Below are 50,658 nucleotides of genomic sequence, written 5' to 3' on the forward strand. Positions count from 1 at the left end.
TTCGACCTGTCCGTCGTCGTGCCCACCTTCAACGAGGCCGGCAACATCCGGGAGCCCGCCCGGCGCCCGCCGGGTTCGGTGTCTCAGTGGCGGCCGGCGATGCGGTCGGCTGCTCTTGCGAGGGGGTCCGTCTCCGTCGTGCGGCCGGACGCCTCGCGGCGGTCGGCGGTGCGGTAGGCGGCGTACATGCCCTGGACTCCGAGCCAGCGGAAGGGCTCGGGCTCCCACTTGCGGACCTTGTGGTTGACCCAGGGGAGCGTGGTGAGGTCGGTGGGGCCGCCCTGGCCCGAGTCCTGCTGGATCAGGTCGCGCAGGGTGCGGGCGGCGAGGTTCGTCGTGGCCACGCCGCTGCCCACGTAGCCGCCGGCCCAGCCGATGCCGGTGGAGCGGTCCAGGGAGACGGTCGAGCACCAGTCGCGGGGCACGCCGAGTACGCCCGACCAGGCGTGGGCGATGGGGACGCCCGCGGCGGTGGGGAAGAAACGGATCAGGATCTCGCGCAGCGCCTCGATGGTGGCGGGCTGGGTGCGGGCCGTGTCGTTGATGTGTGCGGCACGTGAGCCGTAGCGGTAGGGGACGCCCCGGCCGCCGAGCGCGATGCGGTCGTCTGCGGTGCGCTGGGCGTACATGTAGGCGTGGGCCATGTCGCCGAGGGTTTCGCGGCCCTCCCAGCCGATGGTGTCCCAGATGTGCTGGGGGAGGGGGTCCGTGACGATCATCGAGGAGTTCATGGGGAGCCAGGCGCGGCGCTGGCCCTTGAGGCCGGCGGTGAAGCCCTCGGTGCAGCGCAGGATGTACGGGGCGCGGACCGTGCCGTAGGGGGTGACGGCGTGCTTCGGCTTGATCTCCGTGACCGGTGTGGATTCGTGGATGGTCACGCCGAGGGACTCGACGGCGGCGGCCAGGCCCTTGAGGAGTTTGACCGGGTGCAGGCGGGCGCCGTGCGGGGTCCAGGTGGAGCCGACGGCTCCGGTCACCCGGATGCGGTCGGCGGTCTCGCGGGCTCCGCGGAAGACGCGTTCTTTCTCGCCGAAGGCGATCTCGGTGGCGTGGAAGTGCTTGAGGCGGGCCAGCTGGGCGGGTGTGTAGGCGACTTCGAGTACGCCGCCGTGGTGGATGTCGGCGTCGATGTTCTCGGCGGCGGCGGTGGTGATGACCTCGGTGACCGTGTCGTTCATCGCCTGCTGGAGGCGGACGGCCGCGTCGTGGCCGTGGAGCTTGGCGTAGCGGTCGCGGCCGGCGATGCCGTTGTAGAGCCAGCCGCCGTTGCGGCCGGAGGCGCCGAAGCCGCAGAACTTGCCTTCCAGGACGGTGATGTTGAGGAAGGGGACGGCTTTTTTGAGGTAGTACGCCGTCCAGAGGCCGGTGTAGCCGCCGCCGACGATGCAGACGTCGGCCGTCGCGTCGCCGGGCAGGGGCTCACGGGGGGCGGGTATGCCCTCGTTCGCGTACCAGTAGGAGATGCCGCCGTTGACGGTGCTCATGATCCTGTTGCCCCTGCGTTCTTTTCTCGCTGCTGCTCAGTGGTGGTGATGGCGCGGACGCTAGCGGGCGGGGGCGGGGTGCGGCAATGGCGGGGTGCGCGGTGTGGTGCGCGGTGTGGTGCGCGGTCGTAGGATCCGGGCGTGATCGGGATTCCGGAAGCTCTGGTCGGGACGCAGGCGGAGTTCAACGGTGAGGCGGGGCGGAGGTGGATCGCCGCGCTGCCCGGGGAGGCCGCGGCGTACCTGGAGCGGTGGCGGCTCCGGCTCACCGGGCCGTCGATGCACGGTGCGGTCTCGCTCGTGCTGCCGGTGGAGCGGGCCGACGGGACGCCGGCCGCCCTCAAGCTCCAGCTGCTGGACGAGGAGAGCGCGGGTGAGGCCGCCGCGCTGCGGGCGTGGGACGGGGACGGCGCCGTGCGGCTGCTGGAGCACGACGCGCGGAGCGGCGCGATGCTGCTGGAGCGGCTGGACGAGAGGCGGCACCTGTCGGTGGTGCCGGACGCCATGGCGGCGGTGCGGGTGGTCGCGGAGCTGCTGGTGCGGCTGAACGCGGTGGTGGCGCCCGAGGGTGTACGCCGCCTCGGGGACATCGTGGAGAGGATGCTCGACGACGTACCGCGACGGGTGCGGGGAGCGGCGGATCCGGCGGACCGGCGGCTTCTGGAGCGGTGTGCGGGGGGCGGTGCGGGAGGTCGCGGGGGAGCCGGGCGGGCAGTTGCTGCACTGGGACCTGCACTACGACAACGTGCTGGCGCCGTTGGCGGGGTCCGGGCGCGGTGAGCCCTGGGTGGTGATCGATCCGAAGCCGCTGGCCGGTGATCCGGGGTTCGAGCTGCTGCCCGCGCTGGTGAACCGTTTCGAGGCGGACCAGGTGCCGGCGCGCTTCGATCTGATGACGGAGGTGCTGGGGCTGGACCGGGGGCGGGCGCGGGCGTGGACGCTCGGGCGCGTACTGCAGAACGGTCTCTGGGAGCTGGAGGGCGAGAAGGAGGGGGCGGGCGTGCTGTCGGGGGAGCGGGTGGCTGTCGCGCGGGCGTTGTTTACGCTGCGGGCATGATTCGAAACGCCACGCCTGCCGATGTCCCTGTCATTCACGAGATGGTCCGCGAACTCGCCGAGTACGAGAAGGCGCTGCACGAGGCGCGCGCGAGCGAGGAGCAGCTGCGCGAGGCGCTCTTCGGGGAGCGCCCCGCCGCGTACGCGCACATCGCGGAGACGGCGGAGGGGGAGGTCGTCGGTTTCGCGCTGTGGTTCCTGAACTTCTCGACCTGGCGCGGGGTGCACGGGATCTACCTGGAGGATCTGTACGTGCGGCCCTCGCAGCGCGGCGGTGGGCACGGCAAGGCGCTGCTGGCGTCGTTGGCGCGGATATGCGTCGAGCGGGGGTACGAGCGGCTGGAGTGGTCGGTCCTGGACTGGAACGAGCCGTCGATCAACTTCTACCGGTCGCTGGGTGCGCAGCCGCAGGACGAGTGGACGGTGTACCGGCTGACGGACGGGGCGCTGGCGGAGCTGGGCGGTTAGGCGTTCTTCCTCCGTCCGTCGCCGGGGGGCCGGGCGCCGCTTCAGGAGCGTACGTCCGCCGCGTCGAGGAGGGTCTTCGCCGCGTCGCGGGCGTGGCGGGCCGGGTCCTGGGAGCCGGTGATGCCTGCGGTGGCCATCGCTCCGTTGGCCAGGACGGCGAGCTGGGCGGCGAGCCGGTCCGTGGGCCCGGGGGGTGTGCCGGCGGCTGCGACGAGTGTGGCGAAGTGGTCCTGGAGCGAGCGCTTGTTGGCGCGGGCGATGCCGGCGACGCCCGGTGACACGCCGCCCAGCTCGCCGTAGGCGTTGATGAAGGAGCAGCCGCGGAACGTGTCCTGGCCGAACCACTCCTCCAGGTGGTCGAAGACGGCGAGGACGCGCTCGCGCGGGCTCTCGTGCGCGGCGGTGGCCCGCTCGATTCCGCTGCGGACGGTTTCGTCGCGGCGGCGCAGTACCGCTTCGAGGAGGTCGTCCTTGGAGGGGAAGAGCTGGTAGAGGCGTTTGAGCGACGCGCCGGACGCGGAGCGGATGGCGTCCATGCCGACGGCCTGTACGCCGCGTTCGTTGAAGAGGGTCTCGGCCGCGTCCAGCAGGCGGGCCTCGGCGGTTGCGGCGTCCATTCCTCGATCACCCCTTGCGTGGAGAACCATCGTTCTCTTACTGTACACGGCATCGAGAGAACGATCGTTCTCCCGATGCCGTGTCCGTCTCACGCTGCCCGGGAGTAGCTGTGTCCGTGTTCGGTACGCGCCACCACACCGTCGACATCGACGGACTGGACGTCTTCTACCGCGAGGCGGGCGACCCGTCCCGTCCCACGCTCGTCCTGCTGCACGGGTTCCCGTCCAGCTCGCACATGTACCGGGGGCTGATCGCCGAACTCGCCGACGAGTTCCACCTGATCGCCCCCGACCACATCGGCTTCGGGCGCTCCGCCGCCCCGGACGCCGGTGAATTCACGTACAGCTTCGAGAAGTTGACCGAGGTCACGCTGGCGCTGCTCGACCGGCTGGGGGTGGAGCGGTTCGCGCTGTACCTCCACGACTACGGCGCCCCGGTCGGGCTGCGCATCGCCAGTCGCGACCCCGGGCGCGTGACCGCGCTGATCAGCCAGAGCGGCAACGCCTACGCGGAGGGCTTCACGCCGTTCTGGGACGTGCTGTTCGCGCACGCGGAGGACCGTGTGACGCACGAGCCCGCCGTGCGTGAGCTGCTGACGGCCGGGGCGACCAGGTGGCAGTACGAGCACGGGGTGCCGGCGGACCGGCTCGACCGGATCGGCCCCGAGACCTGGACGCTGGACCAGGCGGGACTCGACCGGCCGGGGAACAAGGAGATCCAGCTCCAGCTCTTCTGGGACTACCAGTTCAACCTCGACGGTTACCCGGCCTTCCAGGAGTACTTCCGCACCCACCGGCCGCCGGCGCTCGTCGTGTGGGGGCGGGGCGACGAGATCTTCGGCCCGGCGGGCGCGGAGGCGTTCGCCGGGGACCTGCCCGACGCGCGGATCCATCTGCTCGACGCCGGGCACTTCGCGCTGGAGACGCACGGCGGGGAGATCGCCGCTCTGGTGCGGGACTTCCTGCGGGGCGTGCGCGGGTAGCCGCCGGCCGGGCCGGCCGGGAGGACGCGGGCCGCCGTCCGCCGGAGGTGTCGTTCCAAGGGCCTGAGGGGTCCAAGGGGTCCAAGGGACAGAGGGTTCTGAGGGCTTTACGGTACGAGGACGACCTTGCCCACCGTGCCGCGCGTCTCCAGCGCGCGGTGGGCGGCCGCCGCCCGGGCGAGGGGGAAGCGCTGGACCGCCGGGACGAGGCGGCCGGCCGCGGCCTCGGCCAGGGCGCGGTTCTCCAGGGTGCGCACGGGGTTGTCGCCGCCGGCCCTGCCCAGCATCACCGGGCCGAGTACGCCCTCGGAGGTGATGCCGCGCTCGACGAGCTCCTCGTCGGTGAAGGTCAGCGGGGACCCGTCGTGCAGCCCCTCACCGGACCAGCCGAACACGATGTGCTGCCCGCCCTTGCCGAGGAGGTCCACGGCGGCGCGGGCGGTGTCCCCGCCGACCGAGTCGAAGACGACGGTGGCCCTGCGGTCGCCCAGGAACTCGCGTACCCGCCCGGGCCAGTCCGGCAGCTTGTAGTCGACGGCGAGGTCGACGCCGTTCTCCTGTACGCGGGCGACCTTGGCGGGGCCGCCGGCCAGGCCGATGACGGTGCCGCCCGCGTTCTTCACGTACTGGACGAGGAGCGTGCCGATGCCGCCGGCGGCCGCCGGGACGACGGCGACGGTGTCGGCCGTCACCTCGGTGAACTGGAGGATGCCCATGGTGGTGCGGCCCGTACCGATCATGGCGACGGCCTGGGCCTCGTCGAGGTTCTCCGGTATCTCCTGGAGGCGCCCGGCGTCGGTGACGGCCAGTTCGGCGTAACCGCCGGGATTCGTGCCGAGGTGGACGACGACGCGCTTGCCGAGCCACGACGGATCGGTGCCCTCGCCGAGCGACTCGACCGTACCGGCGACCTCGCGGCCGGGGACGGTGGGCAGCTCGGCGGGGGCGGGGAACGGGCCGGTCATGCCCTCGCGCAGGGCGGTGTCGAGCAGATGCACGCCGGCTGCCGCGACGGCGATGCGGACCTGGCCGGGGCCGGGGACGGGGTCTTCCGTCGTCTCGTACGTGAGGTTCTCGGCGGGGCCGAAGGCGTGGAGGCGGACTGCGTGCACGGCGGGCTCCTCGTGGCTTCAGGGCTCAGGGCTTCAGGGCTTCAGGTCTCAGGCTTCCGGGGTGCCGGGGTGCCGGGGTTCCGTTTTTTGGCTTCCGGGCCTGCGACTGGGCTCAGGTTCTTGCCTCAAGCGCGGTTGAGGTCAAGCCCTTCCCGGCCCGTGGCCCTTCCGGCCCCCAGCGCGAGCGAGGCCGCCTCCAGGCCGCTGTTGAAGGACACCTCGGCCAGCAGGCCCGGTGCCGCCACCTGGTCGCCCGCGAGGAACACGCCGTTGCCCCGGTCGACGGCGGGGCGGTCCCGCCAGGTGGTGCCGGGCCGGTCGAGCGCGCCCGTACGGCCTGATGCCAGGGCCTCGCGCCGCCAGGTGGTGCGCTCGCGCCAGTGGGGGAAACCGAGGTCCAGCAGACGCTCCGCGCGCGCGATGCCGTCGGCCCTGGACTCGCCGGGGGCGAGGGGGAACTGGCTCTGGACGAGCTGTTCGCCGGCCGGGGCGAGGGTGGGGTCCTGGGCGGTGAAACGCTCGATCCAGCCCGGCGCCTCCAGGTCGGAGATGACGAACGGATCGCCCTTGCGCGTCCGGACGGCCAGATCGAGCAGCGCCGTACGCCCGCTGTCCCAGGTCAGGGTGGCGTCGTCGAGGAGCCGGCGGGCCGCTTCCAGGGATGTCGCGACGATCACCGGGCCGTCGTTGACGGGAAGGGCGGTGACGCGCTCCGCCGTCTCGATGCGTACGCCGAGGTTCCAGGCCCGCGCGGCCATCCGGTCGACGACCGGGGCCCAGCCGCCGCGCGGGTAGTGCGCCTCGGGCGGGAGTTTGACGACGCGCCGCAGCCGCTCCTGCACGAAGCGGGCGGAGAGGGAGCCGGGGTCGTGGTGGAAGAGGGCGACGGCGATGTGGTGCGCCGCCGCGCGCGCCCCGGCCTCGCCCACCTCGCCGGTGGCCCAGGTGAGGAAGTCGGTGTCCACGGGGGCCTTCGCGGTGGGGCGCAGGCTCAGCTTCACCATCGCGAGCGGCGGGGTCCTGCGCAGGGCGCCGCCGCGGTGGAAGCGCAGACGGGCGCCTTCGAGCGGGGGTACGGCCATGACGGGGCCGAGCAGGCCGCGCTGCTTGAGCCAGGCCCAGAACGGCCCGCCGTTGTAGAGGGCGTGCGGGCCCTCGTTGGTCTTGTACGGGCCCTCGGCGGTGCGGGCCCGGCCGCCGAGCGTGTGGTGGGCCTCGCGCAGGGTCACCCTGGCGCCCGACTCGGCCGCGGTGATGGCCGCGGTGAGGCCGGCGACGCCGCCGCCGATGACAGTGATGTGGAGCATTTTCCCGTTCCCCTTGCCGTCGTTGGTCGCTTTCACGGGACTCATGGGTGATGACGGACGGCGGGGGCGCGGATGTGACATCGGGGCGGAGGGGCGCCGGGGGCCGGGGGCCGGGGACCGCCGGCGGCCGCCGGGAGCCCCCGGGGGTTGTCAGTGGGGTGGTGCAGCATGGGCGAATGGCACGGCACACGAAGCAGACGCAGGCAGTACGTCCCGTACGGCGCCCCGAGGTGCGACTGCCGCCGCTCGCGCCGTTCGGCTCCGGTGGGCTGGAGTCCGAGGGGGACTACGACGGGTTGGAGTTCCGGGACCTCGATCTGGGCGGTCAGGAGGGGCGCGGGGCCCGCTTCATGGACTGCGGTCTGTACGGCGTCGCGCTCGACGGGACGGGGCTGAGCCGGGCACGCATCATCGACTCGGTGCTCGACGGGGTGCGGGGTGTGGGCACCGACCTGGCGGAGGCGTCACTGCGCGACGTGGAGGTGACCGACGCCCGGCTCGGCGGGGTCCAGCTGCACGCGTCGTCCCTGGAGCGGGTGCTGGTGCGGGGCGGGAAGATCGACTACCTGAATCTGCGCAGGGCGCGCCTGAAGGACGTCGTGTTCGAGGGCTGTGTGCTGGTCGAGCCGGATTTCGGCGGGGCCCGCCTGGAGCGGGTGGAGTTCCGAGACTGCGTGCTGCGGCAGGCGGACTTCAGCTCGGCCACGATGACCGGCGTGGATCTGCGTACGGTCGCGGAGCTGGACATCGCGCGGGGCGTGGACCGGCTGGCGGGGGCGGTGATCAGCCCGTCGCAACTGCTCGAACTGGCACCGGCGTTCGCGGCGCAGATGGGGGTGCGGGTGGAGAGCCCCGGGGAGTAGGGACCGGGGGGGGCAGGCAGTGGAGGGCGGGGGTCAGGGGGAGACGCGGGGGAAGCGGGCCTGGAGGTCCCAGACCACCGGGTTGCCGGCGAGGCCGTCGTGCATGTCGGTGAGGTCCGCGATCAGGTCGTGCAGGAAGTCGCGGGCCTCGCGGCGCAGCAGCCGGTGGCTGAAGGTGATCGGGGGCTCCTCGGCCGGCATCCAGTCGGCGGCGATGTCGACCCAGCCGAAGCGGCGCTCGAAGAGCATCCGGTCCGTCGACTCGGTGAAGTCCAGCTCGGCGAACTGCGGCTTGGAGGAGCGGCTGCCGCGCGGGTCCTGGTCGAGCTGCTCGACGATGTCGCACAGGGCCCACGCGAAGTCGAGCACGGGCACCCATCCCCAGGCTGTGGACACTTCCCGGTCCGACGTGGTGTCGGCGAGGTAGACGTCCCCGCAGAAGAGGTCGTGCCGCAGGTCGTGGACGCCGGCGCGCCGGTAGTCGGTCTGCGGGGGGTCCGGAAAGCGGCGGGAGAGGGAGTAACCGATGTCGAGCACGTGGTCGATGGTGTCACGTCTGCCGGACGGGCCCGCCCCGGCCGGTCCTGGCCTGCGGAAACGTCACCGCTCACACGCTCGCACGTTCAGGTGAACGGTTCCGGGTTCTGGCTGGGGGAGGGCACCTGTTCCGGCAGTGCCGCTCTGCGCGAAGGGGGTCCGCCGTGGCACTGCCCGTACCGGAGCACGAGCTGGATGAGACCGAGCTCAACGGTGATGAGCTCGATGTTGCGTACAAGCTGTCGGAGACCGTCCCGCTGCCCGAGCCCCTTGGTTCCGACCTCGACACCAGCGAGTTCTGACCCCGCGAGGCATGCCTGCCGACTGCCGACTGCCGACTGACCGCTGCCGGCGCTACGGCAGCAGGCGCTGCTCCTTGGCCACCGCCACCGCGCCCGACCTGGTGTCCACGCCGAGCTTGGCGTAGATGCGGCCCAGGTGGGTCTTCACCGTCGCCTCGCTGATGAACAGCGCGCGGGCGATCTCCCGGTTGCCCAGGCCGTGTGCCAGCTGGCCGAGGATGTCCGTTTCCCGTTCCGTCAGGGCCGGGCGGGCCGCGCCGCGCATGCGGTCCATGACGCGGCTGGCGACCGGCGGGGAGAGCGTCGTGCGGCCCTGGGCGGCCGAGCGGATCGCGGTGAAGAGCTCCTCCGGGCGCTCGGCCTTGAGCAGATAGCCCGTCGCGCCCGCCTCGATCGCCCGCGTGATGTCCGCGTCCGTGTCGTACGTCGTGAGGACCAGGACGTGGACCCCGGTCGGAGCGATACGGCGGGTGGCCTCCACGCCGTCGATGCCGGTGCCCAGCTGGAGGTCCATCAGGACCACGTCCGGGGTCAGCTTGGCGGCCATCGCCACGGCTTCCTCGCCGCTGCCCGCCTCCCCGACGACCTCGATGTCGGGTTCGCTGCCCAGCAGGGCGAGCAGTCCGGCGCGTACGACCACGTGGTCGTCGCAGAGCAGGATGCGTACGGGACTCACGGGACGTACGGGATTCGCGGGACTCACCGGATGCGCCGGGTTCATGGCTGGGGCTCCAGGGGGATCGCGGCGGAGAGCACGGTGCCCTCGCCGGGGGCCGACTCGATCGTCAGGGTGCCGCCGAGCTGGCGTACGCGGGCACGCATCGCGGGCAGACCGTGGCCGCGCACACCGGGGGAGGCGGACGGGGTGTGCGCGAAGCCCGTGCCGTCGTCGGCGACGTCCAGCACCACCTGGTCGCCCAGATAGGTCAGGGTCACCGCCGCCGCCCGCGCGTTCGCGTGTTCGCGTACGTTCGCCAGCGCGCCCTGCGCGATCCGCAGCAGCGCCGACTGCACCCGGTCCGGCAGGCCGCCGTTCGGTGCCCCGTCCACCCGGAACGCCGCAGACTCCCGTGCGGCGAGCATGCGCAGCGCCTCCTCCAGACTGCCGCCCTCCGCCAGGTCGGCCGGAGCCAGGTCGTGGACGAAGCGGCGGGCCTCGGCCAGGTTGCGTTCCGCGATGGACTCGGCCGTACGGACGTGACGGCGGGCCGTCGCCGGGTCGGCGTCCCACTGCCGGTCCGCCGCCTGGAGCAGCATCTGCTGGCTGGACAGGCCCTGCGCGAGCGTGTCGTGGATCTCCATGGAGAGGCGCTGGCGCTCGGCGAGCGTGCCCTCGCGCCGCTCGGTCGCGGCCAGTTCGCGGCGCGTACGGATCAGGTCGTCGATCAGCGCACGCTGCCGGGCCGCCTGCCGCTGCATGTAGAGGAAGACGGCGGTCGCGACCGCCGCCACCGCGGGCGGCGCCAGCACCAGGTTGGGATCGAAACCGCCGTGCGCCAGCTGGAGCTGCGCGGCGACCACGAACGCGGTGAGCAGGCCGACCAGGAGGAGTGCGGCGCGGGACGGGAGCGTACGCAGCCCGGTGTAGAAGAGCGGCACCGCGCACCAGGCGAAGCTCGGCGCCAGCACCACCAGCACCATCCAGACGGCGACGACCCCGCCCAGCCAGGCCAGCCGGCGGGGTGCGGGGCGGGCCGAGCCGGGGGCGGCGGGGCCCAGGACCGGGCCCAGTACGTACAGCAGGGCCAGCGTGATGCTCAGCGCGATGATCCACGGGGTGCGGGCCTCACCGGGGTGCCGCAGCAGGAACCGGGTGAGCGAGGCACCCAGCAGCAGGAAGAACGCGGCGTGCATCACGGGGGCGAGCCAGCGGGCGTCGGGGTCCGGCTGCTCGGGCCGCTCCGGCTGTTCGGGCCGCTCGGGCCGTTCCCGTTCCCGTGCCTGGTCCTGGCCCTGGTCCTGGTCCTGGTGCACCGTTCGCTCCTCGCTGACCTGCGCGTACGTCCCCATGGTGACCCGGTGGGACCAGACCCGCATCAACCGATCGGCTGACGGACAGGTCGGCCGTCCCGCACGCCGTATGCAGCCGGTACGCCGACGGTACGGGCCCGGAAGCGGCCGGAGGATCGACAACAGAGCCGAAGCGGGGCGCAACCGGCCCCCACCGCCACCGGCCCCACTCGCAACCTTCCCAGCCCCAGGAGCCACACCATGAAGAAGCTTTCGCCGCGTACCCGTGTCCTGACCGGTGCCGTCGCCGCCGTCGCCCTCAGCGCCGGCACCTTCGGCGCGATGTCCGCCAACGCCACCGAGCCCGCCGCCGCGCCGGCCGTCGCGGTCAAGGCCGACGCCGCGCACAAGAACCTCCAGCAGTCCACCCACCTGACCGTCGCCGCCGCCACCAAGGCCGCGCAGGCCACCCTGGACGCCGCCGAGGAGGAGAACCAGCGCGTCACCGTCGCCGTCGTCGACCGCAACGGCAACACCGTCGTGACGCTGCGCGGCGACGGCGCCGGCCCGCAGTCGTACGAGTCCGCCGAGCGCAAGGCGTACACCGCCGTCTCCTGGAACGCGCCCACCTCCGAGCTGGCCAAGCGCCTCGCCCAGGCCCCCAACCTGAAGGACATCCCCGGCACCCTCTTCCTCGCGGGCGGCGCCCCGGTCCAGGTCAAGGGCGCCCCGATCGCGGGCATCGGGGTGGCCGGCGCGCCGAGCGGCGACCTGGACGAGAAGTTCGCGCAGGCGGGCGTCGCGGCGCTGGGCAAGTAACGTCCTGACATCGGTCCGTGCCCGCCCCGCGCCGTGCCCGCCCGGCGTTCGCCTGCCCAGGTGAACGGCGCATTCCGCGCATATGATCCTCTCTGTGGATCAATGGTCTCGTGTACGACGCGCGGCCCACGCCGTCGCCGTCGCCACCCTGCTCGCGCTCACCTCGTGCACCGGCGCCGGTGCCGGGGCCGGCGGGCTCGGTGACGGCGTCCGCGGTGAGCCGGGTGCGCCGGGCGTACGCGACCCCTACTTCCCCGGGCTCGGCAACGGCGGCTACGACGTCGAGCACTACACCCTGACCCTCGACTACGAACCCGGGCCCGGCGGCGACGACCGCACGGAAGGCGCGGGCCGTGCGGAAGGCGCGGGCAGCGCGGACCGCGCCGGCGGTACGGAGCGCGCCGGCAGTGCGGTCCGCTCCGGCCATGCGGTCCACGCGGGCAGCGCGGACCACGCCGGCCGTGCGGGCCGTGCGGACCACGGAGGGCCCGCGGGCCGCCTCACGGGCACTGCCGAGATCACCGCCCGCGCCACCCAGGACCTCAGCGCCTTCAACCTCGACCTTCGCGGCCTGGAGGTCCGTTCCGCCACCGTCGGGGGGACCGAGGCCACCGTCAGCCGCGCGGGCGACGAGCTGACGCTGCGCCCCGCCGCCGGGCTCGCCAAGGGCCAGACCTTCACCACGGTCGTCCGCTACTCCGGCACCCCCGCCACGATCACCGACGCCGACACCTCGCAGGAGGGCTGGCTGACGACCGTGGACGGCGCGCTCGCGCTCGGCCAGCCGTCCGGGTCGATGGCGTGGTTCCCCGGCAACAACCACCCCAGCGACAAGGCGTCGTACGACATCACGGTCACCGTCCCCCAGGGCCTGAAGGCCATCTCCAACGGCGAGTTGAAGAGCGAGCGCACCCGCGGCGGCCGCACCACCTTCGCCTGGCACAACGGCGAGCCGATGGCCAGTTACCTCGCCACCGTCGCCATCGGCGCGTACGAGACGAAGACTTCGCGCACCCCCTCCGGCCTGCCCGTCCACACCGCCGTCGACCCGGTCGTCGCCGAGAGCAGCACCGAGGTCCTGGCCACGGTCCCCGACGTCATGGAGTGGGCCGCCGAGCGTTTCGGCCCGTACCCCTTCTCCTCCACGGGCGCGATCGTCGAGCGCGGCAACGACGCGGGATACGCCCTGGAGACCCAGACCAAGCCCGTCTTCCCCGGCGCGCCCGACCAGGGGCTGCTCGTCCACGAGCTGGCCCACCAGTGGTTCGGCAACTCCGTGACGCCCGAGACCTGGCAGGACATGTGGCTCAACGAGGGCTTCGCGACGTACGCGGAGTGGCTGTGGGACGAGGACTTCGAGGGCATCCCCGCGGACGACAGCTTCGCCGTCGCCTTCGCCGACCCGGTCAACTGGGCCTTCCCGCCGGCCGATCCGCCCACCGCGGCCGAGATCTCACGGGCGCCCGTCTACGGGCGCGGCGCGATGGTGGTCCACAAGGTCCGCGAAGCGGTGGGCGACGACGCCTTCTTCGACATCGTGCGGGGCTGGACCGCCGCCCACCGTCACGGCAACGCGTCCACGGACGACTTCACGGCGTACGTCGAGAAGAAGTCAGGCAAGGACCTGAAGGACCTCTGGGACACCTGGCTCCACGGCCGGGAGAAGCCCGCTGCTCCCACCGGCCCGGGGGACGGGGCATGAACTGGACCCGCCTCCCGACCGCCTGACAGCACGACCGCGTGACAGCACGACCGCGCGACAACGCGACAGGGCCCCGGCCGTGGCCGGGACCCTGCTCGACAGGCTTGTGCGCGCCAGGCGTCAGACGTTGACGCCGAAGTCCGTGGCGATGCCCGTGAGGCCGGACGCGTAGCCCTGGCCGACCGCGCGGAACTTCCACTCCGCGCCGTTGCGGTAGAGCTCGCCGAAGACCATCGCGGTCTCGGTGGCGGCGTCCTCGCTCAGGTCGTAGCGGGCGATCTCGGCGCCGCCGGCCTGGTTGACGATGCGGATGTACGCGTTGCGCACCTGGCCGAAGTTCTGGCTGCGGGTCACGGCGTCGTAGATCGAGACCGGGAAGACGATCTTGTCGACGTCGGCCGGCAGGCCCGCCAGGTTGACGTTGATCGCCTCGTCGTCGCCCGCGCCCTCGCCACTGCGGTTGTCACCGGTGTGGACGATGGTCTGGTCCGGCGTCGACTTGTTGTTGAAGAAGACGAAGTGACTGTCGGAGTAGACCTTGCCGGTCGGGTTGACCGCGATCGCGGACGCGTCGAGGTCGAAGTCGGTACCGGTGGTCGTACGGACGTCCCAGCCGAGGCCGACCGTGACGGCGGTCAGGCCGGGGGCCTCCTTGGTGAGCGAGACGTTGCCGCCCTTGGACAGACTTACAGCCATCGGGATGTCCTCTTCCTTGAAGTCGTGCGGGCCGGACGGACCCGTGGGGTCCGAAGCTACCGTCACCCGTCATAACGCGGGCAGGTGGCCGCAAGGTTCCAGGTCTGCGGGGGAAAGGGGGGAGACGAAGGGGGGAAGGGGCAAGGGGAAGGGGAAAAGCGGGTGACGCGATGCCCCTGGACACGGGATCATTGGACGCATGTCCGGGCCTCATGTCATTCGCGGTGCTGTCTCCCTGCCGGAGGCAGAGCTCATGTGGCGTTTCTCCAGGTCCTCCGGGCCCGGCGGACAGCACGTCAACACCACCGACTCCCAGGTGGAACTCCGCTTCGACCTGGCGAAGACCGAAGCGCTGCCTCCGGTCTGGAAGGAGCGCGCGCTGGAGCGGCTCGCTCCCCGGCTGGTGGGCGGCGTCGTCTCCGTACGGTCGTCCGAGCACCGTTCCCAGTGGCGCAACCGCGAGACCGCGCTGGTCCGCATGGCCGCCCTGCTCGCCGAGGCGACGGCCCCGCCGCCCAAGCCGCGCAGGGCGAAGAAGATCCCCCGGGGCATCAACGAGCGCCGGCTGCGCAACAAGAAGGCGCGCAGCGAGACGAAGCGCGGCCGCGCCGGCGGCTGGGACTAGGGCCGGCCCGAGGTCGGCCATCCGGGGCCAGGACCGGCCCGGGTTCGGCCATCCGGGGTCAGGACCGGCTCGGGTCGGCCATCCGGGGCCAGGGCCGGCCCGGAGCCGGACCCGGGGTGGTGGTCAGGACCGGCCGGTCAGGCCAGGTGCCGGTAGCGGCCCCTGAAGTACGTGAGCGGGGCGCCGTCCGCGTTCGGCAGGTCCACCGCGAGCACCCGGCCGATCACCAGCGTGTGGTCCCCCGCCTCCACCCGCTGCTCGGTCCTGCACTCCACCGCCGCCAGCGCGCCGTCGATCAGCGGGGCCCCGGACGCGGCGCCGCGCGTATGGGCGATGTCCTCGAACAGCAGGCGGTCGCTGAGACGCCCCTTCATCGCGAACCGTCCCGCGATGTGCCGCTGGTTCTCCGAGAGCAGTGAGACCGCCCACAGCGGCTGCTCGGCCAGCAGGTCGTCCATGCGGGAGCCGTTCCGTACGCTCACCAGCACCAGCGGCGGGTCCAGCGACACCGACATGAAGGCCGTCGCGGTCATCCCGGCGTCCTCGCCGCGGGCACCGCTGTCCGGGTCGTGGGCGGTCACCAGGGTGACGCCCGCGGTGAAGCGGGACATCGCGGCGCGGAACTCGTCGTTGCTCACCCCTTCAGGATGGGGGGTCGGGGCGGGGGGCTGGGGGGAGGTCGTCTGGAACACACAGGGAACGGTATGCCCGGGGCTCGTACCCGCACCATCGGGCATGGGGACCAGGAAGGAACCCTGCCCCGGTCCTAGGACCGGGCCGGGCCCGCGCGGGGCGGCCTCCCAGGGGTCGCGGGCCCTCGCGCACCTCCTGCGCCGTTCATCATCTGACGTGACTTGAGTCACAGAGAGCACAATTTGCTGACCCTGTGTACCGGGTGAGCAGCTCGCTGTGATTCAGTGGCCGTGATAGTGCAACACGTGCGGCTATGGGAATCCTGGAGTTGCTGTCGAGGTCTCGGGGAGAGCGAACAATGGAGGCCGAGTCCGAGCCGTACGTCCGCCTGGCGACGATGCGGCAGCTGCACCAAGTGGTCGCCGATCTCAACCGGGCCACCAGCCTGGCTGACACCTTGCAGGCCGTGGCCGACGGAGTCGTCACGGGCCTCGGATACGAGCTGGCCTGCGTCAACCTCGTCCAGCCCGACGGCGACCTGGTCATCGCCGCCTTCGCCGGCAACGCGGCGGCCGAAGCCCTGATCACCGGCCGCGTCGGCTCGCGCGCCGCCTGGGAGCGCCGCCTCTCCATGGGCGAGGCATGGGGTGACCTGCACTTCATTCCGCACACCGAGGGCTGGGTCCTCATGGAGGACGACGTCCCCCAGTGGCACACCGACGGCCCCGAGCCCCGCTTCGCCGGCGAGTGGCACCCGCAGGACCGCCTGTACGCCCCCATGTACGCGTCGGGCGGCGGTCAGGAGCTCCTGGGCGTCATCTCCGTCGACCGCCCGCGCAACGGCAGGCACCCCGGCGCGTGGGGCCAGGAGGCGCTCCAGATGTACGCCTCCCAGGCGGCCATCGCGATCAGCAACGCCCGGCTCCGCGCGAACATGCAGCGCGCCCTCGTCCGCCTGGAACGCGAGCAGCAGGCCCTGCGCGCCAGTGAGGAATCCTTCCGCCAGGCCTTCGAGTACGCCCCGAGCGGCATGGCCATCGCCGAGATGGGCGGCGACCAGCACGGCCGCCTGCTGCGCACCAACGACGCCCTGTGCCGTCTCCTGGGCCGTCCCGCCTCCGCGATGCGCCGCTACTCCTTCGCCGACCTCGTCCATCCCGAGGACATCGGCACCCTGCTGCGCACCTCCGCCGAGGGCGGCCGGGCCGAGCTGCGGCTGGCCCGGCGCGACGGCACGTACGTCTGGGTGTCGCTGCGCAACTCCGTCGTCGCCGACACCACCGACGGCCCGCGCTTCCTCCTCACCCACGTCGAGGACATCGAGGAGCGCAAGCGCCACGAGCTGCACCTGGCCCACCGTGCCTCGCACGACCAGCTCACCGGCCTGCCCAACAGCGCCGAGCTGCGCACCCGCCTCGCCTCCCGGCTGTGCCGCCGCCCGCACGCGCACTCCTCCGCGCGCGCCACGGCCGTGGAGGCCCTGGACGCGGCGTACGGCGAACCGGCCGCCCCGGGGACGGCCGTGCCCGAGCACGACTTCGACTACAACCCCCACACGGACGCGGGCTCCTACGACCACCACGTCCACACGGTCGCGCCCACCTCGGCCGTCGGCGGCGCCGACGACGGCACGAAGGGCCTCGCCGTCCTCTTCTGCGACCTCGACGGCTTCAAGTCGATCAACGACCGGTTCGGGCACCACACCGGTGACGCCGTCCTGATCGAGGTCGCCCGCCGTCTGACGACGTGCGTGCGCGACGGCGACACGGTCGCCCGCCTCGGGGGTGACGAATTCGTCGTTCTCGCCGACGGTCTCGGCAACGCGGACGCCGCCGACCTCGCCGTACGCTTGCGAAACGCCATCATTCCGCCCATCCGCGTCGACGGCAGGGCGGTCCGCGTCGGTGCGAGCTTCGGCATCGGCTGGGCGAGCTGCGGGATGACGGCCGAGGAAGTGCTGCAGTCGGCTGACCAGCGGATGTACGTGGAGAAACGCTCTCGCGCCAAGGTTCACAGGCGAGCGGGCTGAGGGACGCCCTACTACCGCACTGTGACCCATGCCAAACCTTCGGCTTGCCGGTTCAAGGTAGGCTCGCCGGGTCGGCGACGGCTGGCGAACATGGTGAGGAGTGACCAGGGATGACGGCCGCGAACAACGGCACGAGCACGCCTGAGGACGACGATCCGTTCGGCTACCTCTACGAGGACGGACAGGCGGCGGGTGCTGTCCCGCCCCGCTCGGGCGGCTACGGCTACCCGGGTCCGGCCGCGCAGCCCGGGGTGCCCAGGACCTCGTACAACCAGGTGCGGACGGTCGGTGAGCGGCAGTACGGACAGCAGGCTTACGGCCAGCAGACTTACGGCCAGCAGGCGCCTCCGCGGCAGGCTTACGGCCAGCAGCACTACAACCAGCCCAACGCGCACTACGCGGCCCCCGAGACGCAGCCCGGCGGTCCCCCCACCCGCCCGGTGCCGCCGGTGGGCGGCGGTGGCGGCCGCAGTGGCGGACCCAACACCAGGGGCCTGCTGATCGGCGCGGTGGCGGTGGTCGCGGTCGTCGTCCTCGGCATCGGCATCGCCCTGATGACCAGCGGCGACAAGGAAGACAAGGACCCGCAGGCCGGCGGAACGGGCGGCGGCCCGACGGCCGGCGCGACGGCCGAGCCGAGCAAGGAACCGACCAAGAAGGACGAGAAGCCGGCGGTCCAGTTGCCCAAGCAGGACGCGGCGACGCTGAAGCTCGGCGGCACGGCGACCACGGACAAGACGGTCAAGGGAGCCGAGGGACCGGGCGGTCTCTACATCGCCGGTTTCAACGCGGTGGGCTCGTCCCTCACCTGGCAGGCGAACATCGACAAGCCCGGCGAGTACCGCTTCTACATGCGGTACTCGATCCCTGCCAAGGACGCCAACGCCACGCTGACCGTCAACGGCAAGCCGAACACCCAGCCCGTCGGTCTGAAGAACTTCATCCACTCGTCCGACCCGAACCTCGAGAAGAACTGGCAGACCACGTGGGCGCCGGTGAACCTGACCCAGGGGCAGAACACCATCAAGCTCTCCTGTGAGCAGGGCAACCAGTGCGACGCCCTGCTCGACTGGGTCGAGATCAGGACAGCGCCGTAACGGCACCGGGACCCCGGCTCAGCGCCGGGTGACCAGTCCGACGAAGTGTGCCACCGTCCCGGCCATCGCCTCGCGAGCCGGGACGAGGTACTTCCTGGGGTCGACCGTCGTCCGGTGCGCGTCCAGGTAGGTGCGTACCGCGCCCGTGAAGGCCGTGTTCAGCGCCGTGCCCACGTTGATCTTGACCATGCCGGCCGCCACCGCCCGCCGGATCTCCTCGTCCGGTACGCCCGACGAACCGTGCAGGACCAGTGGCACCGGCACGGCGTCGCGCAGGGCGGTGATCAGGCCGTGGTCCAGGGCCGCTGTGCGGTCCGTCATCGCGTGGGACGAGCCGACGGCGACGGCGAGGGCGTCGACGCCCGTGCCGGCCACGTAGTCCACCGCCTCGCCGGGGTCCGTGCGTACGCCCGGCGCGTGGGCGTCGAGCGGGGCCTCGCCCTCCTTGCCGCCGACCTTGCCCAGCTCCGCCTCGATCCAGATGCCGCGCGCGTGGCCCCAGCGGACCGCCTCGGCGGTGGCCTTCACGTTGTCGCCGTACGTCAGCTTCGAGGCGTCGAACATCACCGAACTGAAGCCCGCCGGGTGCGCGGCCCGCAGCAGTTCGACGGACTCGACGTGGTCGAGGTGGAGGGAGAGGGGGACCGAGGACGCGCGGGCCACGGCCGTCGCCGCCGCCGCGACGGCGGTGAGGTCGCCGCCGTGGAACTTCACCGCGTTCTCGGAGATCTGGAGGACGGCCGGTGCGCCCGCCCGCTCCGCGCCCGCCGCGATCGCCTCCGCGTGCTCCAGCGTGATGACGTTGAAGGCGGCGACGCCGTGGCCGGATTCCCGGGCGGCGGTGACGAGTTCGCCGGTGCTGACGAGTGGCATGCGGTCCCCTGGTGCTCGTGTGTGGGCGCGGTACGGTCCGGCGCGGGCGCGGTTACGCCGCCGTGGTGTGTGTCGTGACGTCGATCCTCGGCAGCAGGTCTTCGTACGCCGCCGCGTCGAACTCGCCCGCCGCCGGGGCCAGTACGGTCGCCGCCGACAGCGCCACCGCCCGTGCGAGCCGCCGTGGCCAGGGGAGTTGCTCGACCAGGCCCGAGAGCAGCCCGGCCACCGCCGAGTCGCCCGCGCCCGTCGGGTTGCCCCTCACGCGGGCGGGCGGGGCCGCCTGCCACAGGCCGCCGGGGGCGGCGGCGAGCAGGCCGTCCGGGCCGAGCGAGGCGACCACGGCGTGGGCGCCGCGGCGGCGGGCGTCGTGGGTGGCGCGCAGGGGGTCGTGGTCGCCGGTGAGCTGGGCGAGTTCGTCGGCGTTGGGCTTGACGAGGTCGGGGCGTGCGGCGATGCCCCGGCGCAGCGGTTCGCCGCTGGTGTCCAGGAGCACGGGGACGCCGGCGGTGCGGGCGCGGTGGATCAGCTCGGCGTACGCGCCGACGTGGACGCCGGGGGGCAGGCTGCCGCAGAGGGCCACCGCCCGGGCGCCGCGCAGGAGTTCGCCGTACGAGGAGAGGAAGGCGGCCCACTCCTCGGGGGTGATCACCGGGCCCGGCTCGTTGAGCTGGGTCGTGTCGCCGGTGGTGGCGTCGACGACGGCGACGGTGCGGCGGGTGGCGCCGGCGGTGGGGACGAGCGCGTCGACGGGGGCGAGGGGCGCGAGCAGGTCGCGCAGCACGGCGCCGGAGGAGCCGCCGGCGAAGCCCGTCACGACCGTGTCGTGGCCGAGGGCCGCCAGTACGCGCGCCACGTTGATCCCCTTGCCGCCGGGGCGTTCGGCGACGTCGCTCACGCGGTGGGAGGCGTGCGGAACGAGGGCGGGGACGCGGTAGGTGATGTCGAGCGCGGTGTTCAGCGTGACCGTCAGGATCATCCGCGTCACCCCCTGTGCCCCGTGGAAAACGCTTACCGTGTGCGTGGCGTCGGGGTGATCATGCCAAAAAGAAAGCGGTTGGCCCAGGGTCCGGGGCCAACCGCTCCATGTCGCTTTGATATCAACTGGTGGAGAAATCAACCCAGTTGGTACGGCTTGGGACTTACGGCTCAATCACCCAGGCGCCCTTGCGCATCACGCCCCTGAGCGTGAAGTCCGCGTCCAGCACCACCAGGTCCGCGTCCTTGCCCGGCTCCAGCGAGCCGACCCTGTCGTCGACGCCGAGCAGGCGGGCGGGGTTGGCGGAGACGGACCGTACGACGTCCTCGACCGGCAGCCAGTCGACGGTCACCGCGCGCTTGAAGGCGGTGTCGAGGGTGAGCGTGGAGCCGGCGATCGAGCCGCCTTCGGCGAGGCGCGCGACGCCGTCCCTGACCTCGACCTCCAGCGGTCCGAGCAGGTACGTGCCGTCGCCGAAGCCCGCCGCGTCCATCGCGTCGGTGATGAACGCGACCCGGTCCGCGCCCGCCCGGTGGTACGCCAGCTCCAGTGCGGCCGGGTGCAGGTGCGTGCCGTCGTTGATCAGCTCGACCGTGACCCGCTCGTCCTCCAGGAGCGCGGCGATCGGGCCGGGCGCGCGGTGGCCGAGGGCGGGCATCGCGTTGTAGAGGTGCGTGGCGACGGTGGCGCCCGCGTCGATGGCCTCGGCGGTCTGCTCGTACGTCGCGTCCGTGTGGCCGATCGCGGCGATCACGCCGTGCTCGGCGAGCAGCCGCACCGAGTCGATGCCGCCGGGCAGCTCGGTCGCCAGCGTGACCATCTTCGCCGTGCCGTGCGCGGCGTCGATCAGCTTGCGGACCTCCGCCGGGTCGGGGTCGCGCAGCAGGTCCTCGCTGTGCGCGCCCTTGCGGCACGGCGAGATGAACGGGCCCTCGAAGTGGAGGCCGGCCAGGTCGCCCTGCTCGACCAGCTCGGAGAGCAGCGCGGCCTGCCGGGCGAGTACGTCCATCTCGCCGGTCACCAGTGACGCGGCGATGGTCGTCGTGCCGTGCTCGCGGTGCGTCCGTACGCCCTTGAGCACCTCGTCGGCGGTGCCGGAGGTGAAGGACGCGCCGCCGCCGCCGTGCACGTGCATGTCGACGAAGCCGGGCACGATCCAGTGGCCGGAGAGGTCCAGGGAGGGGGCGTCCGCCGGGGCGGAGCCGGCGATGCGGCCGCCCTCGACGATGACCCGGCCGTTCTCGATGGTCCCGGTCGGCAGCACCACCCGGGCGCCGGAGAGAACCTTGGTTGCAGCGCGTCCGGCCATCAGGCGGATACCTCCGTGGCTTCTGTGATTGCTGGGGCTTCCGTGGCGAGAAGGTCCCAGGCGAGGAGCCCCGCGCCCAGGCACCCGGCGGTGTCCCCGAGGGCCGCCGGAACGATCAGGGGCAGCTTCTGGAACGTGACGCGTTCCGCGACGGCCGCCCGCAGTGGTGTGAACAAGGTTTCCCCGGCCTCGGCCAGTCCGCCACCGATGATCAGCGTGCGGGGGTCCAGGAGGGTGAGCGCGGTGACCAGCCCGTCGGCGAGCGCGCCGACGGCTTCGAGCCACACCTCCCGGGCCCGCGGGTCGCCCGACTCGACGGCCTTCGCGCAGTCCGCGGCGTCGGCGTCCGCGTCGCCGGAGGCGGCGGCCCAGGCGGCGGACACGGCGGAGGCGGAGGCCAGGCGCTCCAGGCAGCCGCGCTGGCCGCAGCCGCACGGGGGGCCGCCGGGACGTACGACGATGTGGCCGATCTCACCGGCGCAGCCGTGGGCTCCGGCCTCGATGACGCCGTTGATGCCGATGGCGCCGGCGATCCCGGTGCCGAGCGGTACGAACAGGAAGCGGTCCGCGTCCCGGCCCGCCCCGATACGGCCTTCGGCGAGGCCGCCGGTACGGACGTCGTGGCCGAGGGCGACCGGCACCCCGCGCAGCTTCTCGCCGAGGAGCGCGCGCAGGGGGACGTCGCGCCAGCCGAGGTTGGCGGCGTACACCGCGATCCCGTTCTCGGCGTCGACGATGCCGGGCACGGCCACGCCGGCGGCCGAGGCGCTCTCGCCGTACCGCTCCTCGCCGTACGCGCGCAGCTCGGCGGCGAAGCCGGTGATCGACTCGACGACGGCCTCGGGCCCCCGCTCCCTGCCGGTGGCCCGGCGGGCCTCGTGCAACAGCGTGCCGTCCGCGCCGACCAGTGCGGCCTTCATCCCGGTGCCGCCCACATCGAGGGCGATGACGTGTTTCACGTACCCAGTCTCGCGCGTCAACCGTGGAAAGGTCTAGTCCACTTGCGTTCGTTCTGCCGTCCGCCGTGCGCGCAGGCGTTGCAGAAGCGATATCCGGGTGGTGTAGACCTCCCGGTGCGGAATAGGAGAAAATCGCAGCTCACACGCATGTCGGACAACAAATTGATGAATCAGGGTGGGACAGGGCTGTGCACCGGCGCTTCTTGGGTTTGACCGCGACAGTCGCCGCACTCGGCATGACAGTGGCTCTGTCGGGGTGCGGGAGCAGCGGCTCCGAGGGTGAGGTCACCCTCAAGCTGGTCGCGGCGGACTACGACCCCGAAGGCGGCGACAGCACCAAGCGGTACTGGGACGGCGTCGCCACCGCTTTCGAGGCCAAGAACCAGGGCGTCAGGATCGACGTCACGGTCTACGACTGGAAGGACGTCGACCGGAAGGTCGCCGAGATGGTCGCGGCCGGCAAGGCCCCCGACATCGCCCAGATCGGTGCGTACGCCGACTACGCGGCCCAGGACCAGCTCTACTCCGTCGACGACCTGCTCTCCATCCCCGTACAGGCCAACTTCCTCGCCCCGCTCGCCGACGCGGGCGAGGTCAACCGCGTGCCGTACGGCCTGCCGTTCGTGGCCAGCACCCGCCTGCTCTTCTACAACGAGACGCTCTTCACCCAGGCCGGTCTGAAGCCCCCGAAGACGTGGGGCGAGATCGAGAGCGCGGCCGCCGCGCTCAAGCAGCGCGGGGTGAAGTACCCGTTCGCGCTGCCGCTCGGCAACGAGGAGGCCCAGGCCGAGACCATGATGTGGATGCTCAGCGCCGGTGGCGGTTACACCGACGCGGTCGGGACGTACCAGATCGACTCCGAGCAGAACGTCAAGGCCTTCGACTGGCTGAAGGACGACCTCGTCGGGAAGGGGCTGACCGGCCCCGTCGCCCCCGCCAAGCTCAACAGGAAGCCCGCCTTCACCGCGTTCGCGGACGGTGAGGTCGGCATGCTCAACGGCCACCCCTCCCTTCTCCAGCAGGCCGAGAAGAAGGGCGTCAAGGTCGGCATGGTGCCGCTGCCCGGACCGAACGGCAAGCCGGATTCCAGCATGGGCGTCGCCGACTGGATGATGGGCTTCAAGCAGAACGGCCACCGCAAGCAGATCGGCGACTTCCTCGACTTCGCGTACAGCGACGAGAACGTCCTCGAGTTCGCCGACCAGTACGACCTGCTGCCGGTCACCGTCTCCGCCTCCGAGACGATGAGCGAGGACCCCGAGCACAAGAAGCTGTGGCCGTTCCTCGAAGCGCTGCCGGAGTCGACGCTCTACCCGGTGGACAAGACGTCGTGGGCGAAGGTCAGCGAGAGCGTCAAGAAGCAGATCGGCTCCGTGGTCGGCCCCAACGGCGATCCGGCCGGGACCCTCGGCTCCATCGGCCGTGAGGCGATGGCGACGGAGAACGCCGAGTAAGCCGAGTAAACCGGGTGACGCGAAGCGACGCCGGGCGGCGCGGAGCAGCACAGAGGAACCCAGAGAAACCCAGAGCAGCACAGAGCAACGCAGAGCGGGGTGTTTTCGACCCGTTCTAGACTGCTCATATGCCTTACGACTCCGACGAAGAGGACGCGCGCGGTACCGAGCTCTCCGAGCGGGACCGTGCCCTCCTCGCCGTGGAGCGGCGCTCCTGGGCCGGGCCCGGGGCCAAGGAGCGGGCCATGCGCGAGCAGCTCGGCATCTCGCCGACCCGCTACTACCAGCTCCTCAACGCCCTGATCGACGACCCGCGCGCGCTCGCCCACGACCCCGTCACCGTCAACCGCCTCCGCCGGGTGCGGGACGCCCGCCGCGAACGCCGCTGAGCCGCTACCGGGCCATCGCCGAGCCGGTACCGGGCCGGTGCCCGGCCGGACGTGCGCCGGTAGGGTCGGGGGGCATGGGCAGCCAACCGCAACCGCAACCGCATCCCCTGCCGACCGACCTCACGCCGGCGACCCCCGTCGGCCGCGACGGCCTCGCCGCGCTGCTGGACGCACCGGACCGGGCGCTGATCGCCCTCGACTTCGACGGCACGCTCGCCGACATCGTCCCCGACCCCGAGCAGGCCCGCGCCCACCCCGGCGCGGTGGAGGCGCTCGCCGCCCTCGCGCCCCACACCGGCGCCCTCGCCGTGATCACCGGCCGCCCGGCCGCCGTCGCGGTCCGCAACGGCGGCTTCGCGGGCGTCCCCGGCCTCGAACACCTCGTCGTGCTCGGCCATTACGGCGCCGAACGCTGGGACGCTGTCACCGGTACCGTCCGCGCCCCCGCCGCCCACCCCGGCGTGGAGGCCGTCCGCGCCGAACTCCCCGGCTTCCTCGACGGCGTCGAAGCCTGGCGCGGCTCATGGGTCGAGGAGAAGGGCCGGGCCGTCGCCGTGCACACGCGCCGCGCCGCCGACCCGGTGACGGCGTTCGAGTCCCTGCGCGTCCCCCTGGCCGAGCTCGCCGCCCGCCACGGCCTGATCGTCGAACCCGGCCGTCTGGTACTGGAGCTGCGCCCGCCCGGCGTCGACAAGGGCGTGGCGCTGACCGAGCACGTGCGTGAGACCGGTGCGAGCCGCGTCCTGTACGCCGGGGACGACCTGGGCGACGTGGCCGCGTACGCGGCCGTGGAGAAGCTGCGCACGGAGGGCGTCCCGGGCCTGCTGGTGTGCAGCGGCAGCGAAGTCCCCGCCCTCGCGGACCGGGCGGACCTGGTGGTCGAGGGCCCGTCGGGAGTGGTCCGGCTGCTCACCGCTCTGGCCTCGATCACCGGAGGGGCCTGATTCCGGGCCGGACCCGGTTGCCGCGCGCGGCCGCGCTTTTTGCGCCGCGGCGGCTTCCCGGCCCGGCCCGCCCCGGCTACTCCGAGGCCAGCGCCGCGAGCTGGTCCAGGAACCAGGCCGTCGGCGGCAGCGCCGTCGCCGCCGCGGCCAGCCGCTTCGTCCGCTCGGCCCGCTCCTGCGGGTCCATCACCAGCGCCTCGTGCAGCGCGTCCGCCGTCGCCATGACGTCGTACGGGTTGACGGTGATCGCGTCCTCGCCCAGCTCCTCGTACGCCCCCGCCTCCCGCGAGAGCACCAGCGCGCATCCCTCGTCGGAGACGACGGGCACCTCCTTGGCCACGAGGTTCATGCCGTCCCTGACCGGGTTGACCAGCGCCACGTCGGCCATCCGGTACGCCGCCAGGGACCGCGCGAAGTCGTCGTCCAGCTCCAGCAGCACCGGCTGCCAGTCGTCCGTCCCGTACTCGGCGTTGATCTCCTCGGCGAGGCGCCGTACGGACGCCATGTAGTCGCGGTACACCGCCAGGTCCTGGCGCGACGGATACGCGAACGCGATGTGCACCACCCGCCCGCGCCACTCGGGCCGGTCCGTGAGCAGCCGCCGGTAGGCGAGCAGTCCGCGCACGATGTTCTTGGAGAGTTCCGTACGGTCCACCCGGACGACGGTCCTGCGCCCGGCCCCGACCCGCTCCCGCAGCCTGACCAGCCACTCCTCCACGTCCTGCCGTTGCGAGCGCGCCCGCAGGAAGTCCGCGTCCGCGCCCAGGCCGTGCACCCCGACCGCGGTGCCCTCCAGCGCGCCGGCGCCCAGCACGTCCACCGCGCACGCCGCGAAGGTGTCCGCCCAGCGCCGGGTCAGGAACGCCACCCGGTCCGCGCCCAGCAGACCGCGCAGCAGCTGCCGCGCGATGTCGTCGGGCAGCAGGCGGAAGTAGTCGACGGGCGCCCACGGGGTGTGCGAGAAGTGGCCGATCCGCAGGTCCGGGCGCAGCTCGCGCAGCATGCCGGGCACCAGGCACAGGTGGTAGTCCTGCACCATCACCACGGCGCCCGGCGCCGCCTCGGCGGCCAGGGCGTCGGCGAAGGCGCGGTTGTACGTCTCGTACGCCGCCCACTGCCGCCGGAACTCCGCGTCGAAGGCCGGCTCCAGCGGGGTCTGGTAGAGCATGTGGTGGACGAACCACAGCACGGAGTTCGCGATGCCGTTGTACGCGTCCGCGTGCACCCCGGCGTCGATGTCGAGCATCCGCACGCCCGGCTCGCCGGTCCCGCGCCGCACCGCCTCCCGGTCACCGTCCCCGAGCGCCGCGCACACCCACAGCGAGGAGGCCCCGTCCCCGTCCCGCCCGATCGCCGACAGACCGGAGACGAGACCGCCCCCGCCGCGCCTGGCGTCGAGTGAACCGTCCTCGCGGAGGGTGTACGAGACCGGGCCGCGATTGGAAGCGACGAGTACCTGTGCAGCGTGCTCGGAGACCATGTGCCGAACCTAGCCAGTCCTGGATGCCCTCAAACGTGCGTACGGTCCGGAGCGACCGGCGTCACGCCGCGCGGCGTGACGCGTACTCGTCGATCTCGCACATCGGCGGCCGCTCCTCCGTGTCCACCGCGTAGGTCCGCGGCACGAACCCGAACCCGCCGTCCTCGCCCCGTTCGAACTGCGTCAGCTCGGGCCGCACCAGGGCGCCGCGCGAAAGCCGCTGCTGAGCCGTCCGGTAGATCGTGGCGGCCATCCGTCCGAGCGCCTGCCCGTCCTGGTGGCGGTGTTTGCGTACGCCCACGTCGACCTGGGCCAGCGCGTCCAGGCCCACCGTGTGGAGCGAGTCGACGAGCAGGCCCAACTCCACTCCGTAACCGACGGGGAAGGGCAGCCGCTCCAGGAGCGAGCGGCGCACGGCGTACTCGCCGCCCAGCGGCTGGACGAATCCGGCCAGCTGCGGCCAGTGCAGATTGAGCAGCGGGCGGGCCACCAGCTCGGTCACCCGACCGCCCTGACCTGTGGCTTCGCCGAGAGGACGGTCGTACATCGCCTTCACGAAGTGCACGTCGGGCTCGGTGAGCAGGGGCCCGACGATGCCCGAGACGAACGAGGCGGAGAAGTCCCTCAGGTCCGAGTCGATGAAGCACACGATGTCACCACTGGTCACCAGGAGTGACCGCCATAGCACCTCTCCCTTGCCGCGCAGGGCCGGTATGCGCGGCAGCACGGCGTCACGGTGGACGACCCGTGCCCCCGCCGCCGTCGCCACCTGCGCCGTGCGGTCCTTCGAGCCGGAGTCGACGACGACGAGCTCGTCGACGAGCGGCACGGCCTCCATCAGCTCATGGCGTATCGCCGCGACGATGTCACCCACCGTCGACTCCTCGTCGAGGGCGGGCAGCACGACGCTGACGGTGTGGCCACGTCCGGTCTTGGCCGCGACCAGCCGGTCCAGCGACCGGTCGGCCGTGGTCCAGGACCGCAGTTCCAGCCAGCGCTCCACCTCTTCGAGCACGTGCTTCTCCCTTGCGTGCCATGCCGCAAAAGCGGCATATCAATACAGTCATCTCGCGGTGCGGACGACTGTCTCCGCCGCCCGGGGCTTCGGTTACAGTCTTGAACAACGCGGACCGCCCTCGCATCTCGGGGGGTCTCGCGGACACAAATGCGCCGGGTCCAGACCCGCCGCCATAGCGCTCATCCAGAGGGACAGAGGGAACGGCCCGTTGAAGTCCCGGCAACCATCCCGCCGACCGCGAGGTAACGGTGGGGACGGTGCCAATTCCGTCTCACGGCGAAACGCGCCGTGGGGAAGATGAGGAGAAAGGGCCTCGCCACCATGGCTGTGCAGACCGTCGAAACCGATGCAAGCGCCACCGACTCGCATTCCCAGCCCGTAGACCTGGGCCCCGCCACCGCGCTTTCCTGCCGCGAGTGCGGAGAGCGATTCGAACTCGGCCCGATCTTCGCCTGTTCTTCCTGTTTCGGTCCTCTCGAGGTCGCCTACGACCTCCCGCTCGGTGACGCCGAGGCGCTGCGCAAGCGGATCGAGGCCGGACCGGACAACATCTGGCGCTACGCGCCGCTGCTGCCCGTGCCCGCCGACGTGGCGTCCAAGCCCAGCCTGAACCCGGGCTTCACCAAGCTCGTCAAGGCCGACAACCTGGCCCGCGAGCTGGGTGTCACCGGTGGTCTGTACGTCAAGGACGACTCCGGCAACCCGACGCACTCCTTCAAGGACCGCGTCGTCGCCATCGCCGTCGAGGCCGCACGCGCGTTCGGCTTCACCACGCTCTCCTGCTCCTCCACCGGCAACCTCGCCGGCGCGGTCGGCGCCGCCGCCGCGCGGGCCGGCTTCCGCTCCTGCGTGTTCATCCCGCACGACCTGGAGCAGGGCAAGGTCGTCATGGCCTCCGTCTACGGTGGCGACCTGGTCGGCATCGAGGGAAACTACGACGACGTCAACCGTTTCTGCTCCGAGCTCATCGGCGACCCGCTGGGTGAGGGCTGGGGATTCGTCAACGTCAACCTGCGCCCGTACTACGGCGAGGGCTCCAAGACCCTGGCGTACGAGATCTGCGAGCAGCTGGGCTGGGAGATCCCGGACCAGCTCGTCATCCCGATCGCCTCGGGCTCGCAGCTCACGAAGATCGACAAGGGGCTCAAGGAGCTCATCGCCCTGGGCCTGGTCGAGGACAAGCCGTACAAGATCTTCGGCGCCCAGGCGGAGGGCTGCTCCCCGGTGTCGACGGCCTTCAAGGCCGGGCACGACGTCGTACGGCCGCAGAAGCCGAACACGATCGCCAAGTCGCTGGCGATCGGCAACCCGGCCGACGGCCCGTACGTCCTGGACATCGCCCGCCGCACGGGCGGCGCGGTCGAGGACGTCGACGACGAGCAGGTCGTCGAGTCGATCAAGCTGCTGGCCGAGACGGAGGGCATCTTCGCGGAGACCGCGGGCGGCGTGACCGTCGGCGTCACCAGGAAGCTCATCGAGGCCGGCCTGCTGGACCCGGCCCTCACGACCGTCGTGCTCAACACGGGCGACGGCCTGAAGACCCTTGAGGCGGTGGCCCCGACCACGGGCCAGTCCGCCGTCATCCGCCCCAACCTGGACTCTTTCCGAGAGGCTGGCCTCGCATGAGTGTCAACGTCCGCATTCCGACGATTCTCCGTACGTACACGGACGGCAGGGCCGAGGTCGCGGCCGAGGGCGCGACCCTCGCCGAGGTCATCGCCGACCTGGAGAAGAACCACGCGGGCATCGCGGCCCGGGTCCTGGACGACCAGGGCAAGCTGCGCCGCTTCGTGAACGTGTACGTGAACGACGACGACGTGCGCTTCGAGCAGGGCCTGGAGACGGCCACGCCGGACGGCGCAGGCGTCTCGATCATCCCGGCCGTCGCCGGAGGCTGATCCGCCGCCGCACCGCCCTCGTCACGCGCCTTGCCCCCTCCGCCACAGAAGCGGAGGGGGCAATTCTGCAGGGTTGAGCGGGGTAGAGTTGGGGAAACCCCCTCCGCTGCCTTTGCCGGACGCATATGAGAATGCGTCCCCGTGCGACAAGAAGCAGCCAAAGTGTTCGAGCCGATTGCCGCCAATGCGCGCCTTGTCCGGCCCGACTTGCCCTGGAAACCAGGGAATTCCTCATATTCGAGTGTTCGGCCGCGCCCAGATTTCTCGCCCGATTGACCTGTTGCAGAGGGCAGTTGGGCGGATACATTCAGCCGCGGTCGACGCGTTCCGGCGCACGCCCTCTCCTGTCGGAGGGTGGAGATCTGACCCGGGTCCGCGAAGTGCGGTCCCGTGCAAGGGCCAGTAATAGGGGAGTTAGGCATGGCTCAGGGCACCGTCAAGTGGTTCAACGCGGAGAAGGGGTACGGCTTCATCGCGGTCGACGGTGGTGCGGATGTTTTCGTCCACTACAGCGCGATCCAGATGGACGGTTACCGCACCCTTGAAGAAGGTCAGCGAGTCGAGTTCGAGATCTCGCAGGGCCAGAAGGGTCCGCAGGCGGACATGGTCAAGCTCGCCGTCTGATCCCGGCGCGATCGGCCACCGACGCACTCACGCAGGAAGGGCCTGCACCCACACCGGGTGCAGGCCCTTCCTGCGTGCCGCGTGTCCCCGGACCGTCTGTCCACATCGGAGGGGGACGCTTGCACTCGAAGGGGTCGAGTGCTAATCATTGGCGTTAGCACTGTTAGCACTCTCCCAGTGAGAGTGACAGAAGGACCGGGCCGGTGAGGCCCGCAGGCCGGGTGGGACAAGGAAAACCACCAGGCAGGCTGGCCGTCCGTCGCGGGCGCCACTCGGTCCGGAGAATCCACCCCAGTCCGGGAGGACCACTTCACATGGCCAAGATCATCGCGTTCGACGAGGAGGCACGGCGCGGTCTCGAGCGCGGGATGAACCAGCTCGCCGACGCCGTCAAGGTCACCCTCGGCCCCAAGGGCCGCAACGTCGTCCTCGAGAAGAAGTGGGGCGCCCCCACGATCACCAACGATGGTGTTTCCATCGCCAAGGAGATCGAGCTCGAGGACCCGTACGAGAAGATCGGCGCCGAGCTGGTCAAGGAAGTCGCGAAGAAGACCGACGACGTCGCCGGTGACGGCACGACGACCGCGACCGTCCTCGCCCAGGCTCTGGTCCGCGAGGGCCTGCGCAACGTCGCCGCCGGCGCCAACCCGATGGCCCTCAAGCGCGGCATCGAGAAGGCCGTCGAGGCCGTCTCCGCCGCTCTCCTTGAGCAGGCCAAGGACGTGGAGACCAAGGAGCAGATCGCTTCCACGGCCTCCATCTCCGCCGCCGACACCCAGATCGGCGAGCTCATCGCCGAGGCGATGGACAAGGTCGGCAAGGAAGGCGTCATCACCGTCGAGGAGTCGCAGACCTTCGGTCTGGAGCTTGAGCTCACCGAGGGCATGCGCTTCGACAAGGGCTACATCTCGGCGTACTTCGCCACCGACATGGAGCGCATGGAGTCGTCGCTCGACGACCCGTACATCCTGATCGTCAACTCCAAGATCTCCAACGTGAAGGACCTCCTTCCGCTGCTGGAGAAGGTCATGCAGTCGGGCAAGCCGCTGCTGATCATCGCGGAGGACGTCGAGGGCGAGGCGCTGTCCACGCTCGTCGTCAACAAGATCCGTGGCACCTTCAAGTCCGTCGCCGTCAAGGCTCCGGGCTTCGGTGACCGCCGCAAGGCCATGCTCGGCGACATCGCCATCCTCACCGGTGGCACCGTCATCTCCGAGGAGGTCGGCCTCAAGCTGGAGAACGCCGGTCTCGACCTGCTCGGCCGCGCCCGCAAGGTCGTCATCACCAAGGACGAGACGACGATCGTCGACGGCGCCGGTGACAGCGACCAGGTCCAGGGCCGCGTCAACCAGATCCGTGCCGAGATCGAGAACTCCGACTCGGACTACGACCGCGAGAAGCTCCAGGAGCGCCTGGCGAAGCTGGCCGGCGGCGTGGCCGTCATCAAGGCCGGTGCCGCCACCGAGGTCGAGCTCAAGGAGCGCAAGCACCGCATCGAGGACGCGGTGCGCAACGCCAAGGCCGCCGTCGAGGAGGGCATCGTCGCCGGTGGTGGCGTGGCTCTGCTCCAGGCCACGGCCGTCTTCGAGAAGCTCGAGCTCTCGGGCGACGAGGCGACCGGCGCCAACGCCGTGCGTCTCGCGCTGGAGGCCCCGCTCAAGCAGATCGCCGTCAACGGTGGCCTCGAGGGTGGCGTCATCGTCGAGAAGGTGCGCAACCTGCCGATCGGTCACGGCCTGAACGCCGCGACCGGCGAGTACGTCGACATGATCGCCGAGGGCATCATCGACCCGGCGAAGGTCACGCGCTCCGCTCTGCAGAACGCCGCGTCGATCGCCGCGCTGTTCCTCACCACGGAGGCGGTCATCGCCGACAAGCCCGAGAAGGCCGGTGCCCCCGCGGGCGGCGGCATGCCGGGCGGTGACATGGACTTCTGATCGACTCGTTCGATCATCTGTCCCGCAGCACCGGGGCGGCATCCCTTCGGGGGTGCCGCCCCGGTGGCGTTTCGGCGGGCGAAGTCCTTGGGCTTCCCGGGGCGCGAGGGGCATGCCCACGGGGCAGGACGGGTGCTGCTGGTACGTCGCGTCCTGCGGCTCACCGCGTACGGTCAGGGTGCAGTCGTCGCACGGTCGATGCGGCGTGGTGGACGGGGGCCGGCCGGACGGTTCATGGCGGCAGCGGCTCCCTTGGCCGGACTTCGCGCCGGGTTACCGGATCAGCCCGATCGCCTCGATCTCGATCATCCACTCCGGACTGGCCAGCGAGGAGACCTCGACGAAGGACTCCGCAGGGTGAGGCTTGTCCGGGAAGTGCTCCGCGCGCAGCTTGGAGAAGACGTCCTGCTGGGTGATGTCGGTGACGAACACGGTTGCCTTGACCGTCTCGGCGAGGCTGGAACCCGCGTTCGTCAACACCGTCGACAGGTTGGCAAGGGCCTGGCGGGCCTGGGCCTCGAAGTCCCCGACCCCGACGGTGGCGCCATGCTCGTCGATGGGGGCCTGCCCCGATACGAAGACCAGGTTCCCCACCCGGACCCCGAGCGAGATGCCGGCGGATTCGTACCAGTCGGGGTCCGCGGAGACGCGTACGCGCTCGGAGGCGGACGGTGTGAAGGACATGCCGGCTCTCCTCAACCTCAATATGGCAGGCACTGAACCGCGATGACCGCGGCCGGGCACCACAGGGTGATCCAAGAAGGAGGAGCGCTGCCGGACGGGGATTGATTCCTGCGGACAGGTCCGTATCCGCCCGACTGCCGGGCGCGGTCGTGAGGCCGGCGGTCGGCCTCGGACACCTTCCGTGCTCCCGTCAGGAAGCGGTGGATCCTGGTCCGTGGCCACGAGGCCCGGCAAGCGGGGCTACGTCTTCCACGGAACCAGCACCGTCGCAGCGATCCGCTCATGGCTCCGGCCTTGCCCCTCCGGGCAGGCCCTGGCCCTTCGAGTCAGGCTTCCAGTCCTGGACGAGGAGCCCGGGCAGTACCTCGTCCAGGAACTCGCCCATCACTCAGGCCGAGGAGCGCAGGGCCCTAGTCCACCCACCTCCGCAACAGCTCCTCCCGCTCCGCCCCCCGGGGCGCGCTCCCCTCCCACGCGCGGCCCCACTCCGACATCGCCGCCAGCGTCGTGGCCATCGTCGCGGCGCCCTCCGTGAGGCGGGACAGGAGGGTCCGGGAGAGGTCTATCTCTGTCGGGGAGTAACCGACGGCCGCGGCCGCGTAGGCGGTCAACTCGTGTTCACCGCCGGGTGTTTCCACGCCCACCGTCATCATCGGCGGGATCTCGTCCGTCCAGCCCGGGCCTATGGACAGAGCCAGGTTCATCACTGTGTCCAGCGCCATGTCCTTGACCGCGCCGATCTGGCGCTTCAGGGTTTTCACGGGGACGTCCGCCACCGTCAGGGCACGTACGTCCTCCCACAGGTGGAGGCCGGACTGCCCGTCGCCGAGGGCCACCACGCCCTCGGGGGTCAGGCGTACCCCGGGAGCCAGACCGGACGGCTTCGCGCCCACGTACACATCGCCCTCGGCGATCCAGAACAGGCCCACCATGGGCATGGTTTGCTCACTTCCCCCGACGACAGCACCGCTGTCGTGTCACACATCGAACGATCAGGACGCCCTCCGCAACGCGCTAAGGGGCCGGGAAGTTCCCCCTTCCCGGCCCCTTCACGCGTTGCCCGAACTGTCGGACGCCCCTCAGCGCCGCTTGAGGTCCGCGACGAAGGCGGACCAGGCGGCGGCCCGGAACACGAGCGCCGGAGCGTCGGGGGTCTTGGAGTCGCGGACGGGGACGATGCCGGGGTGGCCGTCGGCTACTTCGAGGCAGTTGCCGCCCTCGCCACCGCTGTGGGTGGACTTGCGCCAGGTGGCGACCTCCAGGCAGTCGCCGCCGTCTCCGCCGCTGTAACTGGACTTGTGCCAGGTCGCCGTGGAGAGGTCGTACTCAGGATTGATCTTCATGCGCGTAATCCTCCGCCACTGAATCGATCAGAGCCAGGGATTCCTTGGGTGACAGCGCCATGGCCCTGACCAAATCGTAGGTCAGTTCGTGGCGGGCGACGGTGGCCGGATCGTCCTGCAACTGCCCTGTTCCTAGGCCTTGGATGTAGGCGAGAGGAGGCGCGTCCTCGAAGGCCATCAGCTTGAGGAAGCCATTCAGGGCCGCGTGGGCACCCGCATCGAACGGCAGCACCTGCACGATGACCCGGTGGCGCCGGACCATCGCCGTCACATGGCGCAGCGCCTCCGCCATGTCGGCGGGCTCGCCGACCTTGCGGCGCAGTACCGCCTCGTCCAGGACCGTCCACAACAACGGCTTTGCTGGATCGTCGAGCAGGTGCGAGCGCTCCAGCCTCGCCGTCACCAGCTCGTCGATGACCGCCTCCGTAGCCGTTGGCTGGTACGCGCGGAAGATCGCCCTCGCGTACGCCTCCGTCTGCAACAGGCCCGGGATCAGCAGCGGTGCGTACTCCTTGATCGCCGTCGCGATCGCTTCCGCCTCGGCCGCTTCCGCGAAGTGGTCCGGGTACTTCGACTTCGTCGACGCCTTGCAGTTCCGCTCGAAGAAGCCGCCCGTGCCCAGGACTTCGTCTATCTTCACCGCGTACTCGGGCATCATCCGGCGCGTGCCCGCCTCCAGCTGGCCGATGAACGAGCCGCTCACGAACAACGGCTGGCCCAGCTCCTCCTGAGTGAGGCCGGCCTTCTCGCGGGCGTGGCGCAGTTCCGCGCCGAGCAGGGCTCGGGGGGAGGAGGACGGGTCGAGTCCCTTGGGTCCGGGCATGGCAACTCCCTGTGCGACAGGTGGGTTTGTTGGGCTGCCGCTACTGGTCAGGCTAGTGCGCGCTCGGACACGCTGTGTGAGGAAAGCGAACACTCAGTGTGCGGAGGTGCCTGGTCATGGTGGTGCGATCGTCGGAGCGGCTGCGGGCGGCCGAAGAAGTGGTGCGGCAGTTGCAGGAGGGCCTGGAGGTGGTGTCGGTGACGCTGCCGTCGTTGCGGGTGGACGTGGTGTCGCTGGCGAGCGAGGCGCCGTACCCGCTGGTGGACCTGGGGCGGTGCAACCTCGACACGGCGATGCGGCTCGCCGCCGTCCTGCACGGGCTCAAGCCGTGACGGGCGGCGGGCCGCGTTGAGCAATCGTGAGGGCGGCATCTCCACTTCCATGAGGTCGAGATGCCGCCCTTTTCGTTCGTGCTTTCAGGCCCGCGACGGTTCCTGCTGCGGGGGTGCCGGCGTCGAGGAGCCGGCCACCGGGGGCGTCTCGGGGGCGTCCGTGGAGACGTTGAGGTCGGTCAGCATCTGCTGGGTGAAGCCGAAGTAGTACGTGGCCAGGAAGCCCGTGACGTAGCCGACGACCAGGCCGGCGGCGTAGATCGCGGCGACCGTGGCCAGGCTCTTGTCGCCGTCGAGGAGGGGGAACAGGGCCCAGCCGGACGGGCCGATGGCCGTCGAGCCCACCGAGTCGCCGAGCTGGTTGAGCAGGCCCACGACGCCGCCGCCGAAGGCGCCGCCGACGCACGCGGTGACGAACGGGCGGCCCAGGGGGAGCGAGACGCCGTAGATCAGGGGCTCGCCCACGCCCAGGAAACCGGGCGCGATCGCGGACCTGATGGTGCGGCGGATCGAGGTGTTGCGGGGGAGGCGGAGATAGACCGCGGCGGCCGCGCCGACCTGGCCCGCGCCCGCCATGGCGAGGATCGGCAGGAGGACGGTGAAGCCCTGCTGCTCGATGAGGGTGGCGTGGATGGGGATCAGGGCCTGGTGCAGGCCCAGCATCACGAGGGGGAGGAACAGGCCGCCGAGGACGAAGCCGGCGGCCACGCCGCCGGTGGACAGCAGCCAGCCGGCGAAGTCGCCGATGGCCGTGGAGATCTCACCGGCCACGAACATCAGGCCGAAGACGGTGACGAGGCCGGAGACCAGGACCGTGAGGGTGGGGGTGACCAGGACGTCCAGGGACTCCGGGACCCAGCGGCGGCACCATTTCTCGACGTACACCCCGAGGACCGCCGCGCCGAGCGCGCCCAGCACACCGCCCTGGCCCGGGGAGAGCGACTGGCCGAAGGCGTCGGCGTCGGCGACGCCCGGGAAGACGATGATCGCGGCGACCGCGCCGCCCAGGATCGGCGTACCGCCGAACTCCTTCGCCGTGTTCAGGCCCACGAAGACCGCGATCAGCGCCATGAAGCCGGTCGCGATGGCGGCGAGGGCGGGGGTGACGGCGGGGAGCCAGCCCAGGTTGATGAGCAGGCCGTTGAGGCCGGCGATGATGCCGCAGCCGATCAGGGCCGGGATCAGCGGGACGAAGATGTTCGCGATCCTGCGCAGGAACAGCTTGAAGGGGGTGGCGTTCCTCGCCTTCTGCCGGTCCTTGATCGCGGCGCCCTGTGCGGCCAGTTCGCCGGCGGTGGGGGTGGGGGCGGCCGTGGGGACGGGGGCGGCCGCTCGTTCCTCCGCCACCAGGGCCTCGAACTCCGGGGTGACCCGGGCGACCGTGCCCGGCCCGAGCACGATCTGGTACGTGTCGTCCTCGACCACGCCCATGACGGCGGACAGTGCCTTCAGTTCCTCGTCCCGGACGAGGGTGCGGTCGCGCAGGCCCAGGCGGAGCCGGGTCATGCAGTGGGCGATGGAGGTGACGTTCCCCGCGCCTCCGACGAGCGGAAGGATCGCGGCGGCGGTGGCGCGGTTCTTGGGTTCGGTCATGGTGCGGGTGCCTTGCTGTGCGGGAGGGGGGAGGAGGTGCGGGTGGTTCAGGTGGTACGGGCGGCCCGGAGGGCGGCGCGGAGGTGGCCCTGCGCTTCGTCGAGCAGGGCGGCGGAGGTGGGGCCGTCGACTCCGGAGAGGAGGACGAGGATGGCGTTCTTGACCTCGCCGTCGGTGGCGGTGAGCGCGGCCTCGATCTCCGCGTCCTGCGCGCCGGTGGCCAGGGCGACGATGCGGCGGGAGCGGGCGCGCAGCTTCTCGTTGGAGGCGCGGACGTCGACCATGAGGTTTCCGTACGTCTTGCCGAGCCGGATCATCGTGATGGTCGAGATCATGTTGAGGACGAGCTTCTGGGCCGTGCCCGCCTTGAGGCGGGTGGAGCCCGTGAGGAGCTCGGGGCCCACGACGACCTCCAGGCCGTGCTCGGCGGCGGCCGCGAGCGCGCTGTCCGCGTTGCAGGACAGCCCGATGGTGAGGGCCCCCGCGGCGCGGGCGTGTTCGACGGCGCCGATGGCATAGGGGGTGCGGCCGGAGGCCGAGATGCCGACGACGGTGTCGTCCGGGGTGAGGGCGAGGGCGTCCAGGTCCGCCGCCGCCAGCTCCCTGGAGTCCTCCGCGCCCTCGACGGCCTTGACCATCGCGGTCGGGCCGCCCGCGATCAGGCCGACGACCTCGGACGGGTCGGTGTTGAAGGTGGGTGGGCACTCGCTCGCGTCCAGCACGCCCAGCCGCCCGGCCGTGCCGGCGCCCGCGTAGACCAGGCGGCCGCCGCGGGCCATCCGCTCGGCGGTGGCGTCGATGGCGGCGGCGATGCGGGGGAGCTGGGCGGCGACGGCCTCGGGGACGGTGCGGTCCTCGCCGTTCATGATGCGGGCGATCTCGGCCGTCGGGAGCCGGTCGATGTCGGCGAGCTCGGGGCGGAACGCCTCGGTGGTGAGGGTGGCGAGCTGGGCGCGCAGTTCGCCGTAGGTGCGGGAGTCCCCGGGGGAGTCCGTGTCCCGGGAGGCCGTGCCCCGGGAGTCCGTGGCCGGGGTGGAGTTCGCGTTCGCGCGGGTGGAGGTCATGAGGAGGGCGGCTCTTTCTCGTCGTACAGGCTGGCTTCTAGCGGGTGCTGCCGCGCGGGGTGTGGCGGTGCGCGAGGGCCTCGTAGGAGGCGGCGAGGGCGGGGGCGGCCGTGTCGTACGTGCGCTGGGCCACGCCTATGAACAGGCAGTCCACGACGAGGAGCTGACTCGTACGGCTGGACATGGCGGCCGGGCGCAGCTCGCTCTCGCGGGCGGTCGAGGTGGTGAGGACGTGGTCGGCGTACTGCGACACGGGCCCGTCCGGGCGGCCCGTGATCGCGACCGTCGTCGCTCCCCGGTCGAAGGCGACGCGGAGGGGTTCTATGACGTCACCGGTCGATCCCGAGTGCGTGATGGCCACGGCCACGTCGCCGGAGCGCAGCTGCACGGCGTTGGTGACGGCCAGGTGCGGGTCGGTGTGCGCGTGCGCGATGAGACCGATGCGCAGCAGCTTCTGGGCGAGGTCCATGCCGACGAGGGAGGAGGCGCCGACGCCGTAGATGTCGATGCGGCGGGCCCCGGCGAGGGCGGTGACGGCGGCGCCGAGCTGGACGGTGTCCAGGCCGGCGGCGGTGTCGGCGAGGGTCTGCTGCTCGTCGTACGCCAGCTTGGTGACGACGTCGGCGATCGGGTCGTCGACCGCGATGTCGGCGGTCACGGCGGGCGCCCGGCCCGACTGCTGCTGGGCGGCGAGCCCGGCGAGCGCGAGGCGCAGGTCGCGGTAGCCGGGGTAGCCGAGGAGGCGTGCGGTACGGACGACGGTGGCCTCGCTGGTGCCGGTGAGCTCGGCGAGACCGGTGACCGTGAGGGCGGAGCAGCCGGCCGGGTCGGCCGCGACGGCCTCGGCGACGCGCTGCATGGAGCGGGTCATGGACGGGGCGAGGGTCCGTACCTTGGCGGCCAGGGCGGCGGGCGCGGGCGGGGCGGAGCCGCTGCCGGTGGTGCCGGCGGCCCCGGTGAAAATTTCCTTCACTTCATTGGTCACTCTTGAAAGATATTTTCGAGCCGGTGGGCCGTCAACCCCACGTCCGCCCTGTGCGGGGCGCGGGACAATGGCTCCATGGAACCCCTCACGTCCCCGCTCGAACAGGCCCTGCACGTCGCCCGCGCCCTGGTCATGGCCGACCTCACGGCCCGTGACGTGGCTCAGGCGGACGTCGTGTCGATGGTCGAGGACGCGGTCGCGCAACGCCGGTGGTGGGTGGAGCAGTGGCCGGATGGCGCGGCGTACGTGACGGGGCTGATAGCCCAGGACGTGCAGGACGCGCTTCTGGAGCGGTACGGCCGCTGGCCGCTCTGCCCGGTCTGCGCGGACGGGGAACCGCACGCCCTGGAGGTCGAGCCGGAGCTGGGGGCCGACCCGCACTGGGTGTGCACGAAGGCGGCCGTCATGGTGGCACCGGTCGGCGGCCTGACGTGACGGTCTACATCGACCCGCCGACCTGGCCGGGGCACGGCCGCATGTGGTCGCACCTGGTGAGCGACGTCTCGTACGAGGAACTGCACGCGTTCGCGGCCGCCATCGGGTGCCCGGCGCGGGCGTTCGAGCGCGATCACTACGACGTGCCGGACGTGCGGTACGCGGACGCGGTGGCGGCGGGGGCGGTGGAGGTCGGCTCGAAGGAGCTGGTGCGCCGGCTCACCGCGGCGGGGCTGCGGCGGCCGAAGGGGCGGCCGGCGCCGGAGTGACCCCCGGAGGGTGTCCGGGGGCCGGGGACGCCGGGGGCCGGGGCGGGGTGCGGGGGGTTCGTTCAGGCGCCGGTGCGCTGCGTCGCGGCCGTGTCCGGGGCGGGGGCGGGTGCGGGCACCGGTGCGGGCGCCGACGCCGACGCCGCGATCAGGCGTGAGCCGCCTCCGCGCTGGAGCCGCAGCGAGAACACCACCGCCACCAGTGCCAGTACCGTCATCGCCGCGCCCGCCCACGCCGTCGAGGAGAAGCCGAAGCCCGCGTCGATCACCGTGCCGCCGAGCCAGGGGCCGCCCGTGTTGCCCAGGTTGAAGGCGGCCGTCGTGGTCGCGCCCGCCAGGGTGGGGGCCGCGCCGGCGACGTTGAACATCCGGGCGTTGAGCGCGGGCGCCGTGTAGAACGCCGAGAGGCCGAGCAGGAACGACAGGGCCACCGCCACCACCGCGCTCGAAGCGAAGAGGGCCAGTACGGCCAGGAAGACCGTCGAGGCCGCGATGCCGCTGATCAGTACGCCGAAGAGGTGCGCGTCGGCGACCCGGCCGCCGACGGTCGTACCCACCAGCGCGCCGATCCCGAACAGCGCCAGGATCGTCGGCACCCAGCCGGCGTCGAGGCCCGCCACGTCCGTCAGCAGCGGCGCGAGGTAGCTGAAGGCGCAGAAGACGCCGCCCGCCGCGAGCGCCGTGATGGCGATCGCGAGCCAGACCTGGCCGTCACGGTAGATCGCCAGCTCCCGCTTGAGCTGCGGCTTCCGGGCGGGCAGCGGGATGCGCGGGATCAGCGTCACGACACCCACCAGCGCGACGGCCGAGGCGGCGCCCACCGCCCAGAACGCCGACCGCCAGCCGAAGTGCTCGCCGAGGAACGCGCCGGCGGGCACACCGAGCACGTTCGCGATGCTCAGGCCGCCGATCATGACGGCCATCGCCCGCGCCCGGTGGTTCACCGGCACCATCGCGATGGCGACCGCCGCCCCCACCGCCCAGAACCCGGCGCACGCGAAGGCGCTCACGACGCGCGAGGCGAAGAGCAGCTCGTACGTCGGGGCCAGCGCGCCGGCGACCTGCCCGAGGCCGAAGACCGTGATCAGGGCGATCAGGGTCGTACGGCGGGGGAGGCGCAGTGTGGCCACGGCCAGCAGGGGCGCGCCGATCACCATGCCGATGGCGAAGGCCGAGATCAGCAGTCCGGCCCGGGGGATGGACACGCCCATGTCGTCGGCGATCGGTGGCAGCAGCCCGGAGAGCATGAACTCGCTCGTTCCGAGGGCGAAGACCGCCATTCCGAGTATGTACACGGCCAGGGGCATGCGGGTGCGGCGATCGGCGGAGTCAGGCATGGCAGTTGAAAACACCACTGACGCCGCCCGCATTCCCGCCGGTGTTCCCGGCGGCTTCGCCGGCACCCCGGCTCAGGCGGTGAGCAGGTCCAGCTCCGTCGTCAGGTTCTGCCGCGCCCGCGCCTCCCACTGCGCTCGCCCGTGCGGCGTGCGGAACAGCGCGGGCAGCTCCAGGAGCTGCCGGAGCACCGCGGCGCGGCCCTCGCGGAACGTGTCGTCGGGGACGAAGCCGTACTCCTCGCGCACCGCCGCGGCGTAGGCGGCGTACGACGCCGGGGGCGCGGCCAGGATCGCCAGGTCCGCGTCGCACAGGGCCTCGCCGTTGGTGTCGCCCGGGGCGGGGTCGTGGCCGGCGGTGAGGCGGACCAGGCGGGCGACTTCGGCCGTACGGGCGTCGTCGAGACCCAGCTCGGACAGGGCGCGCTCGGCGAGTACGGCACTGCGCTCCTCGTTCTCGGAGCGGTCGGGGCGGTAGACCGCGTCGTGGAACCAGGCGGCGAGGCGGACCGCGGCCGGGTCGCCGGCGTGGGCGGCGAGCGTGTCGAGGTGGCCGAGGACCGCGACCAGGTGGTCGGTGGAGTGGTAGCGGCGCTGCGGTTCGGCCCAGCGGGCGAGGAGGTTCTCGGCGTACGGGCGAGGGTCGGCGGCCCGGTCGTCGTCTCCGGCGGGGACGGTGTCCAGCCAGCGGCGGACCAGGTCGTCGTGCGCGGGGTGCCGGTCGTCGGCGGGGGTGTCGGCCGTGGCGTTCATGTCCCTCATTCTGCCGTCGGGCGCGCCGGTTCAGGAGGGCCCGTCGCGTTCCCGCGGTGTCCCCGTGGTCTTCACCGGCGTGCGCTGATGCGCTGGCGGGGCGTGGGCCCTAGGGTGGACATTGGACTAGACCTGTAGTCGCCGTTTTCCGAGTTCCCGAGGAATGAGGTCCCATGAGCAACCGTGCAGTCCTGGAGGTGATCGCCCTCGACGCGCAGGACGCGATCGCCGCCCAGTCCGGAGGGGCGGACCGGCTGGAGCTGGTCACCGACATGGCGGCGGACGGCCTGACCCCGTCCCGCGAGACCTTCGGACGCATCCGCGCGGCGGTGGAGATCCCGCTGCGCGTGATGCTGCGGCTGACGGACGGATTCGCCGCGGGGGACGTCGACGCGCTGGTGCGGGCGGCGCGGGGGATGCGCGCGGAGGGGGCCGACGAGTTCGTGCTGGGCTTCCTCGACGCGGACGGGACCCCCGACCTGGTCGCCGTCGAGCGGGTCGTGGCGGAGATCGAGGGATGCCGCTGGACGTTCCACCGGGCGATCGACCGCGCGGCGGACCGCGACGCGCTGCGCAAGCGGCTCGCGGAGCTGCCCGGCCTGGACGCGTACCTGACCGCCGGCGCGGCGGAGGGGGTCGACGCGGGCCTGCCGGTGCTCGTGGCGGAGGCGGCGCGGCGCGGCACACCGGGGTACGAGCCGCAGATCCTGGTCGGGGGCGGCCTGCGCCTCGGTCACCTGCCGGAGCTGCGGGCGGCGGGCATCGACGCCTTCCACATCGGCGGGGCGGCGCGGCCGGGAGGCTGGACGGGCCCGGTGTCGGCGGAGGCGGTACGGACGTGGCGGACGACGCTGGACGCGTAGGGGGGTGCGGGGGTGCGGGTGCAGGGGTGCGGTGCCGCTGCGCGGAGCTGTTCCCCTGCCCGCCCCTTCCCGGACCGGGGCTCCGCCCCGGGCCCCGGTTCCCAAGCGCCGGACAGGCTGAAAGCTGCCGCACGGGCGCAACCGGCGCAGCCGTATCGAGCCCGTCCGGCGATTGAGGACACGCCCGGATGGCGGTCCAGGGCCCGAGCCCGGGGCGGTGCCCCGGTCAGCCGAGGGCCGGCGGGAGAGGGGCCCGGTGGACGATGGTGAGGCCCGACACCGCTCGGGTCAGGGCCACGTACAGCCGCCGCAGCCCCGTCCGCTCGTCCGGCTCGCCCTCCACCACCGCCGCCGGCTCGTCCAGCACCACGTAGTCGTACTCCAGACCCTTCGCCAGCGACGCCGGCACCAGCGTCAGCCGCGCCCGCGCCGTCGTCTCCTCGCCGGGGGAGAGGTACGCGTGGCCCGCCGCGGCAAGGGCCGCCGCCAGCTCCGGGATGCGCGCGTCCGCCGCGATCAGTCCCGTCGAGCCCTCGTGGCGCAGCGCCTCGGCGCAGGCCGACACCACCGCTTCGGACACCACCGCACCGGACTCCACCCGCCGCACCGACAGCGAGCCGGGGCTCTCCCGCACGGACGACACCGGCGCCAGCCCCGGCGAGATCGACGGCAGCAGCCGCGACGCGTACGCGATGACGTCGCGCGGCACCCGGAAGCCCGCCGTCAGCTCCTCGACCGCCGCGTCCGGCTTGCCCAGGTGCCGCAGCGCCTCGGCCCAGCCCGCGGTGGCCCACGGCGTCGTGCCCTGCGCCAGGTCGCCCAGTACCGTCGCCGAGCCCGTCGTGCAGCGGCGGCCCACCGCGCGGTACTGCATCGGCGACAGGTCCTGCGCCTCGTCGAGTACGACATGGCCGAGCGAGTGCGTACGCGAGACCAGGTCGCTCGCCTCGTCGATGAGCACCGCGTCCGCCGCCGACCACTTCGCCGACTTCACGCTCCTGGGCGGCTTCGGCCACAGGATCGTCTTCTGCTCGTCGGCGCTCAGCAGCCCTTCGGCGTGCTCCGCCAGGAACTCCGCGTCCGACAGCAGCCGCAGGACCAGCTTCGCCGGGTCGACCGCCGGCCAGACCGCCTTGACGGCCGCCTTCACCGCCGGGTTGCGGGCCACCGTGTCCTGCACCCGGTCGTCGGGGGCCTCGCCCGCCTCCTCCATCCGTACGAGCACCGCGTGGGCGATGCGCCGCGGCAGCGCGTCATGGGCGGCGCCGTAACGGATGTCGCGGGCCAGCAGCTCGCTCACGATCTCCTCCAGTTCGTACGCCGGCACCCGCCAGCGGCGCGAGCCGCGCACCACGACCACCGGCTCGGCGGGAACGGTGACGTGCGAGCGCAGCGCCCGCCGCAGGACCTCCGCCATCCGCGCGTCGCCCTTGATCACCGCGGCGTCCGCCCCGTCCGTGCCGCGCACCCCGGCGTGCGGCGCCACCAGATCGTCGACCGTGGCCTGCTTGACCTCCAGCTCGCCCAGCGCGGGCAGGACCTGCTCGATGTAGTGGAGGAAGGACTTGTTCGGGCCGATGACCAGCGTGCCGGTCCTGGCCAGCCGCTCGCGGTGCGCGTAGAGGAGGTACGCGACCCGGTGCAGGCCCACCGCCGTCTTCCCGGTCCCCGGCCCTCCCTGCACGCAGACGCTGCCGGACAGGCCCGACCGTACGATCTCGTCCTGCTCGGGCTGGATCGTCGCCACGATGTCCCGCATCGGGCCGACGCGCGGGCGCTCGATCTCCGCCTGGAGCAGCTTGCTGCTCCGCTCCCCGGACTCCGCCGGGTCGGAGAGGTGCTCGTCCTCGTACGCCGTGAGCTCGCCGGCCGTGTAACCGAAGCGGCGGCGCAGCCCGACGTCCAGCGGGTCCTTCCGGGACGCCCGGTAGAAGGGCTGGGAGACGGGCGCGCGCCAGTCGATGACCATCGGATCGCCGTCCGCGTCGTGGACGTGGCGCCGGCCGATGTAGAAGCGCTCGCCCTCCGCGCCCTCGGCCCGGTCCGCGCCGACCGCGTGGAGGTAGTCGAGGCGGCCGAAGAAGAGCGGGGTGTGGGAGAGGTCGGCCAGCGACTTGATGCGTTCGTCGATCTGGGCGCCGAGGACGGCGGCGTTCACCCAGTTGGCGGTGACGTCGCGGATGTCGAGGGCCTCGGCGTCCTCGCGCATGGCGCGCAGCGCGGCGCGCGAGGCGGTGAGGTGGGCACGCTCGCGGCTCAGTGGATCGGTTCCGGTTCTGGTGCCGGTGCCGGTGCCGGAACCGGACCCCGGCTCGGGCGAGGGCTTGGTCCCGGGCTCGGTCTCGGGGATGGGGGCATGGCTGGGACTGGGCGCGGACACGGTGTTGCCTCCGGGGGGATCGCGACGTGGGCCGGCCGGTTTCCGTCCGGGCGGCGGCGCTCCACGGAGGGAGGCGGGAAGACCGGGGATTGTAGCCGCGGTGCCGCGCCGCGGGCCAATGGATTTCCGCCTCGGGCGGCGGCTCCCGGAGCCGGCCGTCAGGGTGGGGGTCAGGGGCGGGGTCGGGGTCGTAGTCGGGGTCGCAGGGGGCCCTCAGGAGGAGGGCGGGGGCCCGGAGTTCAGCCCGTAGACCGTTGTGCGCAGAATGTCCGGACCTCATCCTGGAGATATGGCTTCAGCAACCTTCACCCCAGGCCCCTCCACCCACCACACCCGCCCCGCCGGTGCGACCGCCGCGGGCGCCGCCCCCCACCCCGGCCACCGGATCGGTGACGCCCTGCGCGCCGTCAAGGTCTTCGTGGGCGCGGCGTTCGGCGTGGCCGTCCTCGGCGAGTACGCACAGGAAGCGGGTGTGAAGCGCCGCTGACCACGCGGCTCCGCGGGTCCGCCCGCCGATCCACTAGGGTCGCGGCCGTGGAACTCCGCAGCGTGACATCCCGATCACAGGGCGTACCGGCCCGGACGCCCGCCGACGTCAACGGCATCACCGGCATCAACGGCAACACCGGCGCCAACGGCAACACCGGCGCCAACGGCATCACCGGCGCCGCCGGTGTCCTGCTCGCCGTGTCGCTGGCCGCGCTGGGCGCGCTGTGCGTACTCCAGCACATCCCCATGGTCGACGCCCTCGTCTACCGGGCGGAAGGCGCGGCGGTCACGAACGGCACCGATCTGTACGGATTCACCGTCACCCAGTGGCAACTGCCCGCCACCTACCCGCCGTTCGCCGCGATCCTCTTCGTGCCGACCACCTGGCTGCCGCTGGGCGGCCTCAAGATCGCCTTCGCCGCCGGCAACGCCGCGCTCCTCGCGCTCCTCGTCCACCTCTCCTGCCGGTTCGCCCGGCTCCCCGCCACGCCTGCCCTCGTCCTCGCGGCCACCGCGCTCGGCCTGTGGCTCGAACCGGTCTTCCAGACCATCCTCTTCGGTCAGATCAACCTCGCCCTCGCCTGTCTCGTCCTCTGGGACCTGACCCGTACGGACGACGCGATCGGCAAGGGCTTCGCGCTCGGTGTCGCGGCGGGCGTCAAGCTGACGCCCGCGATCTTCATCGTGTACCTGCTGCTGACGGGGCGGGTACGCGCCGGCCTCACCGCCCTCGCGTCGCTGACCGGCACGGCCCTGCTCGGCGCGCTCGTACTGCCGCACGCCAGCGTCGACTTCTGGACCCGCAGGCTCTTCGAGACCGGCCGGGTCGGCAAGGCGTGGATCGTCGACAACCAGTCGCTGCAAGGGGTGCTGGCCCGCGTCCTGCACACCCCGGAGCCGGGCCCGGTGTGGCTCGCGGCAGCGGCGGGCGTCGCGGTGGCGGGGCTGTGGGCCGCGCGCCGGGCGGCGGTCGTGGCGGGCCGCGAGCCGTGGGGCGTGCTGGCCGCCGCCGCGACGGGGCTGCTGATCTCGCCGATCAGCTGGTCCCACCACTGGGTGTGGTGCGTGCCGGTGCTCGCGGTGCTCGCCGCCGAGGGACGGTGGCGGGCGGCCGGAGCGGTGGCCGTCGCCTTCACGGCGCGCACGCTGTGGCTGGTGCCGCACGACGGGGCGCTGGATCTCCGGCTCCCGTGGTGGCAGCAGCCGCTCGCGTCCCCGTACCCGCTGCTGGGGCTGGCCCTGCTGGTGTACGCGGCGACGGGGCCGGCGCGGGCCCGGCGGGCCCCGTCCCTCCCGCGCCCCGTCCCTGCCCGCGGTGGGGCGGGCGGCTCGGCCTCCTGGCTTCCCGCGTCCCCGGGCGGGCCGGAATCCCGTCCGGGGCGGACGGGGCCGCCGGACGGGACGGAATCACCCGGACGGGCAAGGCGGGCAAGGAGGGCAAGACGGGTGCGGCAGGCGCGGCGGGCGTGACGGGCGAACAGGGCCGGCGGGGCGAAGCGGCCTGCCGTCGGCCGGAATAGCCCCGGAAGAAAGGGAGTTGGAAGCGGGGACTCACCGATTCCCCCGGGCCGCGGCCGGCTTCACGCCCCTTCGGCGGTCGCGTCCAGGGGGCCGAGACCGGAGCAGACATGACCACCGACACGCCCCGCGGCACGGACCGTTCGTTCCTCTTCGTCCTCGGCAGCTCCCGCCCCGACGGCAACACCGAGATCCTCGCGCGGGCCGCCGCCGAGCAGCTGCCCGCCGGTGTCCCGCAGCGCTGGGTGGACCTGGCCCGGCTGCCGTTGCCCGACTTCCAGGACGGACGGCACGAGACCGACACCTGGCCCGCCGGGGAGAACGAGGAGACGCTGCGGCAGGCCACGCTGGAGGCCACCGACATCGTCCTCGCCTCACCCCTGTACTGGTACACGCTCTCCGCGCAGACCAAGCGCTACCTCGACTACTGGTCGGGCTGGCTGAGGGACCCCGCCTCGGACTTCAAGGAGCGGATGGCCGGCCGGACCCTGTGGGGGGTGACGGTCATGGCGGACGACGACGAGGCCGTCGCCGACGGGCTGACGACCACCCTCAACCACTCGGCGGCGTACCTGCGGATGCGGTTCGGCGGGGTGCTGTTCGGCAACGGCTCCCGGCCCGGTCAGGTCCGGGACGACGAGCGGGCGGCGATCCGCGCCAAGACGTTCTTCCAGCGCGAGGCCCCGCTCGCCCGGTTCCCCCACGAGGAGGAGGAGGCCGGGCGGCAGCGGTAACCGGACCGGGCCCGAGACCGGGTCGCGAAGCCCGGGGCCCGGGGCCCGCGATCCGGGCCCCGGGTCCGCGTTACGGCGTGGTGCCGTCGTCCGCCATCAGCTCGTCCGCGTCCACGATCCGGTACGCGTAGCCCTGCTCCGCCAGGAACCGCTGGCGGTGCGCCGCGAAGTCCTGGTCGATCGTGTCGCGCGCGACCACCGAGTAGAAGTGGGCCTGGTGGCCGTCCGACTTCGGCCGCAGGACCCGGCCCAGGCGCTGCGCCTCCTCCTGACGCGACCCGAACGTGCCCGACACCTGGATGGCGACCGTCGCCTCCGGCAGGTCGATCGAGAAGTTCGCGACCTTCGACACGACGAGCACACTGATCTCGCCCTGCCGGAACGCGTCGAAGAGCTTCTCGCGCTGCGCGTTCGACGTCTCGCCCTTGATGACCGGTGCGTCCAGGTGCTCGCCCAGCTCGTCGAGCTGGTCGATGTACTGGCCGATGACGAGGATCTGCTGGCCGGCGAACTTCCGTACCAGCGCCTCCGTCACCTTCCGCTTGGTCGCGGTCGTCGCGCAGAACCGATACTTCTCCTCCGCCTCGGCCGTCGCGTAGGCCAGCCGCTCGCCGTCGGTGAGGTTGACCCGTACCTCGACGCAGTCGGCGGGCGCGATGTAGCCCTGCGCCTCGATCTCCTTCCACGGGGCGTCGAAACGCTTCGGGCCGATGAGGGAGAAGACGTCCGACTCGCGGCCGTCCTCGCGCACGAGCGTCGCCGTCAGACCCAGGCGCCGCCGCGCCTGGAGGTCGGCCGTGAACTTGAAGACGGGTGCGGGCAGCAGGTGCACCTCGTCGTACACGATCAGGCCCCAGTCGCGGGAGTCGAAGAGTTCCAGGTGCGGGTAGACGCCCTTCCGCCTCGTCGTCAGGACCTGGTACGTCGCGATGGTGACCGGGCGGATCTCCTTGCGCGTACCGCTGTACTCGCCGATCTCGTCCTCGGTCAGCGACGTGCGCTTCACCAGCTCGTGCTTCCACTGGCGGGCCGAGACGGTGTTCGTGACCAGGATCAGGGTCGTCGCCTTGGCCTGCGCCATCGCGCCCGCGCCGACCAGCGTCTTGCCCGCGCCGCAGGGCAGGACCACGACGCCCGAGCCACCGTGCCAGAAGCCCTCGACGGCCTGCTTCTGGTACGGGCGCAGCGCCCAGCCGTCCTCCGCGAGGTCGATCGCGTGGGCCTCACCGTCGACGTAACCCGCGAGGTCCTCGGCCGGCCAGCCCAGCTTGAGCAGCGTCTGCTTGATCTGGCCGCGCTCGGAGGGGTGCACGGCGACCGTGTCCGCGTCGATCCGGGCGCCGACCAGCGGCTGGACCTTCTTCGAGCGGAGGATCTCCTCCAGCACCGGGCGGTCGGTGGTCGTCAGGACGAGACCGTGCACGGGGTGCTTGGAGAGGGTCAGACGGCCGTAGCGGGCCATCGTCTCGGCGACGTCGACGAGCAGCGCGTGCGGGACCGGGTAGCGGGAGAACTCGACGAGCGCGTCGACGACCTGCTCGGCGTCGTGCCCAGCGGCCCGCGCGTTCCACAGACCGAGCGGCGTCACCCGGTAGGTGTGGATGTGCTCGGGGGCGCGTTCCAGCTCGGCGAAGGGCGCGATGGCGCGGCGGCAGGCGTCGGCGCGCTCGTGGTCGACTTCCAGGAGCAGGGTCTTGTCGCTCTGGACGATGAGGGGTCCGTTCACGCGGGTTTCGGCCCTTTCTGCGGCAGGTCGGCCCGTACGGCCAAACGTCCAGTGTGCCGTACCGCGTGCGATACGGGTCGGGAGCGCGGGTAGACGGATGTCCATGACAGCTGAAGCGGAACCTCGTGTCCCCTGGTGGCGGACGGTACTGCGGGCCCTCGCGGTGGTCGCGGCCTTCGTCGGTCTCGTCCTGTTCTCGGCCGTACTGGCACGGCTGACCCTCGCTCCCTCGCAGGCCTCGGAAGACCTGGTCACCACCAATCTGACGCCCGGCGCCTCACTGCGGCAGTACGCCGAGGACTACACCTTCCTCGCCGCGTGCAAGCAGATCGGCGGCAACCTGCTGCTGGGCATGCCCTTCGGGCTGCTGCTGCCGGTGCTTGTGCCGCGCTCGCTGCGGCTGCTGCGCGTGGTGGTCCTCACGGTGCTGGTGATGGTGCTGGTGGAGCTGGCGCAGGGCGCGATGGTCACGGGCCGGGCGTTCGACGTCGACGACGTGATCCTCAATACGACGGGCGCGCTCATCGGCTACTTCCTCCTCGGCCGCAGGATCGGCCGGGCGGTGCGTGTGCGGCGTGCGCCGCGGGAGCGGGGGCGGGGGCGGGAAGACGCGGTGCCTTCCGGCCAGTGACCGCACCGGGGCGGGTCCGGCTTCCGCCGCGTCCCGGGGCGCCGCGTTCAGGGGCGCCGCCCCGGGGGCAGAGCCCCGCCCCTACGGGCTGTCCGCCAGTTCCGCCACGCCCGTGATGCGGTGCAGCGGGTACGTCCGCACCTCGTCGGCCGTGTGGTCGTACGCCGTGACGAAGCCGCCCTCCACCCGCACCGGCGCGATCACGCGCTGGCTCGCCGCGCCGTCCGCGTTGACGTAACCGATCCACACCGCGGACCCGGTGAGGGCGGCGGCCTGGACCGTGGCGAGCGTCTCCGCGGACGTGGTGCGCGGCAGCTCGCCGGGGGCCGTCGTCCCGGTTCCCGACGCGGCCGCCGGGGTCTCCTTGCGTACCGCCGTGGACGCCATGTCCCCGGCCCGGATCGCCCGCAGCGCGGCGCCCAGCAGCGTGTCGTCCGGGGCCGGCGGTCCCTCGGGGACGGGCGCGGGGGCGGTGCGCGGCGGGGTGCGGTAGGAGTGGGCCCGGGTGATCAGTACGTCTCCGGCCGCCGACTCGGCGGCCGGCGCGAAGCCCATCGT

51 protein-coding genes, 2 pseudogenes and 1 riboswitch are annotated in these 50,658 nt (G+C 72.2%); of the genes and pseudogenes, 25 read left to right on the forward strand and 28 right to left on the reverse strand.

Translation table 11 applies throughout. From position 1 onward, the window contains the following. Positions 1-83: 83 nt before the first annotated feature. Positions 84-1,484 (reverse strand): NAD(P)/FAD-dependent oxidoreductase, encoded by a 1,401-nt coding sequence (locus ACWD0Y_RS21460; protein ID WP_450261930.1) that lies wholly within the window; start codon positions 1,482-1,484, stop codon positions 84-86. A 141-nt stretch (positions 1,485-1,625) separates the two neighbouring features. Here ACWD0Y_RS21460 and ACWD0Y_RS21465 point away from each other — a divergent pair. Together ACWD0Y_RS21465 and ACWD0Y_RS21470 are read left to right on the forward strand one after the other, a co-directional pair. Next, positions 1,626-2,541, forward strand: a pseudogene (locus ACWD0Y_RS21465) (aminoglycoside phosphotransferase family protein). Further along, positions 2,538-3,008: an N-acetyltransferase family protein gene (locus ACWD0Y_RS21470; protein ID WP_450261931.1), complete on the forward strand. Its 471-nt coding sequence runs from the start codon at positions 2,538-2,540 to the stop codon at positions 3,006-3,008. Before ACWD0Y_RS21465 ends, ACWD0Y_RS21470 begins: the two are co-directional and overlap by 4 nt. 41 nt (positions 3,009-3,049) lie before the next feature. On the opposite strand, the gene ACWD0Y_RS21475 is transcribed toward ACWD0Y_RS21470, so the two are convergent. Beyond that, complete coding sequence (locus ACWD0Y_RS21475; protein ID WP_450261932.1) at positions 3,050-3,625, reverse strand: TetR/AcrR family transcriptional regulator; 576 nt, start codon at positions 3,623-3,625, stop codon at positions 3,050-3,052. A 110-nt stretch (positions 3,626-3,735) separates the two neighbouring features. Between ACWD0Y_RS21475 and ACWD0Y_RS21480 the strand changes: the two genes are divergently transcribed. Continuing rightward, the gene (locus ACWD0Y_RS21480) at positions 3,736-4,608 is read left to right on the forward strand and encodes an alpha/beta fold hydrolase (protein WP_450261933.1); all 873 of its coding nucleotides are present in this window, start codon (positions 3,736-3,738) and stop codon (positions 4,606-4,608) included. 107 nt (positions 4,609-4,715) lie between these two features. On the opposite strand, the gene ACWD0Y_RS21485 is transcribed toward ACWD0Y_RS21480, so the two are convergent. Together ACWD0Y_RS21485 and ACWD0Y_RS21490 are read right to left on the reverse strand one after the other, a co-directional pair. Beyond that, a complete protein-coding gene (locus tag ACWD0Y_RS21485) occupies positions 4,716-5,720 on the reverse strand; it encodes a zinc-binding dehydrogenase (RefSeq protein WP_450261934.1) in 1,005 nt (334 codons plus the stop codon). A 125-nt stretch (positions 5,721-5,845) separates the two neighbouring features. Beyond that, positions 5,846-7,027, reverse strand: a complete 1,182-nt coding sequence (locus ACWD0Y_RS21490) for an NAD(P)-binding protein (RefSeq protein ID WP_450261935.1) — start codon at positions 7,025-7,027, stop codon at positions 5,846-5,848. Positions 7,028-7,203: 176 nt separating this feature from the next. Between ACWD0Y_RS21490 and ACWD0Y_RS21495 the strand changes: the two genes are divergently transcribed. Continuing rightward, a complete protein-coding gene (locus ACWD0Y_RS21495; RefSeq protein WP_450261936.1) occupies positions 7,204-7,890 on the forward strand; it encodes a pentapeptide repeat-containing protein in 687 nt (228 codons plus the stop codon). A 33-nt stretch (positions 7,891-7,923) separates the two neighbouring features. Here ACWD0Y_RS21495 and ACWD0Y_RS21500 read toward each other — a convergent pair whose 3' ends face one another. Next, complete coding sequence (locus tag ACWD0Y_RS21500; protein ID WP_450261937.1) at positions 7,924-8,427, reverse strand: hypothetical protein; 504 nt, start codon at positions 8,425-8,427, stop codon at positions 7,924-7,926. A 164-nt stretch (positions 8,428-8,591) separates the two neighbouring features. On the opposite strand from ACWD0Y_RS21500, the gene ACWD0Y_RS21505 reads away from it, so the two are divergent. Beyond that, a complete protein-coding gene (locus ACWD0Y_RS21505) occupies positions 8,592-8,729 on the forward strand; it encodes a hypothetical protein (RefSeq protein WP_450261938.1) in 138 nt (45 codons plus the stop codon). 52 nt (positions 8,730-8,781) lie between these two features. Here ACWD0Y_RS21505 and ACWD0Y_RS21510 read toward each other — a convergent pair whose 3' ends face one another. Both ACWD0Y_RS21510 and ACWD0Y_RS21515 read right to left on the reverse strand, forming a co-directional pair. Beyond that, positions 8,782-9,450, reverse strand: a complete 669-nt coding sequence (locus ACWD0Y_RS21510; RefSeq protein WP_450261939.1) for a response regulator — start codon at positions 9,448-9,450, stop codon at positions 8,782-8,784. Next, the gene (locus ACWD0Y_RS21515) at positions 9,447-10,583 is read right to left on the reverse strand and encodes a sensor histidine kinase (protein ID WP_450261970.1); all 1,137 of its coding nucleotides are present in this window, start codon (positions 10,581-10,583) and stop codon (positions 9,447-9,449) included. The genes ACWD0Y_RS21510 and ACWD0Y_RS21515 overlap by 4 nt, the downstream gene beginning before the upstream one ends. Positions 10,584-10,940: 357 nt before the next feature. Between ACWD0Y_RS21515 and ACWD0Y_RS21520 the strand changes: the two genes are divergently transcribed. Together ACWD0Y_RS21520 and ACWD0Y_RS21525 are read left to right on the forward strand one after the other, a co-directional pair. Next, positions 10,941-11,498, forward strand: coding sequence for a GlcG/HbpS family heme-binding protein (locus tag ACWD0Y_RS21520; protein ID WP_450261940.1), 558 nt, complete (start codon positions 10,941-10,943; stop codon positions 11,496-11,498). Positions 11,499-11,646: 148 nt separating this feature from the next. Continuing rightward, on the forward strand, positions 11,647-13,200 hold the full coding sequence (locus tag ACWD0Y_RS21525; RefSeq protein WP_450261971.1) for a M1 family metallopeptidase: 1,554 nt from the start codon (positions 11,647-11,649) through the stop codon (positions 13,198-13,200). A 120-nt stretch (positions 13,201-13,320) separates the two neighbouring features. Here the strand turns inward: ACWD0Y_RS21525 and ACWD0Y_RS21530 are convergent, their stop codons facing one another. Beyond that, positions 13,321-13,896 carry a TerD family protein gene (locus ACWD0Y_RS21530; protein ID WP_093803468.1) on the reverse strand — a complete coding sequence of 192 codons (576 nt, stop codon included), beginning with the start codon at positions 13,894-13,896 and terminating at the stop codon, positions 13,321-13,323. 190 nt (positions 13,897-14,086) lie between these two features. Here ACWD0Y_RS21530 and arfB point away from each other — a divergent pair, with 190 nt between their 5' ends. Further along, a complete protein-coding gene (gene arfB, locus ACWD0Y_RS21535; protein WP_450261972.1) occupies positions 14,087-14,521 on the forward strand; it encodes an alternative ribosome rescue aminoacyl-tRNA hydrolase ArfB in 435 nt (144 codons plus the stop codon). Positions 14,522-14,658: 137 nt separating this feature from the next. On the opposite strand, the gene ACWD0Y_RS21540 is transcribed toward arfB, so the two are convergent. After that, a complete protein-coding gene (locus tag ACWD0Y_RS21540) occupies positions 14,659-15,258 on the reverse strand; it encodes a flavin reductase family protein (protein ID WP_450261941.1) in 600 nt (199 codons plus the stop codon). A 254-nt stretch (positions 15,259-15,512) separates the two neighbouring features. Here ACWD0Y_RS21540 and cdgB point away from each other — a divergent pair, with 254 nt between their 5' ends. Next, the gene (cdgB, locus tag ACWD0Y_RS21545; RefSeq protein ID WP_450261942.1) at positions 15,513-17,183 is read left to right on the forward strand and encodes a diguanylate cyclase CdgB; all 1,671 of its coding nucleotides are present in this window, start codon (positions 15,513-15,515) and stop codon (positions 17,181-17,183) included. Positions 17,184-17,293: 110 nt separating this feature from the next. Next, positions 17,294-18,280 (forward strand): CBM35 domain-containing protein, encoded by a 987-nt coding sequence (locus ACWD0Y_RS21550; RefSeq protein WP_450261943.1) that lies wholly within the window; start codon positions 17,294-17,296, stop codon positions 18,278-18,280. 18 nt (positions 18,281-18,298) lie between these two features. On the opposite strand, the gene ACWD0Y_RS21555 is transcribed toward ACWD0Y_RS21550, so the two are convergent. The 4 genes from ACWD0Y_RS21555 to ACWD0Y_RS21570 all read right to left on the reverse strand — a co-directional run bounded on the left by ACWD0Y_RS21555 (position 18,299) and on the right by ACWD0Y_RS21570 (position 22,400). After that, complete coding sequence (locus ACWD0Y_RS21555; protein ID WP_450261944.1) at positions 18,299-19,153, reverse strand: class II fructose-bisphosphate aldolase; 855 nt, start codon at positions 19,151-19,153, stop codon at positions 18,299-18,301. A gap of 52 nt (positions 19,154-19,205) precedes the next feature. Next, positions 19,206-20,132, reverse strand: a complete 927-nt coding sequence (locus tag ACWD0Y_RS21560) for a 1-phosphofructokinase family hexose kinase (protein WP_450261945.1) — start codon at positions 20,130-20,132, stop codon at positions 19,206-19,208. 163 nt (positions 20,133-20,295) lie between these two features. Next, positions 20,296-21,441 carry an N-acetylglucosamine-6-phosphate deacetylase gene (gene nagA, locus ACWD0Y_RS21565; RefSeq protein ID WP_450261946.1) on the reverse strand — a complete coding sequence of 382 codons (1,146 nt, stop codon included), beginning with the start codon at positions 21,439-21,441 and terminating at the stop codon, positions 20,296-20,298. Further along, complete coding sequence (locus ACWD0Y_RS21570) at positions 21,441-22,400, reverse strand: ROK family protein (RefSeq protein WP_450261947.1); 960 nt, start codon at positions 22,398-22,400, stop codon at positions 21,441-21,443. The genes nagA and ACWD0Y_RS21570 overlap by 1 nt, the downstream gene beginning before the upstream one ends. Before the next feature lie 236 nt (positions 22,401-22,636). On the opposite strand from ACWD0Y_RS21570, the gene ACWD0Y_RS21575 reads away from it, so the two are divergent. From ACWD0Y_RS21575 to otsB, 3 genes are all read left to right on the forward strand, one after another. Continuing rightward, entirely contained in the window at positions 22,637-23,854 is a 1,218-nt protein-coding gene (locus tag ACWD0Y_RS21575; protein ID WP_450261948.1) for an ABC transporter substrate-binding protein, read from the forward strand. A 128-nt stretch (positions 23,855-23,982) separates the two neighbouring features. Continuing rightward, on the forward strand, positions 23,983-24,243 hold the full coding sequence (locus tag ACWD0Y_RS21580; RefSeq protein ID WP_450261949.1) for a DUF3263 domain-containing protein: 261 nt from the start codon (positions 23,983-23,985) through the stop codon (positions 24,241-24,243). 74 nt (positions 24,244-24,317) lie between these two features. Continuing rightward, on the forward strand, positions 24,318-25,187 hold the full coding sequence (otsB, locus tag ACWD0Y_RS21585) for a trehalose-phosphatase (RefSeq protein WP_450261950.1): 870 nt from the start codon (positions 24,318-24,320) through the stop codon (positions 25,185-25,187). 76 nt (positions 25,188-25,263) lie between these two features. Here otsB and ACWD0Y_RS21590 read toward each other — a convergent pair whose 3' ends face one another. Next, entirely contained in the window at positions 25,264-26,667 is a 1,404-nt protein-coding gene (locus ACWD0Y_RS21590; protein ID WP_450261951.1) for an alpha,alpha-trehalose-phosphate synthase (UDP-forming), read from the reverse strand. 61 nt (positions 26,668-26,728) lie between these two features. After that, positions 26,729-27,682 carry a glucosyl-3-phosphoglycerate synthase gene (locus ACWD0Y_RS21595; RefSeq protein ID WP_450261952.1) on the reverse strand — a complete coding sequence of 318 codons (954 nt, stop codon included), beginning with the start codon at positions 27,680-27,682 and terminating at the stop codon, positions 26,729-26,731. A gap of 179 nt (positions 27,683-27,861) precedes the next feature. Then, positions 27,862-27,989, forward strand: a riboswitch (SAM riboswitch). A gap of 17 nt (positions 27,990-28,006) precedes the next feature. Here ACWD0Y_RS21595 and thrC point away from each other — a divergent pair. The 4 genes from thrC (at position 28,007) to groL (ending at position 32,144) form a co-directional block, all read left to right on the forward strand. After that, complete coding sequence (gene thrC, locus ACWD0Y_RS21600) at positions 28,007-29,311, forward strand: threonine synthase (RefSeq protein WP_450261953.1); 1,305 nt, start codon at positions 28,007-28,009, stop codon at positions 29,309-29,311. After that, positions 29,308-29,583, forward strand: a complete 276-nt coding sequence (locus ACWD0Y_RS21605; protein WP_093800299.1) for a MoaD/ThiS family protein — start codon at positions 29,308-29,310, stop codon at positions 29,581-29,583. Before thrC ends, ACWD0Y_RS21605 begins: the two co-directional genes overlap by 4 nt. A gap of 420 nt (positions 29,584-30,003) precedes the next feature. Then, positions 30,004-30,207, forward strand: a complete 204-nt coding sequence (locus ACWD0Y_RS21610; protein WP_005315736.1) for a cold-shock protein — start codon at positions 30,004-30,006, stop codon at positions 30,205-30,207. Positions 30,208-30,521: 314 nt separating this feature from the next. Then, positions 30,522-32,144, forward strand: coding sequence for a chaperonin GroEL (gene groL / locus ACWD0Y_RS21615; RefSeq protein WP_093800300.1), 1,623 nt, complete (start codon positions 30,522-30,524; stop codon positions 32,142-32,144). Positions 32,145-32,417: 273 nt separating this feature from the next. Here groL and ACWD0Y_RS21620 read toward each other — a convergent pair whose 3' ends face one another. From ACWD0Y_RS21620 to ACWD0Y_RS21640, 5 genes and pseudogenes are all read right to left on the reverse strand, one after another. Continuing rightward, positions 32,418-32,828 carry a RidA family protein gene (locus ACWD0Y_RS21620; RefSeq protein WP_450261954.1) on the reverse strand — a complete coding sequence of 137 codons (411 nt, stop codon included), beginning with the start codon at positions 32,826-32,828 and terminating at the stop codon, positions 32,418-32,420. Positions 32,829-33,108: 280 nt separating this feature from the next. After that, positions 33,109-33,237, reverse strand: a pseudogene (locus ACWD0Y_RS21625) (GNAT family N-acetyltransferase); the annotation flags it as partial. A gap of 1 nt (position 33,238) precedes the next feature. Further along, a complete protein-coding gene (locus tag ACWD0Y_RS21630; protein ID WP_450261955.1) occupies positions 33,239-33,766 on the reverse strand; it encodes a hypothetical protein in 528 nt (175 codons plus the stop codon). Between the two features lie 141 nt (positions 33,767-33,907). Further along, the gene (locus tag ACWD0Y_RS21635; RefSeq protein WP_450261956.1) at positions 33,908-34,171 is read right to left on the reverse strand and encodes a DUF397 domain-containing protein; all 264 of its coding nucleotides are present in this window, start codon (positions 34,169-34,171) and stop codon (positions 33,908-33,910) included. Next, entirely contained in the window at positions 34,155-34,994 is an 840-nt protein-coding gene (locus ACWD0Y_RS21640) for a helix-turn-helix domain-containing protein (protein ID WP_450261957.1), read from the reverse strand. The genes ACWD0Y_RS21635 and ACWD0Y_RS21640 overlap by 17 nt, the downstream gene beginning before the upstream one ends. Positions 34,995-35,110: 116 nt before the next feature. On the opposite strand from ACWD0Y_RS21640, the gene ACWD0Y_RS21645 reads away from it, so the two are divergent. Then, on the forward strand, positions 35,111-35,326 hold the full coding sequence (locus tag ACWD0Y_RS21645) for a hypothetical protein (protein WP_450261958.1): 216 nt from the start codon (positions 35,111-35,113) through the stop codon (positions 35,324-35,326). A gap of 84 nt (positions 35,327-35,410) precedes the next feature. Here the strand turns inward: ACWD0Y_RS21645 and ACWD0Y_RS21650 are convergent, their stop codons facing one another. Genes ACWD0Y_RS21650 through ACWD0Y_RS21660 form a run of 3 tightly spaced genes read right to left on the reverse strand, consistent with a single transcriptional unit; the run spans position 35,411 to position 38,968 of the window. Next, positions 35,411-36,919, reverse strand: a complete 1,509-nt coding sequence (locus tag ACWD0Y_RS21650) for a PTS transporter subunit EIIC (protein WP_450261959.1) — start codon at positions 36,917-36,919, stop codon at positions 35,411-35,413. A 47-nt stretch (positions 36,920-36,966) separates the two neighbouring features. Continuing rightward, positions 36,967-37,983: an N-acetylmuramic acid 6-phosphate etherase gene (murQ, locus tag ACWD0Y_RS21655; protein WP_450261960.1), complete on the reverse strand. Its 1,017-nt coding sequence runs from the start codon at positions 37,981-37,983 to the stop codon at positions 36,967-36,969. A gap of 37 nt (positions 37,984-38,020) precedes the next feature. Beyond that, positions 38,021-38,968: a MurR/RpiR family transcriptional regulator gene (locus tag ACWD0Y_RS21660; RefSeq protein ID WP_093800309.1), complete on the reverse strand. Its 948-nt coding sequence runs from the start codon at positions 38,966-38,968 to the stop codon at positions 38,021-38,023. A 75-nt stretch (positions 38,969-39,043) separates the two neighbouring features. Between ACWD0Y_RS21660 and ACWD0Y_RS21665 the strand changes: the two genes are divergently transcribed. Then, on the forward strand, positions 39,044-39,403 hold the full coding sequence (locus ACWD0Y_RS21665; protein ID WP_450261961.1) for a hypothetical protein: 360 nt from the start codon (positions 39,044-39,046) through the stop codon (positions 39,401-39,403). Then, positions 39,400-39,672: a DUF4031 domain-containing protein gene (locus tag ACWD0Y_RS21670; RefSeq protein WP_093800311.1), complete on the forward strand. Its 273-nt coding sequence runs from the start codon at positions 39,400-39,402 to the stop codon at positions 39,670-39,672. Before ACWD0Y_RS21665 ends, ACWD0Y_RS21670 begins: the two co-directional genes overlap by 4 nt. Before the next feature lie 62 nt (positions 39,673-39,734). Here the strand turns inward: ACWD0Y_RS21670 and ACWD0Y_RS21675 are convergent, their stop codons facing one another. After that, the gene (locus tag ACWD0Y_RS21675; RefSeq protein WP_450261973.1) at positions 39,735-40,979 is read right to left on the reverse strand and encodes a Cmx/CmrA family chloramphenicol efflux MFS transporter; all 1,245 of its coding nucleotides are present in this window, start codon (positions 40,977-40,979) and stop codon (positions 39,735-39,737) included. Between the two features lie 102 nt (positions 40,980-41,081). Next, positions 41,082-41,759 carry an HD domain-containing protein gene (locus tag ACWD0Y_RS21680; RefSeq protein ID WP_450261962.1) on the reverse strand — a complete coding sequence of 226 codons (678 nt, stop codon included), beginning with the start codon at positions 41,757-41,759 and terminating at the stop codon, positions 41,082-41,084. A gap of 173 nt (positions 41,760-41,932) precedes the next feature. Between ACWD0Y_RS21680 and ACWD0Y_RS21685 the strand changes: the two genes are divergently transcribed. After that, positions 41,933-42,622, forward strand: a complete 690-nt coding sequence (locus ACWD0Y_RS21685) for a copper homeostasis protein CutC (RefSeq protein WP_450261963.1) — start codon at positions 41,933-41,935, stop codon at positions 42,620-42,622. 226 nt (positions 42,623-42,848) lie between these two features. On the opposite strand, the gene ACWD0Y_RS21690 is transcribed toward ACWD0Y_RS21685, so the two are convergent. Beyond that, positions 42,849-45,002 carry a HelD family protein gene (locus ACWD0Y_RS21690; RefSeq protein ID WP_450261964.1) on the reverse strand — a complete coding sequence of 718 codons (2,154 nt, stop codon included), beginning with the start codon at positions 45,000-45,002 and terminating at the stop codon, positions 42,849-42,851. Positions 45,003-45,291: 289 nt separating this feature from the next. Here ACWD0Y_RS21690 and ACWD0Y_RS21695 point away from each other — a divergent pair, with 289 nt between their 5' ends. The 3 genes from ACWD0Y_RS21695 (at position 45,292) to ACWD0Y_RS21705 (ending at position 47,743) form a co-directional block, all read left to right on the forward strand. Then, positions 45,292-45,489, forward strand: coding sequence for a hypothetical protein (locus tag ACWD0Y_RS21695; RefSeq protein ID WP_450261965.1), 198 nt, complete (start codon positions 45,292-45,294; stop codon positions 45,487-45,489). A gap of 191 nt (positions 45,490-45,680) precedes the next feature. Continuing rightward, on the forward strand, positions 45,681-46,961 hold the full coding sequence (locus ACWD0Y_RS21700; protein WP_450261974.1) for a glycosyltransferase 87 family protein: 1,281 nt from the start codon (positions 45,681-45,683) through the stop codon (positions 46,959-46,961). A 158-nt stretch (positions 46,962-47,119) separates the two neighbouring features. Then, entirely contained in the window at positions 47,120-47,743 is a 624-nt protein-coding gene (locus ACWD0Y_RS21705) for a flavodoxin family protein (protein ID WP_450261966.1), read from the forward strand. Positions 47,744-47,813: 70 nt separating this feature from the next. On the opposite strand, the gene ACWD0Y_RS21710 is transcribed toward ACWD0Y_RS21705, so the two are convergent. Next, on the reverse strand, positions 47,814-49,469 hold the full coding sequence (locus ACWD0Y_RS21710) for a DNA repair helicase XPB (protein ID WP_450261967.1): 1,656 nt from the start codon (positions 49,467-49,469) through the stop codon (positions 47,814-47,816). A gap of 103 nt (positions 49,470-49,572) precedes the next feature. On the opposite strand from ACWD0Y_RS21710, the gene ACWD0Y_RS21715 reads away from it, so the two are divergent. After that, positions 49,573-50,100, forward strand: coding sequence for a VanZ family protein (locus ACWD0Y_RS21715; protein WP_450261968.1), 528 nt, complete (start codon positions 49,573-49,575; stop codon positions 50,098-50,100). Between the two features lie 81 nt (positions 50,101-50,181). Here the strand turns inward: ACWD0Y_RS21715 and ACWD0Y_RS21720 are convergent. Beyond that, positions 50,182-50,658: WYL domain-containing protein (locus ACWD0Y_RS21720; protein WP_450261969.1), on the reverse strand; the 477-nt coding region annotated here is incomplete at its 5' end.

The organism is Streptomyces altiplanensis (assembly GCF_053591575.1).

Excerpts from the sequence above, each read along its gene's own strand:
- ACWD0Y_RS21650 (WP_450261959.1), bottom strand. The coding sequence starts at position 36,919 with ATGACCGAACCCAAGAACCGCGCCACCGCCGCCGCGATCCTTCCGCTC.
- ACWD0Y_RS21610 (WP_005315736.1), top strand. The coding sequence starts at position 30,004 with ATGGCTCAGGGCACCGTCAAGTGGTTCAACGCGGAGAAGGGGTACGGC.
- ACWD0Y_RS21510 (WP_450261939.1), bottom strand. The coding sequence starts at position 9,450 with ATGAACCCGGCGCATCCGGTGAGTCCCGCGAATCCCGTACGTCCCGTG.
- ACWD0Y_RS21635 (WP_450261956.1), bottom strand. The coding sequence starts at position 34,171 with ATGAAGATCAATCCTGAGTACGACCTCTCCACGGCGACCTGGCACAAG.
- ACWD0Y_RS21515 (WP_450261970.1), bottom strand. The coding sequence starts at position 10,583 with ATGCACGCCGCGTTCTTCCTGCTGCTGGGTGCCTCGCTCACCCGGTTC.
- ACWD0Y_RS21640 (WP_450261957.1), bottom strand. The coding sequence starts at position 34,994 with ATGCCCGGACCCAAGGGACTCGACCCGTCCTCCTCCCCCCGAGCCCTG.
- ACWD0Y_RS21580 (WP_450261949.1), top strand. The coding sequence starts at position 23,983 with ATGCCTTACGACTCCGACGAAGAGGACGCGCGCGGTACCGAGCTCTCC.
- ACWD0Y_RS21705 (WP_450261966.1), top strand. The coding sequence starts at position 47,120 with ATGACCACCGACACGCCCCGCGGCACGGACCGTTCGTTCCTCTTCGTC.
- ACWD0Y_RS21530 (WP_093803468.1), bottom strand. The coding sequence starts at position 13,896 with ATGGCTGTAAGTCTGTCCAAGGGCGGCAACGTCTCGCTCACCAAGGAG.
- groL (WP_093800300.1), top strand. The coding sequence starts at position 30,522 with ATGGCCAAGATCATCGCGTTCGACGAGGAGGCACGGCGCGGTCTCGAG.
- ACWD0Y_RS21575 (WP_450261948.1), top strand. The coding sequence starts at position 22,637 with ATGACAGTGGCTCTGTCGGGGTGCGGGAGCAGCGGCTCCGAGGGTGAG.
- ACWD0Y_RS21605 (WP_093800299.1), top strand. The coding sequence starts at position 29,308 with ATGAGTGTCAACGTCCGCATTCCGACGATTCTCCGTACGTACACGGAC.
- ACWD0Y_RS21695 (WP_450261965.1), top strand. The coding sequence starts at position 45,292 with ATGGCTTCAGCAACCTTCACCCCAGGCCCCTCCACCCACCACACCCGC.
- ACWD0Y_RS21590 (WP_450261951.1), bottom strand. The coding sequence starts at position 26,667 with ATGGTCTCCGAGCACGCTGCACAGGTACTCGTCGCTTCCAATCGCGGC.
- ACWD0Y_RS21630 (WP_450261955.1), bottom strand. The coding sequence starts at position 33,766 with ATGCCCATGGTGGGCCTGTTCTGGATCGCCGAGGGCGATGTGTACGTG.
- ACWD0Y_RS21680 (WP_450261962.1), bottom strand. The coding sequence starts at position 41,759 with ATGAACGCCACGGCCGACACCCCCGCCGACGACCGGCACCCCGCGCAC.
- nagA (WP_450261946.1), bottom strand. The coding sequence starts at position 21,441 with ATGGCCGGACGCGCTGCAACCAAGGTTCTCTCCGGCGCCCGGGTGGTG.
- ACWD0Y_RS21470 (WP_450261931.1), top strand. The coding sequence starts at position 2,538 with ATGATTCGAAACGCCACGCCTGCCGATGTCCCTGTCATTCACGAGATG.
- murQ (WP_450261960.1), bottom strand. The coding sequence starts at position 37,983 with ATGACCTCCACCCGCGCGAACGCGAACTCCACCCCGGCCACGGACTCC.
- ACWD0Y_RS21665 (WP_450261961.1), top strand. The coding sequence starts at position 39,044 with ATGGAACCCCTCACGTCCCCGCTCGAACAGGCCCTGCACGTCGCCCGC.
- ACWD0Y_RS21560 (WP_450261945.1), bottom strand. The coding sequence starts at position 20,132 with ATGATCCTGACGGTCACGCTGAACACCGCGCTCGACATCACCTACCGC.
- ACWD0Y_RS21685 (WP_450261963.1), top strand. The coding sequence starts at position 41,933 with ATGAGCAACCGTGCAGTCCTGGAGGTGATCGCCCTCGACGCGCAGGAC.
- ACWD0Y_RS21490 (WP_450261935.1), bottom strand. The coding sequence starts at position 7,027 with ATGCTCCACATCACTGTCATCGGCGGCGGCGTCGCCGGCCTCACCGCG.
- ACWD0Y_RS21495 (WP_450261936.1), top strand. The coding sequence starts at position 7,204 with ATGGCACGGCACACGAAGCAGACGCAGGCAGTACGTCCCGTACGGCGC.
- cdgB (WP_450261942.1), top strand. The coding sequence starts at position 15,513 with ATGGAGGCCGAGTCCGAGCCGTACGTCCGCCTGGCGACGATGCGGCAG.
- ACWD0Y_RS21475 (WP_450261932.1), bottom strand. The coding sequence starts at position 3,625 with ATGGACGCCGCAACCGCCGAGGCCCGCCTGCTGGACGCGGCCGAGACC.
- ACWD0Y_RS21555 (WP_450261944.1), bottom strand. The coding sequence starts at position 19,153 with ATGCCACTCGTCAGCACCGGCGAACTCGTCACCGCCGCCCGGGAATCC.
- otsB (WP_450261950.1), top strand. The coding sequence starts at position 24,318 with ATGGGCAGCCAACCGCAACCGCAACCGCATCCCCTGCCGACCGACCTC.
- ACWD0Y_RS21460 (WP_450261930.1), bottom strand. The coding sequence starts at position 1,484 with ATGAGCACCGTCAACGGCGGCATCTCCTACTGGTACGCGAACGAGGGC.
- ACWD0Y_RS21715 (WP_450261968.1), top strand. The coding sequence starts at position 49,573 with ATGACAGCTGAAGCGGAACCTCGTGTCCCCTGGTGGCGGACGGTACTG.
- ACWD0Y_RS21520 (WP_450261940.1), top strand. The coding sequence starts at position 10,941 with ATGAAGAAGCTTTCGCCGCGTACCCGTGTCCTGACCGGTGCCGTCGCC.
- thrC (WP_450261953.1), top strand. The coding sequence starts at position 28,007 with ATGGCTGTGCAGACCGTCGAAACCGATGCAAGCGCCACCGACTCGCAT.
- ACWD0Y_RS21550 (WP_450261943.1), top strand. The coding sequence starts at position 17,294 with ATGACGGCCGCGAACAACGGCACGAGCACGCCTGAGGACGACGATCCG.
- ACWD0Y_RS21540 (WP_450261941.1), bottom strand. The coding sequence starts at position 15,258 with ATGCCCGATGGTGCGGGTACGAGCCCCGGGCATACCGTTCCCTGTGTG.
- ACWD0Y_RS21620 (WP_450261954.1), bottom strand. The coding sequence starts at position 32,828 with ATGTCCTTCACACCGTCCGCCTCCGAGCGCGTACGCGTCTCCGCGGAC.
- ACWD0Y_RS21645 (WP_450261958.1), top strand. The coding sequence starts at position 35,111 with ATGGTGGTGCGATCGTCGGAGCGGCTGCGGGCGGCCGAAGAAGTGGTG.
- ACWD0Y_RS21675 (WP_450261973.1), bottom strand. The coding sequence starts at position 40,979 with ATGCCCCTGGCCGTGTACATACTCGGAATGGCGGTCTTCGCCCTCGGA.